General features: G+C 41.3%; 52 protein-coding genes. 41 read left to right on the top strand and 11 right to left on the bottom strand.

Features of this window, described 5'->3' with window-relative positions:
- Positions 1 to 19: 19 nt before the first annotated feature.
- From PI95_RS10860 to minE, 7 genes are all read left to right on the top strand, one after another.
- The gene (locus PI95_RS10860) at positions 20 to 208 is read left to right on the top strand and encodes a hypothetical protein (RefSeq protein ID WP_163518788.1); all 189 of its coding nucleotides are present in this window, start codon (positions 20 to 22) and stop codon (positions 206 to 208) included.
- A 473-nt stretch (positions 209 to 681) separates the two neighbouring features.
- Positions 682 to 1,344, top strand: a complete 663-nt coding sequence (locus tag PI95_RS10855) for a magnesium transporter (RefSeq protein ID WP_039748050.1) — start codon at positions 682 to 684, stop codon at positions 1,342 to 1,344.
- Positions 1,345 to 1,349: 5 nt separating this feature from the next.
- Positions 1,350 to 2,675 (top strand): four-carbon acid sugar kinase family protein, encoded by a 1,326-nt coding sequence (locus tag PI95_RS10850; protein WP_039748051.1) that lies wholly within the window; start codon positions 1,350 to 1,352, stop codon positions 2,673 to 2,675.
- Positions 2,676 to 2,970: 295 nt separating this feature from the next.
- Positions 2,971 to 3,954 (top strand): septum site-determining protein MinC, encoded by a 984-nt coding sequence (minC, locus tag PI95_RS10845; protein ID WP_039748933.1) that lies wholly within the window; start codon positions 2,971 to 2,973, stop codon positions 3,952 to 3,954.
- 156 nt (positions 3,955 to 4,110) lie between these two features.
- Positions 4,111 to 4,488, top strand: coding sequence for a four helix bundle protein (locus tag PI95_RS10840; RefSeq protein WP_039748055.1), 378 nt, complete (start codon positions 4,111 to 4,113; stop codon positions 4,486 to 4,488).
- A gap of 112 nt (positions 4,489 to 4,600) precedes the next feature.
- Positions 4,601 to 5,407: a septum site-determining protein MinD gene (gene minD, locus PI95_RS10835; protein ID WP_039748056.1), complete on the top strand. Its 807-nt coding sequence runs from the start codon at positions 4,601 to 4,603 to the stop codon at positions 5,405 to 5,407.
- A 27-nt stretch (positions 5,408 to 5,434) separates the two neighbouring features.
- Positions 5,435 to 5,734 (top strand): cell division topological specificity factor MinE, encoded by a 300-nt coding sequence (minE, locus tag PI95_RS10830; RefSeq protein WP_039748058.1) that lies wholly within the window; start codon positions 5,435 to 5,437, stop codon positions 5,732 to 5,734.
- 130 nt (positions 5,735 to 5,864) lie between these two features.
- On the opposite strand, the gene PI95_RS10825 is transcribed toward minE, so the two are convergent.
- The 3 genes from PI95_RS10825 to PI95_RS10815 all read right to left on the bottom strand — a co-directional run bounded on the left by PI95_RS10825 (position 5,865) and on the right by PI95_RS10815 (position 9,937).
- Entirely contained in the window at positions 5,865 to 6,476 is a 612-nt protein-coding gene (locus tag PI95_RS10825) for a transglutaminase-like domain-containing protein (RefSeq protein ID WP_039748060.1), read from the bottom strand.
- A 163-nt stretch (positions 6,477 to 6,639) separates the two neighbouring features.
- Complete coding sequence (locus tag PI95_RS10820) at positions 6,640 to 7,908, bottom strand: hypothetical protein (protein ID WP_039748062.1); 1,269 nt, start codon at positions 7,906 to 7,908, stop codon at positions 6,640 to 6,642.
- Between the two features lie 886 nt (positions 7,909 to 8,794).
- A complete protein-coding gene (locus tag PI95_RS10815; protein WP_039748063.1) occupies positions 8,795 to 9,937 on the bottom strand; it encodes an RNA-guided endonuclease TnpB family protein in 1,143 nt (380 codons plus the stop codon).
- 160 nt (positions 9,938 to 10,097) lie between these two features.
- Between PI95_RS10815 and PI95_RS36760 the strand changes: the two genes are divergently transcribed.
- The 3 genes from PI95_RS36760 to PI95_RS10805 are packed head-to-tail and all read left to right on the top strand — an operon-like array spanning position 10,098 to position 11,385.
- Positions 10,098 to 10,220, top strand: a complete 123-nt coding sequence (locus PI95_RS36760; RefSeq protein WP_268896737.1) for a hypothetical protein — start codon at positions 10,098 to 10,100, stop codon at positions 10,218 to 10,220.
- Between the two features lie 6 nt (positions 10,221 to 10,226).
- On the top strand, positions 10,227 to 11,231 hold the full coding sequence (fmt, locus tag PI95_RS10810) for a methionyl-tRNA formyltransferase (protein ID WP_039748064.1): 1,005 nt from the start codon (positions 10,227 to 10,229) through the stop codon (positions 11,229 to 11,231).
- Positions 11,232 to 11,247: 16 nt separating this feature from the next.
- Positions 11,248 to 11,385 (top strand): hypothetical protein, encoded by a 138-nt coding sequence (locus PI95_RS10805; RefSeq protein ID WP_163518787.1) that lies wholly within the window; start codon positions 11,248 to 11,250, stop codon positions 11,383 to 11,385.
- 87 nt (positions 11,386 to 11,472) lie between these two features.
- Here the strand turns inward: PI95_RS10805 and PI95_RS10800 are convergent, their stop codons facing one another.
- A complete protein-coding gene (locus PI95_RS10800; protein WP_039748065.1) occupies positions 11,473 to 11,832 on the bottom strand; it encodes a DUF6464 family protein in 360 nt (119 codons plus the stop codon).
- Positions 11,833 to 12,065: 233 nt separating this feature from the next.
- Between PI95_RS10800 and PI95_RS10795 the strand changes: the two genes are divergently transcribed.
- The 21 genes from PI95_RS10795 (at position 12,066) to PI95_RS10695 (ending at position 36,646) form a co-directional block, all read left to right on the top strand.
- The gene (locus PI95_RS10795; protein ID WP_039748066.1) at positions 12,066 to 14,510 is read left to right on the top strand and encodes a GH116 family glycosyl hydrolase; all 2,445 of its coding nucleotides are present in this window, start codon (positions 12,066 to 12,068) and stop codon (positions 14,508 to 14,510) included.
- 993 nt (positions 14,511 to 15,503) lie between these two features.
- Complete coding sequence (locus PI95_RS10790) at positions 15,504 to 18,605, top strand: cysteine peptidase family C39 domain-containing protein (protein ID WP_039748067.1); 3,102 nt, start codon at positions 15,504 to 15,506, stop codon at positions 18,603 to 18,605.
- Positions 18,606 to 19,276: 671 nt separating this feature from the next.
- Positions 19,277 to 19,549, top strand: a complete 273-nt coding sequence (locus tag PI95_RS10785) for a hypothetical protein (protein WP_039748068.1) — start codon at positions 19,277 to 19,279, stop codon at positions 19,547 to 19,549.
- Positions 19,550 to 19,632: 83 nt separating this feature from the next.
- Complete coding sequence (locus PI95_RS10780; RefSeq protein ID WP_039748069.1) at positions 19,633 to 19,941, top strand: hypothetical protein; 309 nt, start codon at positions 19,633 to 19,635, stop codon at positions 19,939 to 19,941.
- Between the two features lie 295 nt (positions 19,942 to 20,236).
- A complete protein-coding gene (locus PI95_RS10775) occupies positions 20,237 to 20,707 on the top strand; it encodes a HetP family heterocyst commitment protein (protein ID WP_039748070.1) in 471 nt (156 codons plus the stop codon).
- A 105-nt stretch (positions 20,708 to 20,812) separates the two neighbouring features.
- Positions 20,813 to 21,640: a peptidylprolyl isomerase gene (locus PI95_RS10770; RefSeq protein WP_163518785.1), complete on the top strand. Its 828-nt coding sequence runs from the start codon at positions 20,813 to 20,815 to the stop codon at positions 21,638 to 21,640.
- Positions 21,641 to 22,916: 1,276 nt separating this feature from the next.
- Complete coding sequence (locus tag PI95_RS10765) at positions 22,917 to 23,108, top strand: hypothetical protein (RefSeq protein ID WP_039748071.1); 192 nt, start codon at positions 22,917 to 22,919, stop codon at positions 23,106 to 23,108.
- 334 nt (positions 23,109 to 23,442) lie between these two features.
- Positions 23,443 to 23,736, top strand: coding sequence for a hypothetical protein (locus PI95_RS10760; RefSeq protein WP_052325246.1), 294 nt, complete (start codon positions 23,443 to 23,445; stop codon positions 23,734 to 23,736).
- 206 nt (positions 23,737 to 23,942) lie between these two features.
- On the top strand, positions 23,943 to 27,020 hold the full coding sequence (locus tag PI95_RS10755) for an ABC transporter transmembrane domain-containing protein (protein ID WP_163518784.1): 3,078 nt from the start codon (positions 23,943 to 23,945) through the stop codon (positions 27,018 to 27,020).
- A gap of 205 nt (positions 27,021 to 27,225) precedes the next feature.
- The gene (locus PI95_RS10750) at positions 27,226 to 28,779 is read left to right on the top strand and encodes a beta-barrel domain-containing protein (protein ID WP_039748073.1); all 1,554 of its coding nucleotides are present in this window, start codon (positions 27,226 to 27,228) and stop codon (positions 28,777 to 28,779) included.
- Between the two features lie 30 nt (positions 28,780 to 28,809).
- A complete protein-coding gene (locus PI95_RS10745) occupies positions 28,810 to 29,007 on the top strand; it encodes a hypothetical protein (protein WP_039748075.1) in 198 nt (65 codons plus the stop codon).
- Positions 29,008 to 29,132: 125 nt separating this feature from the next.
- Complete coding sequence (locus PI95_RS10740; protein ID WP_039748076.1) at positions 29,133 to 29,915, top strand: peptidylprolyl isomerase; 783 nt, start codon at positions 29,133 to 29,135, stop codon at positions 29,913 to 29,915.
- 464 nt (positions 29,916 to 30,379) lie between these two features.
- Positions 30,380 to 30,640, top strand: coding sequence for a hypothetical protein (locus PI95_RS10735; RefSeq protein WP_163518783.1), 261 nt, complete (start codon positions 30,380 to 30,382; stop codon positions 30,638 to 30,640).
- Between the two features lie 108 nt (positions 30,641 to 30,748).
- Positions 30,749 to 31,078 (top strand): hypothetical protein, encoded by a 330-nt coding sequence (locus PI95_RS10730; RefSeq protein ID WP_039748077.1) that lies wholly within the window; start codon positions 30,749 to 30,751, stop codon positions 31,076 to 31,078.
- Between the two features lie 71 nt (positions 31,079 to 31,149).
- Complete coding sequence (locus tag PI95_RS10725; protein ID WP_163518782.1) at positions 31,150 to 31,362, top strand: hypothetical protein; 213 nt, start codon at positions 31,150 to 31,152, stop codon at positions 31,360 to 31,362.
- Positions 31,363 to 31,396: 34 nt separating this feature from the next.
- On the top strand, positions 31,397 to 31,720 hold the full coding sequence (locus PI95_RS10720) for a hypothetical protein (protein WP_039748942.1): 324 nt from the start codon (positions 31,397 to 31,399) through the stop codon (positions 31,718 to 31,720).
- A 44-nt stretch (positions 31,721 to 31,764) separates the two neighbouring features.
- On the top strand, positions 31,765 to 33,525 hold the full coding sequence (locus PI95_RS10715) for a GNAT family N-acetyltransferase (RefSeq protein WP_039748078.1): 1,761 nt from the start codon (positions 31,765 to 31,767) through the stop codon (positions 33,523 to 33,525).
- 92 nt (positions 33,526 to 33,617) lie between these two features.
- Positions 33,618 to 33,956, top strand: a complete 339-nt coding sequence (locus PI95_RS10710; protein WP_039748079.1) for a hypothetical protein — start codon at positions 33,618 to 33,620, stop codon at positions 33,954 to 33,956.
- 182 nt (positions 33,957 to 34,138) lie between these two features.
- On the top strand, positions 34,139 to 34,471 hold the full coding sequence (locus PI95_RS10705; RefSeq protein WP_039748080.1) for a microviridin/marinostatin family tricyclic proteinase inhibitor: 333 nt from the start codon (positions 34,139 to 34,141) through the stop codon (positions 34,469 to 34,471).
- 100 nt (positions 34,472 to 34,571) lie between these two features.
- Complete coding sequence (locus PI95_RS10700; RefSeq protein WP_039748081.1) at positions 34,572 to 35,567, top strand: MvdC family ATP-grasp ribosomal peptide maturase; 996 nt, start codon at positions 34,572 to 34,574, stop codon at positions 35,565 to 35,567.
- Positions 35,568 to 35,575: 8 nt separating this feature from the next.
- Entirely contained in the window at positions 35,576 to 36,646 is a 1,071-nt protein-coding gene (locus PI95_RS10695) for an MvdD family ATP-grasp ribosomal peptide maturase (protein WP_163518793.1), read from the top strand.
- Here PI95_RS10695 and PI95_RS10690 read toward each other — a convergent pair.
- Entirely contained in the window at positions 36,560 to 37,393 is an 834-nt protein-coding gene (locus tag PI95_RS10690; protein WP_163518781.1) for a hypothetical protein, read from the bottom strand. The genes PI95_RS10695 and PI95_RS10690 overlap by 87 nt on opposite strands.
- A 438-nt stretch (positions 37,394 to 37,831) precedes the next feature.
- Positions 37,832 to 37,960, bottom strand: coding sequence for a hypothetical protein (locus tag PI95_RS36755; protein WP_268896736.1), 129 nt, complete (start codon positions 37,958 to 37,960; stop codon positions 37,832 to 37,834).
- Positions 37,961 to 40,035: 2,075 nt separating this feature from the next.
- Here PI95_RS36755 and PI95_RS10685 point away from each other — a divergent pair.
- The 6 genes from PI95_RS10685 to PI95_RS10660 all read left to right on the top strand — a co-directional run bounded on the left by PI95_RS10685 (position 40,036) and on the right by PI95_RS10660 (position 47,147).
- Positions 40,036 to 40,203, top strand: coding sequence for a hypothetical protein (locus PI95_RS10685; RefSeq protein ID WP_163518780.1), 168 nt, complete (start codon positions 40,036 to 40,038; stop codon positions 40,201 to 40,203).
- 209 nt (positions 40,204 to 40,412) lie between these two features.
- Positions 40,413 to 43,424 carry a peptidase domain-containing ABC transporter gene (locus tag PI95_RS10680; RefSeq protein ID WP_052325293.1) on the top strand — a complete coding sequence of 1,004 codons (3,012 nt, stop codon included), beginning with the start codon at positions 40,413 to 40,415 and terminating at the stop codon, positions 43,422 to 43,424.
- Positions 43,425 to 43,613: 189 nt separating this feature from the next.
- On the top strand, positions 43,614 to 45,170 hold the full coding sequence (locus PI95_RS10675; protein ID WP_039748085.1) for a beta-barrel domain-containing protein: 1,557 nt from the start codon (positions 43,614 to 43,616) through the stop codon (positions 45,168 to 45,170).
- 98 nt (positions 45,171 to 45,268) lie between these two features.
- A complete protein-coding gene (locus PI95_RS10670; protein WP_039748086.1) occupies positions 45,269 to 46,051 on the top strand; it encodes a peptidylprolyl isomerase in 783 nt (260 codons plus the stop codon).
- 402 nt (positions 46,052 to 46,453) lie between these two features.
- Positions 46,454 to 46,693 carry a hypothetical protein gene (locus PI95_RS10665; RefSeq protein ID WP_039748087.1) on the top strand — a complete coding sequence of 80 codons (240 nt, stop codon included), beginning with the start codon at positions 46,454 to 46,456 and terminating at the stop codon, positions 46,691 to 46,693.
- Positions 46,694 to 46,850: 157 nt separating this feature from the next.
- Complete coding sequence (locus PI95_RS10660) at positions 46,851 to 47,147, top strand: hypothetical protein (RefSeq protein ID WP_039748089.1); 297 nt, start codon at positions 46,851 to 46,853, stop codon at positions 47,145 to 47,147.
- A gap of 614 nt (positions 47,148 to 47,761) precedes the next feature.
- Here PI95_RS10660 and PI95_RS10655 read toward each other — a convergent pair.
- From PI95_RS10655 to PI95_RS10645, 3 genes are all read right to left on the bottom strand, one after another.
- A complete protein-coding gene (locus PI95_RS10655) occupies positions 47,762 to 48,706 on the bottom strand; it encodes a hypothetical protein (protein ID WP_163518779.1) in 945 nt (314 codons plus the stop codon).
- Between the two features lie 368 nt (positions 48,707 to 49,074).
- Positions 49,075 to 50,544, bottom strand: coding sequence for a M16 family metallopeptidase (locus PI95_RS10650; RefSeq protein ID WP_039748094.1), 1,470 nt, complete (start codon positions 50,542 to 50,544; stop codon positions 49,075 to 49,077).
- Between the two features lie 109 nt (positions 50,545 to 50,653).
- Positions 50,654 to 52,255 (bottom strand): M16 family metallopeptidase, encoded by a 1,602-nt coding sequence (locus PI95_RS10645; RefSeq protein WP_039748095.1) that lies wholly within the window; start codon positions 52,253 to 52,255, stop codon positions 50,654 to 50,656.
- Between the two features lie 25 nt (positions 52,256 to 52,280).
- Between PI95_RS10645 and PI95_RS10640 the strand changes: the two genes are divergently transcribed.
- The gene (locus PI95_RS10640; RefSeq protein ID WP_039748097.1) at positions 52,281 to 52,505 is read left to right on the top strand and encodes a hypothetical protein; all 225 of its coding nucleotides are present in this window, start codon (positions 52,281 to 52,283) and stop codon (positions 52,503 to 52,505) included.
- A 5-nt stretch (positions 52,506 to 52,510) separates the two neighbouring features.
- Positions 52,511 to 53,125, top strand: a complete 615-nt coding sequence (locus PI95_RS10635; RefSeq protein WP_039748098.1) for a TetR/AcrR family transcriptional regulator — start codon at positions 52,511 to 52,513, stop codon at positions 53,123 to 53,125.
- Positions 53,126 to 53,275: 150 nt separating this feature from the next.
- On the opposite strand, the gene PI95_RS10630 is transcribed toward PI95_RS10635, so the two are convergent.
- Positions 53,276 to 53,725: a DUF4332 domain-containing protein gene (locus tag PI95_RS10630; RefSeq protein WP_039748099.1), complete on the bottom strand. Its 450-nt coding sequence runs from the start codon at positions 53,723 to 53,725 to the stop codon at positions 53,276 to 53,278.
- A 138-nt stretch (positions 53,726 to 53,863) separates the two neighbouring features.
- Here PI95_RS10630 and PI95_RS10625 point away from each other — a divergent pair, with 138 nt between their 5' ends.
- Together PI95_RS10625 and PI95_RS10620 are read left to right on the top strand one after the other, a co-directional pair.
- On the top strand, positions 53,864 to 54,133 hold the full coding sequence (locus PI95_RS10625; RefSeq protein WP_039748100.1) for a hypothetical protein: 270 nt from the start codon (positions 53,864 to 53,866) through the stop codon (positions 54,131 to 54,133).
- Positions 54,134 to 54,235: 102 nt separating this feature from the next.
- The gene (locus PI95_RS10620) at positions 54,236 to 55,618 is read left to right on the top strand and encodes an aminopeptidase P family protein (RefSeq protein WP_039748102.1); all 1,383 of its coding nucleotides are present in this window, start codon (positions 54,236 to 54,238) and stop codon (positions 55,616 to 55,618) included.
- Positions 55,619 to 55,783: 165 nt separating this feature from the next.
- On the opposite strand, the gene PI95_RS10615 is transcribed toward PI95_RS10620, so the two are convergent.
- The gene (locus PI95_RS10615) at positions 55,784 to 56,899 is read right to left on the bottom strand and encodes a pentapeptide repeat-containing protein (RefSeq protein WP_039748103.1); all 1,116 of its coding nucleotides are present in this window, start codon (positions 56,897 to 56,899) and stop codon (positions 55,784 to 55,786) included.
- Positions 56,900 to 57,671: the final 772 nt, after the last annotated feature.

The raw sequence follows: 57,671 nt of genomic DNA, 5'->3' as shown, positions 1-57,671 counted from the left end.
CCTCCGTTCGCGTTCGCCCTTGGCGTTGCCGCAGGCTAGCGTTGCCGCAGGCATCAGAACGCATCCTCGAAAAGCGATCGCGCTTTTACAACTAGTATATATTGAGAGGGCGATCGCTCAAAAAATGCAAATATCAGGCTTTTCTGATTTAATATCTGCAATTTATAAGCATTTTCAACCGATGCAAAAGCCTCTATACCAGCTATGAAAGCAACAATCCTGGTTTAGAATACAAGCGATCGCTTTCACTTTTCCTATAAATCGCTAATTTTCTTATTTTTACTTAATGCGATCGCTTCTGGTAAAAATACCGTTCGGTATGGAAATCGCCTCTATACTTGTGTAGTCTTTATACGGACGCGATTATTCACGTCTGTACAGTAGGGAAGGGTGCATTATCTGATACAAACAAAATCTGGGTTGTGAGTTTAAAGCTTGCTTTTGAACTCCACCCTTTTATCTGTATTAATATAGCGGTTATTGGTTGAGTCCAATACACTCGTAGGGGCAAAGGCTAGCCGTGCCCCTACACGCGACGGACGATAGAACAATGCAATTGCATCCAACTAAGAACGGCTATGTTTGCGAATTTAACAGCAATGCGGGAAAGAGTGCATTGCTTAAGTACCAAACCCGACTAAAATAAATACGCAACTCGCACTTCCACAGGAGTATCCAGTTGTGCAGCCAGACTTATTAGGTTTAGAAATTACCAAAGGGGAACTCAGACGCTTAACTGGATTCGATCCAGATGATGTCTTTCGACCCTCGATTATCAAAGATAAAGAAAAACGATGGGGATTTTTCTTCAATGAAATGCTTGTGGCTTTAGCACTCACCCCGATAATTGTCGGGTTTATTTATGCATTTATCATTTTGCCGACAATTGGATCTTCGATTTTAATCGGAATCAGCTTACTAACTATCGTACCAATTACCGTGCTATTTGGGCGTTGGTTATGGCGGCGAAAAACTTGTCCCCAAGCACTGACAATACTTTTAGATGAAGTTGATAAATATCATGGAGTTATTCAAGCAATAGATATTAACGATCAACTGGCAACATCTGGGAATGAAAGTACTATCAATGATAGAGACAATGTTATCGCGGCTTTGCAACTTATTAGAGAAGATTTAGTTCGCGCTCTGAAAACAGAGCGAGTTTTGCGAGATAATAAAAAATTACTGGCAAATAACCAAGAGTTATTTGTGAATAATTTAGCCAATCTGCAAGCTTTACAAGTTAGTAGTCAAGCAAGCGAATACGCTCAACTTCTCAATGAATCATTGCAGATTGCCGTTGAGGTACAAGCAGAGATAAGAAAGTTACATTCTTCTAGTTGATATTAATGAGCAAAAAACCAAAAATAATTGTTTTGGATGATGACCCTACAGGTTCTCAAACAGTCCACAGTTGCTTGCTATTGATGCGCTGGGATGTGGATACTTTACGCACAGGTTTACAGGATGATTCCCCAATTTTCTTTGTACTAACTAATACAAGGTCGCTACCTCCAGAATCAGCCGCATCCGTAACTAAAGAAGTCTGCCATAACTTAAAATTAGCGTTAAAAGCAGAAGAAATTAACGATTTTCTGATTGTAAGTCGTTCTGATTCGACTTTACGCGGACATTACCCGATTGAAACTGACGTTATTGCGGCTGAACTCGGTCCGTTTGATGCTCATTTTCTCGTACCCGCGTTTTTTGAAGCCGGACGCATCACTCGCGATAGTATACATTACTTAATTATCGACAGCGTACCCACCCCAGTCCATGAAACTGAATTTGCCCGTGATTCGGTTTTTGGCTACCATTACAGTTACTTACCTAAGTATGTAGAAGAAAAAACTCAAGGACGTATTAAAGCTGATGCAGTAGAAAGATTTTTACTTGCCGATATTCGTGCTGGCAGTCTGGAAAAACTGATGAAACTCACTGGTAATCAGTGCGCTGTCGTTGACGGTGAAACTCAAGCTGATTTAAATCGCTTTGCTGAAGATGTGCTGAGTGCAGCTAGTCTTGGGAAACGCTTTTTATTTCGCAGTGCTGCGAGTATTTTAACTGCTTTGGCGGCATTACCGACCCAAGCGATCGCAGCCGAAAATATGGCTGATTATGTACGTGGAGGCAAACCAGGTGCAGTTATCGTCGGTTCTCATGTCAAAAAAACGACTCAGCAGTTAGAAAAATTATTACAAGCAGACGGAACAGTAGGAATCGAAGTCAATGTACAGCGATTGCTTGATGAGTCAAATCAATCTGCTACACTACTAACCGAGATTCTTGAAAGTACGCAGGCAGCACACAACGCGGGAAAAACACCAGTAGTTTATACCAGTCGTCAGGAACTTTCTTTTAAAGATGTAAAAACACGGTTAGACTTTGGAGAAAAAGTTTCTGGGTTATTAATGGATATTGTCCGGGGTTTACCATCTGATATAGGATTCTTAATCAGTAAGGGTGGTATTACCTCAAACGATGTCTTAAGTAATGGTTTAGCATTGACAACAGCGCGTTTACTCGGTCAAATTTTAGCTGGTTGTTCGATGGTGATTACTCCATCCGATCATCCCCAGTTCCCTAACTTGCCAGTGGTGCTATTTCCCGGTAATGTCGGTGATGCTGATGCTTTGGCAACTGTATATCAAAGATTAACTAAAAATACTGAGTGAGGATGTTGTTGCCTACAACTAATCTCAAATATAGCAATTATCCTTTCATGATGAATAAGAGCGCTCGTGTATTGTACACAACTCTTGACCGCTATATTAGACTTGTTGCATTTATTTCGGCAAAGGGCAAAGCGAAAAGCAAGAAAGCGATAAGAAAAACATGCCCTTTTTTGCTCACTGATAGTGTAAAAATCAATGAATGCACTCTTACATATCGCGGAGTTCAAAACAAAGTCTAAAAATCCCTACTTTCTTGTCCCTTGTCCCTACTCCCTTGTCTTTTGGCTGGTGTTGCATGACTTCTGATTATGCTATCTCCGATTTAAATTCTGCTGAAAATAACTCTGATGTAGAAGCAAATTCTACCCCAGGTGATACAGAGTCAAATTCTGTCCTTCCCGATAAAGAGGTAGATTCTGTCCTTGTATATTTAAAGTCGAATTCTGAACTTACCGAAGGTGAGGCAAATTCGGCTTCTGAGGAGGATGTAAAATCAAATGCCGAAGGTGATGTAGAATTCACTGATTTGCCGTTGTTAGATAGCACGGTAGATAATAAGATCCAAGTTCAGTGGAAAAGTGAAGCAGAAAGGCTGTTGTTAATTTTACCAACAGAATCGCAAGTGCCTCCCTCAGAAGTCAGCTGGTCTGAGATTTGGCAACAAATGAAACTGCGGTTAAAGGGTGGCGATCGCTTTCGTTTACCGAACACACCAGTGCATCTGGTAGCACGCGATCGCTTGTTAGATACCAGACAACTGCAAGAACTCGCCGAATCTTTAAATGAAGTTCAACTTCAGTTAAAATCAGTTTCTACCAGCCGTCGGCAAACAGCGATCGCTGCCGTATCATCTGGCTATTCTGTAGAACAAGTACAACCCGAATCTACCCTCAATTTAGCCTCACAAACAGCCCCACAACCCCTAGCAGATGCCCTTTATCTGCAAATGACCGTGCGTTCGGGACACTTAATTCGTCACCCAGGCAGTGTAATTATCTTGGGAGATTTAAATCCAGGTGGTATTGTAGTCGCAGATGGAGATATTCTAGTTTGGGGTCGTCTACGTGGAATTGCTCACGCCGGTGCTGGTGGCAATCGCGAGTGTCTAATTATGGCTGTACAAATGGAACCTACCCAACTGCGGATTGCCGATGCTGTCGCTAGGGCACCCGAAAAATCCCCGTTGCAATTTTACCCAGAAGTGGCACATATCACCCCCGAAGGAATTCGCATTTCTAAAGCAAGTGATTTTTCCCGCTCGCAATTAAATAAGATTTAAGGGGAAAGGGGAAGGGGGAAAGGGGAGGCAGTGCGGTCTTGGTGTCGGACCAAGTGGAGCATCTGCCGTGAAAGGGGAAAGGGGAAGGGGGAAAGGGGAGGCAGTGCGGTCTTGGTGTCGGACCAAGTGGAGCATCTGCCGTGAAACGGGAAAAAAGTGGAAAAGAAGAAAATAGAAACTTTTGAGGATTTAAAAGTATGGCAAAAAGGTATTGAGTTAGTCAAGCAAATATACTTAGTAACTAAAGATGGTGAACTGAGCAAGGATTTTGGCTTAAAAGACCAATTAAGGCGTGCATCAGTATCAATCCCCACCAATATTGCAGAAGGCTTTGAAAGATATTCCCGTAAAGAATACTTGAATTTTCTCAATTTTGCTAAAGGTTCTGCGGGGGAAGTTCGTAGCCTTTTGAGAGTAGCATTAGAAGTAGGCTACTTAGAGCAAGAAGTTTACGCTCAACTTTATAGCCAAGCTATGCAGTTAAGTCGTATGCTATCTAATCAAATTCAATCTCTAAATCAATCACTAAAATAATAAAACCTTTCCCCCTTTCCCCTTTCCCCCTTCCCCTTTCCCCCTTCCCCCTCTTCCCTTCCCCCTTCCCCCTTCCCCCTCTTCCTTTCCCCTTTCCCCCTCTTGTTCGATCATGACTCGCATTATTGTTACAACCTCCGGTAAAGGAGGCGTGGGTAAAACCACAGTTTCCGCAAATTTGGGTATGACTTTAGCCAAAATGGGGCGTCAAGTAGCCTTGGTTGATGCGGATTTTGGTTTGAGAAATTTAGATTTGTTGCTAGGTCTAGAAAATCGCATAGTTTATACGGCGGTGGAAGTCCTAGCAAGAGAGTGTCGTTTAGAACAAGCTTTAGTTAAAGATAAGCGGCAGCCAAATCTGGTGCTTTTGCCCGCAGCTCAAAACCGCAGTAAAGATGCCGTCACTCCCGACCAGATGAAGTTATTAGTGAATGCACTGGCGCAGAAGTATCAATATGTATTAATTGATAGTCCAGCGGGAATTGAAATGGGGTTTAAAAATGCGATCGCCCCAGCCAAGGAAGCTTTAATTGTCACCACCCCGGAAATTGCTTCCGTCCGCGATGCCGATCGCGTAGTCGGGTTACTAGAAGCACAAGGCATCAAGCGGATTCATTTAATAATTAACCGCATCAGACCCGCAATGGTTCGGGCAAATGATATGATGTCAACTCAAGATGTTCAGGAACTTCTGGCAATTCCCTTGATTGGCGTAATACCCGACGACGAGCGCGTTATTGTTTCAACCAATCGCGGCGAACCTTTGGTATTAAGCGAAACTCCCTCTTTAGCTGCCACAGCCTTTGAAAACATTGCTCGGAGATTGGAAGGGGAAACAGTCGAATTTCTTGAGCTTGACTCACCCCCAGATAATATCTTCACTCGTTTGAGAAGATTGCTTTGGACAAAGATTGTTTAATTTCCAGTCTTCGCACACCTAGCCGCAATGATTCTTGAATTTCTCGAAAGACTTTTTTCTCGCACTCCTGACACCAGTCGCACACAAGTTAAACGTCGCTTGCAACTGGTGATTGCTCACGATCGCGCTGATTTAGATCCTCAAACCTTGGAAAAAATGCGGCAAGAAATCTTACAGATAGTTTGTCGCTACGTAGAAGTTGAAATGGACGGTTTGGAGTTTTCTTTAGAAAGCAACGAACGAACGACAGCCTTAATTGCTAATTTACCCATCCGCCGAATTAAAGAAACTGTACCGAACTTAGAAAACAACGATAAATCTCAGTAATTTTACTCTTTATGCTTTGTCGAATTATTCATGATTAATCTGACTAAAAACATCGAAACCGTCGTAGAGACGTTCCACACCGAACGTCTCTACAATATGTTTGATTTGCCGTATTTGATATTAGATTTGACTATTCTGCTCTCAAAACCAGATTATACTTTTCTAACAATTCCAAAGAAACATCTGGAAGATTAAGAAGTATATCATTCCATTGACTATAAGCTTGTAAAGCCTCCACAACTATTGAAAGTGGTTCAGAGAAAATGTTCTCAAAGTCTGCTTCTTGTGGAAATTGAATTTTATAAGCTAATTGTTCTTTTGGGGGGACAAATTGAGCATCAACATTATTACGATTACCTCTTGCATCAACACGATACCAACCTATTTTGGGTAAGTAAAGTGCATTGAAACCATGTAAGCTATAAGGTTCACCATTATCGTTAATGCTCAATCTTTGATAGCAAAATCCTGCGGGAATGTTATTAGCTCTTAGTAGTGCTGCTAGCAAATGACTCTTAGCAAAGCAATAACCTGTTTTGTATTTGAGTACATCTGAAGCTCGACAGGTGAGAGGATTCATTTGATAGTCGTAGCTATGATAAATTTCATCCCTTACCCATTCAAAACAAGCTTTGGCGATCGCCTCTAATGTTTCATATCTTAATGCAATTTTTTTCGCCAGTTCTATAATTGTCGGATGTTGCCAATCAATCACTTCACTTACTTTGAGATATTCTTCCATTTTGCTTCTTTTTCAAATAACAACTAACAACCAACAACCAACAACTAACAACCAACAACTAACAACTAACAACCAACAACCAACAACCAATAACCAACAAACAAAAAACTCCCGCCATAGCCGATCGCTACAACGGGAGAATAATAAGAAGATTTTGTATAAACTATCGATAAGCGACTTGTGGACCTGCCCAAACTTGTGTGACTTGTTCACCATAAGTAGTAGGCTGATCTACCTCAGTTGCGGCGCCAGTTTTACCATCACTAGAAACTGTTACTAAGGGCCAGTTTTCATCTCCTAATTCACCGGTACGGAACATGACATTATCAGGTTGATTTTTGCTCCAACCTAACAACACGGAAATTTTATCGTGTTGTTCGTTACCATCGCTAGGGGCAACAGTATTAGTGTTATTCTTTTGGCGATCCCAAATCACCGCGCTATCGGAAGCATCGGATGTATTAAATACGGCTTCAAATCTACGTGCTAAAAAGCGATCGCCTTTTTCAGACCAGCTGACAGGAACTAAAACGCCAATAGTTCCTTCACCGTTAGGATCGGGTGATGATAGCTTAACATTCAATAGCGCATCTCTATTATAAGAAGTTGAAGACACTACCCGTAAATTCTTGGTTTGCCTATCTTCAATAAACAGAACACTGCTAACCCGGCTATTGTGCATTTGGGACTTTACTTCTAGTTGTACGCGGCTATAAACAGCATACCTACCATCCGGAGAAACTACAGGTCTACTGCGGAAATAGCGCACTCCACCACCCTTGGAACTCATAGCCTCTTGAGTAGACTGTATCCATTCCCAAGGAATAGGATAAGGACTTCCTATCGGATCTGTCTGTGCTGTTTGAGACTCATCAGGCTGGGGATCGACATTTATGTTTGTTGTATTTGGTTGCGATCGCCCTGTTGCCGGCGAGATTGTCGCTGCGTCTAATGATTCATCAGCAGGTTTATCTATTGCGATAACAGTATCTTCGCTTGTCAAAGACTTGAGTTTAGCAGCTTTCAATCTTTCCACTAAATTACTTTGACTGCCAGATACACTCGTGGGTGGTGCGAGTTCAACCGCTGCCAAGGGGTCGGGAGTAGATGCCTCTTCCTCGATTAATGGTGCGAGTTCAACAGCTGCCAAAGGGTCAATAGTAACTTCTTGACTTGACAGAGAATTATCTTCTGCTGTCAAAGGCTGCACTTTATCTGATAAAGGTGATAATTGCGGGTCAACAGCAGCTATTTCCACTGGTTCTGAGTCAGAGTTTTCTGACACAGGAGTGATTTTAGCTACCTGTGATTGTTTCGCTGAACTAGAGTGACCCGATGCAGCCACTAAAGGTGCGATTAAAAGCACAACGACAACATACTTGGTGAATGGTTTCACGCGGAACCATTCTGACAGCAAAAGGGTTTTAAGCATGTTTTAACTCTCTAGAGGGCGGTTGCTGTGTGAGGAGCACCTGCTGAGACAGTGACGGGGCAAACTACATTATATGTATAACAACAAACTAATTGGTTGAACCAGATATTTTATTCAAATTTTGCACAGTTTTACATAAACCACGAAATGCCCTATACCTTGAAAAAGTACTAAGCTTTTACGATAAATGCTAGCAGTGTACTGACACAAAGCACAGAGGAACTACTGAGATACAGAAATCCCCCGCGCTAAAATTCAACTACACCAAAATACAGGTACCCCCAATTGGCTGTTGAACGCATCAATTGTACTAACTACTTTTACTGGCAACCTGCGCTCATACGACGTGTTTGTTTATTGTGGCATTAGTAAAAGCTAACCTATTATAGGCAGCCTATTTTTATTTTGTGCCACACAGCAGACCCCGATAACTGTAAAAGTATGACCATTATCAAAAATTTGGTAAACGCACAACCAATAATACTCTAAAAGTACTACTGGCATCTACCAAAAGACATAAATCGCAATTACTTTTGCAAGCATTGCAAAAGCAAACTACTACTTAATTGATATTAACTACAACGAAAGCCGAAGTCTTTGGGAACTATTAGGAACGATATTGAGTAGTAAACTCAGAACAAAATGTTCTTAGACATCGCAAGGCAATTTAATTCGCCAAAAGCAGATGCGTTTCATACTGGCTTATCTGCCAGATGATTTATTATAACCCTGGTTAGCGATGCTGTCTTTTACAAGCACCAGATTATTTTACAGCTAAATGAGCAATTTTTTAGTTAGTGTGATTTTGACACTCCCACAAGCTAAAGCTACAGGGATTCTAGTCGTTGCCCATGCGAGGGATAAATCCACTCGCATGGGCGTTTTACTAGTTAAGGGGACTGTCATTGACCCCACCCTCTACATCGGTAGCAACCATTGCAGTTACTGCGGTCTGAAGATTTAGAGGGCATGAAAAACCGAGCCATTGACCAATGTTTTGAGAGGCATTCCAATCAGCATTACAACGATACCCATCAAATCCTTTAAACCAATCTCCATTACGCTTACCAATCACGCCATTGCGGTGGTCTGACTTGCTAGTGTATGCAGCGGGAACTAATTGAACGGGTATACCAGAACGAATCGCTTTATAGCGAGTGAATAATTCTAGCTGATAAAATGCCCAACTATCTAGGGATTTGGCAGCATCAGATTTTGTCTTCTTGTTTTGTCTCATCGTTTGACGACAACCAGACAAATCCTCGAACCGCAACCCCATTCCAAAATCAATAGCAAACTGCACAAGTTGTTTGGAAATGACGTGATTGATATGGGTCATAATGCGTCTTTCACGTTGCTCTAGTCGCTTCACTTCTTTGAGTTGTTTGGCGCTTTGGAGTTGGGCGCGAGTACGTTGAAACTGTCGTCTCAATCCTTTTACTCGTCCACCTTTCCAGAACTTGCCAAACCCGCGTGTCAGCGCAGCGACAGCAATATTATTTTGTCCTCTATCTACTCCAATCCAGTGTTCAACTGATATTGCATCGGGAACTTCCATCGATACAGAAACAAGTGCATACCAAATCCCTTTTTTCGACTTACAAAGCTTGAGAGAGCCTAATTTGGCTGTCCGTGCAATGATTTTGTCCAGGACTTGAGAATGCGACGCACTGTGGATAGATAAAGGCAAACGTCCTTTCCTGCCACGCAGTAAATTGAACGCAATTGTGTACAAATCACCCTGCTTGGATATCTCAAAGTTTTGATTATTTGTTTCTAACCACATTCGTTTAAAACGCTTAACTTTTGTTTTGGCATTTGTATTCCGAATAGTTTGATTAATCCAAGCAGAACCAATCTCTACATGCACAAAGGCAGAACTAGTTAACTTATAGCGCTCTTTTTTATCAAGACGCAACAACTCGTTAGCCACTTGAGTGTTGACGCTTGTTAGCCGTTCAAATTCAAGTACTTTATTTTGGTTAAGTCGATAAAAAGGTAGCTTTAGTGTTAATGTTAGTTCTGCCATAAAAGTATGATAACGCTATCTTACACAAGTGTGTAAAATAAAAACGGCAAGTTTAAACTTGCCGTGTCGTCTTTCATCCCTCTCTTTTTAAAGGAGGGATGAAAGACTCCCGTAAAAGTCTTGGTAAAAAAGCAAAATTTTAGGGAATGGGTAATGGGTAATGGGTAATGGGAATAAAAATAATTACCACGTTTTCAATGCCTCATTCCCCATTTCCTATTCCCCATTCCCAATTCCCTATTCCCTATTCCCCATTCCCTATTCCCCATTCCCTATTCCCTAATTTTTTATGAAAGTCGTATTTTTTGGTACTCCCCAATTTGCTGTACCTACCCTAGAAAAATTGCTGAATCATCCAGAATTTGAAGTTTTGGCAGTAGTTACCCAGCCAGATAAACGTCGGGAACGCGGTAACAAACTTACACCGTCACCGATAAAAACTGTCAGCACTGCTGCTAACCTACCAATATGGCAACCCCAGCGCATAAAAAAAGACACTGAAACCTTAACTCAATTGAAACAATTACAGGCAGATGTGTTTGTTGTAGTTGCCTATGGGCAGATTTTATCTCAAGAAATCTTGGATATGCCCAAATTCGGTTGTATTAATGTACATGGCTCGATTTTGCCGAAATATCGGGGTGCGGCTCCGATTCAGTGGTGTTTGTATAACGGTGAGAAGGAAACCGGGATCGTGACAATGTTAATGGATGCGGGGATGGATACCGGAGCGATGCTGCTTAAAGCTACTACACCTATTGGATTATTAGATAATGCTCAAGATTTGGCAATTAGGCTATCTCTAATCGGTGCTGATTTGCTGGTGGAAACGCTATCTCAGCTAGAACAAGGAGAGATTCAACCAATTGCTCAAGACGATTCACAAGCTACTTATGCACCTTTAATCAAAAAACCGGATTATGCGTTGGATTGGTCAAAAAGCGCTCTTGCATTACACAATCAAATTAGAGGCTTTTACCCCAACTGCACCGCTACCTTTCGCAACCAACCGCTAAAAATCACCGCCACCGCTCCCCTTGGTTCTGCTTTTTGGAGTGAGTTACCACCAGAATTACAAGAAATAGAGCATAAGCTGCCGGATTTGTCAACAATATCAAGTAATCCTGGAGTTGTGGTAAGCATTGTCAAGGGAGTGGGAGCGATCGCTCAAACCGGCGATGGTTTATTATTGCTACGAGAAGTTCAGCAAGCCGGCAAACGTCCCCAATCAGGATGGGATTTTGTTAATGGTACCCGTTTAGCTGTAGGAGAAGCGTTTGCCGGTGGGAGTTAGGAGTGGGAGTGGGGGAGTGGGGGGACAAGGGGGAGTGGGGGGACAAGGGGGAGTGGGGGGACAAGGGGAGCCAGCGCGTTGCGGAGGTCACGAACGTTGTAGCGACTGGCACAGGACAAGGGGGACAAGGGAATTGCTAACTCCTAACAACTAACCACTAACTCCGCTCCTCCTAACAACTAACTCCGCTCCTACTAACAACTAACTCCGCTCCTCCTAACCACCAACCACCAACCACTAACTAGCTAACTTTTAACTCTTCATAAAATCGGCAAGAGTCGCAGGGTCCTTCTGGGTTAACTGCACAGCGAATAATTTCTGAATTAGCATTATAGCAGCAGGTGGCATCTCCGACTACCCAACGTCCGTTTACCAAACTTTTCTCTGATGGTCGTTTGGCAGATTGGACGTAAAGAGCTATATTTTGTAAACGGTAACGTCCTGCCTTAAGCTGATATTTGTGGCGTCGCTCTAAAACTGCGTAGGTTTTACCTTGCAAATCGAGATAGTTTCCAGGTTGCGGTGTCCAATCAAATTGTACGTTCCCAAGGGATTGGCGCGGATGCGTCAGAATCACCTCGGTTGAAAGAGATGGCTCCATAAGCTTTTGTAATTTGGTTTACATTATTAGGATGGTAACGCACTCTTGTTGCCTAATCTTGCTTAGTTTATGTTAGGGTTAACGATTTGCCTGCGTAGTGAGGACTTCAGTCCTCACTACGAAAAGTGTAAGTTTCCTAACAATCAGCAATACATCTTTTATAAATGACTTGAGAAAAGTTACACCGATGCGCTAGTGTTCATAATCGTGACTGCATGTTGTGACATCAGGCGATGACAAATCAATCTTCCCCAGAAATTCCCATCAGCACTTGGAGCCGTCCTATTGGTAAGGGGTGGGACAAACCTTATACTGTTCGTTATGCGAGTAATATTGATGATGGTCCCTGGCATGGAATGCCTTTAGGCGGTTTTGGTGCAGGTTGTATCGGTCGTTCTTCGCGGGGAGATTTCAACCTTTGGCATATTGACGGGGGGGAACATACTTTTCAAACTATCCCCGCTTGTCAATTTAGTGTATTTGAGTCAGATGGAAGTTCTTCTCAAGCATACGCTTTGTGTACGCGATCGCCTGAGGATGATAGTTTGGCTGCGTGGAAGTGGTATCCAACAGGGGGTGAGGATGAGGGGGACGCGATGAATCGCGTCACTACGGGGAATTATCACGCTTTATATCCGCGCAGCTGGTTTGTGTATGAAAATGTGTTTCAAGCACAGTTAACTTGCGAGCAGTTTTCGCCTGTATGGGCAAATAATTATCAACAAACTAGCTATCCGGTGGCGATGTTTGTCTGGACTGCTCATAATCCAACTGATGCACCTATTACTCTCAGCATTATGCTCACTTGGCAAAATATGGTGGGTTGGTTTACTAATGCTGTCAAATCGCCTGAAGTGCGAGTGCGCGATGATGGCAGTCCGGTTTACGAGTATCAACCGCGTTTGGGCGAAAGTGAAGATAATTATAACACAATAGTTGAAGATGAAGAAAGTCAATATATCGGGTTTGAATTGGGTCAGGATTGGCTCGAAGAACCTGTAAAAGAAGGTGAAGGGCAATGGTGCATTGCTACCAAAAAACATTCCCAAATTGAATTATTTTATCATAGCCGCTGGAACCCTGTAGGCACGGGTGAGGATGTGTGGCAAAGCTTCGCGGAAGATGGTTCTTTGACGAATTATCTTGATTATACATCGGCAGCGGCGGGGGAACAAATAGGAGTTGCGCTTGCGGTTCGTTTTACTCTGCAACCTGGGGAAACTCTAGAAATTCCCTTTGTTCTTGCCTGGGATTTTCCGGTGACAGAATTTGCATCTGGAATCAACTATTACCGCAGATATACAGATTTTTTTGGTCGCGATGGCAAGAATGCTTGGGCGATCGCCTTCACTGCTCTTCAACAATACCAAAGTTGGCGATCGCAAATTCAAACTTGGCAACAACCAATTCTCGACCGCGAAGATTTGCCCTCTTGGTTCAAAATGGCTTTGTTTAATGAGCTTTACAACTTGACTAGCGGTGGTACTCTCTGGAGTGCAGCGTCAGAACTCGATCCTATCGGTCAATTTGCAGTTTTAGAATGCTTAGATTACCGCTGGTATGAAAGTCTCGATGTGCGGTTATATGGTTCATTTGCTTTGTTGATGCTGTTTCCGGAACTGGAAAAAGCGGTAATTCGTGCCTTTGCACGGGCTATTCCTCAAAGTGATGAAACTGAACGTATTATTGGCTACTATTTGACAATCAAGGCAGAAAGTCCGAGAGCTATCCGGAAAGCAGCAGGGGCAACACCTCACGATTTGGGCGCACCGAATGAACACGTTTGGGAGAAAACAAATTATACCAGCTATCAAGATTGCAATTTGTGGAAGGATTTAGGCTGTGATTTTGTTTTGCAGGTATACCGTGACTATTTGTTTACAGGTTCTAATGATATAGAATTCTTAGCTGATTGCTGGAATGCGATTGTGCAGACTCTTGATTATGTGAAAGATTTTGATAAAGATGGCGATGGTATTCCGGAAAATTCTGGGGCACCTGACCAAACTTTTGATGATTGGCGATTGTTAGGTGTAAGTGCTTATTGTGGTGGGTTGTGGTTGGCAGCTTTAGAAGCGGCGATCGCTATTAGTGATATTTTGATTACGAACCGCAGAGGCTCAGAGAGCGCAGAGGAGTTAAGAGAGAGAAAATCGATTTATGAGGGTTGGTTGGAAGAATCGCGCTTCATTTATGAGGAAAAACTCTGGAATGGTCAATATTATCGACTTGATAGTGAAAGCGGTTCTGATGTGGTGATGGCGGATCAATTATGCGGTCAATTTTATGCGCGTTTGTTAAGTTTACCTGATATTGTTTCAGGCGATCGCGCTTTTTCTGCCTTACAAACGATTTATAATACTTGCTTTCTCAAATTCCATAATGGCAAGTTTGGTGCTGCTAACGGTCTTCGTCTTGACGGTTCACCAGAAAATCCTCAAGCTACTCATCCTCTAGAAGTTTGGACAGGAATAAACTTTGGACTGGCGGCTTTTCTGGTACAAATGAAAATGAAAAATGAAGCATTTAGCTTGACGCAAGCTGTTGTGCAACAAATTTATGACAATGGTCTGCAATTCCGCACACCAGAAGCAATCACCGCATCTGGTACATTTCGCGCTAGTACTTATCTCCGCGCAATGGCAATTTGGGCTATTTACTTAGTTATTGGTGAATAATCTGTGCATGTTTAGTTTGTAGTTATTTCTCTAGTAGGTCAACCCAATTAAACGCGCATACCCTACAAGCTGATTTTGAGGAAAGTCAAAATCTACCAGACCCTATCACAGTCCGGAGAATTCCCCCTTCCCTCATAGGGAAGGGGGGAAGGGGGGTTAGGTCTCCTGAATGTAGTTCATTCAATTGAAAACTACTGTAATCTGAGATACGAAATGATATTTAGGAAAACTTGCAGATAATTAAATATCTGCGTTTTTTAGTTTAGCTTGCGGTAAGTCATTCTCAAAAATATTTCTACATCTCTGGTTACACTTTCCGGTTATTTAAAGAAGTAATAGAAAAGATGACTAGTGGTTAAGTTTGAGCGAAGGAAAGACTCAAGATTACTAGTTGAAAAAATGCAAATATTACTAGATTGAGCCAAAACTATAACCAATATCACATTAATTATGTTCACAATGCACAATTTTTTAGTTCAAAAAATGCTTTTATCAGGATTTTTTTGTGAAGCCACGATGCGTGAAAATTTTATCTGTAAAAATGAATGGAACACAAATAAATTTCCTTTCAATCACATTTATCTGCAATCTATGTTTAAACTAAAAGAGGACTTATAGCAGCTATTTGCTTGATGGTTATTTTTTTAAATTCCAGTTAAAGGATAAGTAAAATTTTGATAGAGTATGGAAGGGCTATTAACGGGAATAGGCGAAATTTTCTCACTATGCACTCTTTGGGCAATTAATACACTGGTGGAACAAGTAATTGGGTTTTGCCAAAAAAATGTTTGATTTGATACAGTTATTTCACGAAAAACCGCTGAAAAATGATAGAAAAGCAATTAGTAATTAAAAACACAATGAATTGCGTTTTTCAGAGGCTGTTGGAATAAAGCTAAATCCAATCGCTTAAGTAATTGTCAGTTTTTTTGGTGCTATAATAGCACGCTCCGCCAAAGTTAAAAAGTTTACTAAAACATTTAAGATTAAGCCATGAACTCCTTTTCGTCGTTAAGAGTTCAGGGAGAGCTGAAATATACAAGCAATCAGCATCCCACTCGCAATGCGGCTATCCTCGGATTGTTGAGGTTAGTTGCGGGTAATACAAACTTAGCATTTGACTTTAGCTCTTTTTGGAAAATTCTGGAGTTTCAACTAGGTGACGATTTGACTAACTACGGTATCTTTGGAGATGAAGACAGCCGTAATGTTGTTTACTTAGTTTGCAGTGGAAAAGTGCGATTGCTAGGCTTTGATGCAACTCAAAGACGAGAAGTGTCAACTCAGTTGCTTGCATCAGAGCAAATTTTTGGCGCGGACGATTTCTTTATTCATCAATCTTTACAATATCGAGCGATCGCCTCAACTGGGGGTTTGATTGCTTGCATTTCCCTAAATGACTTAAAACCGTGGTTCAGTGAAATACCCAATCTTAAAGATTATTTACAACAAATAACTGTCGAGCGACAAAAGCTGATTTTCTTAAAAACCCATACAGAATTTCGTTCGCAAACAAGCCTTAAACTACAAAAACTCTTACCCAACTTCAAACAAATCAAGATAAATGCTGGCGAATCTTTGTTAGAAGTTATTCCACCTGACCAAGGTCGCTTTTGGCTGAAGAGTGGAAAGATTCGCACTTTATCAGACACTCAGCCACCAGTTGTAGGAGAAAGCTGGGGATATCCGATGACGCTACCAACTTGGATTGCCGAAAGTGATTTACTATTATATCACCTGCCGCGAGAAAATTGGGAATTGGCTTCTTCGGCTCCTCAATTAGTCAATCAGCAGCAAGTTGTTCAAACTGGCACAGCAAATCACCAGGAAATCGAAGAACGCAGAGCTTTTAAATATGGGGTTCGCTCAACAAGCAGCTCCTCTTCTCCCCCATCTCCCCCATCTCCCCCATCTCCAGAAATAGCTCCCCCTGCCTCCCCTGCCTCCCCAGCTCCCCCTGCTTCGTTATGGCGTCGCTATCCTTTTATTCAACAGCACAGTTCTTCAGATTGTGCTGCCGCATGTTTGGCGATGGTTAGCCAATACTGGGGTAAACGCTTGAGTTTGAACAGTTTGCGTAACTTAGCACAGATAGACAAAACCGGTGCGTCTTTTTCAGGTTTAGCGGCAGCAGCAGAAACGTTGGGATATGATACGCTAACCGTGCGGGCTTCTTTGAGTAAGTTGGAATGGCAAATCAACCCTTGGATCGCCCACTGGCAACAAATTCACTACGTAGTTGTTTGGCGAGTTAAAGGCGATCGCGTCATCATTTCCGATCCGGCGATCGGCAAGCGATCGCTTTCGCGCCAAGAATTTACCGCTGGCTGGACAGAATATGCTGTGCTTTTACATCCCACAGAACGCTTCCAAGCGATTGAAAGCGAAAAAATTTCCGCTACGCGCTATTTGCAGTTATTTCGCGATTACCGCTACCTTTTAGCGAAAATTATTCTTACTTCATTGTTGCTAGCGATTTTTGGGCTGGTAACTCCTTTATTTGCTCAGTTGTTTCTCGACATGAAACAAGTGAAAAGCAGCATCACATTAAATGTGCTTGTTGGCAGCTTTCTTTTTTTTGGCATTTGGCGTGTGGCGATCGCCGCATTCCGGCAACACCTTCTAGACTATTTCGCCAACCAAATCGACTTGACATTAATTAGCAATTTTATTCGCCACGCGCTAAAGTTGCCATTACAATTTTTCGCTTCTCGCCAAGTCGAAGACATAATCAGCCGCGTTCAGGAAAACCGTAAAATCCAACAGTTTCTCACCCGTCATGCTGTGAGTGCAATTATAAATGCACTTTTTGGTTTTGTCTATATCGGATTCATGGCTTTTTACAACTTGCCGCTGACGTTGCTGGTAGTGCTGTTTGTTTTAGCGATCGCAATATTGAATTTGGCGGCAAATCCGTTGCTCAATCGAGTGTCGCGAGAAATCGCCAACTCAGCAGCAGCGCAAAATTCATCTTTAGTTGAGGCGATCGCAGGTATTACCACCATCAAAAGCGCAGCAGTTGAAAGCGAAATCAGTTCGCGTTGGCAAGAACGCTTTATGGATATGTTGAAAGTGCGGTTTCAGGGGCAGAAACTAGCTAACAACTTGCAACTAATTAGCAATTTGCTGAATCACCTCGGTACTACAGCGGTATTGTGGTGTGGAGCGACTTCGGTAATGAACGAGCAAATGACGATTGGTCAGTTTGTCGCTTTTAACATGCTTGCCAGTAATGTCCTCAATCCAGTTTTGGCAGGAGTGAAAGTATGGGATGAGTTCCAAGAAGTGCTGATTTCCATAGAAAAGCTGAATGATGTCTTAGAAGCGGAACCTGAAGAAAATCTTCAAAAACCGCTATCGGTGCTGCCACCGATTCAGGGTGAGGTAATTTTTGAGAATGTGTCTTTTAGTTACAACCAAAGTGAACGGCACATTTTGCAAAATATTTCTTTTAAGGTGAAACCCGGACAGACGATTGGCATTGTTGGTGCTAGCGGTGCGGGTAAAAGCACTTTAGTAAATTTGCTGGCTGGTTTATATCCTGCAAGCGCGGGACGGATTTTGATTGATGGACATGATATTGCTGATGTTTCTCTGCAATCGTTGCGAAGTCAGTTAGGTGTGGTGCCGCAAGAGTGTTTTCTGTTTTCGGGGACGATTTGGGAAAACATTACTTTGTTTGACTCGCAGTTGACTGTCGAGAGTGCGATCGCTGCTGCCAAGTTAGCCGAAGCACACACCTTTATCGAAGCGCTGCACGACGGTTACAACACCCAAGTGGGACAAGGTTTGATGCTGTGTGATGAACAGAAGAAAAAAATAGCGATCGCTCGCGCACTTGTCAGGAACCCTCAAATCTTGATTTTAGATGAAGTCACAAGTTCTCTAGATGCATCACAACGTCGGTTTCAACAAAATTTAGCCCGGTTGAATCGTACCACTTTCGCGATCGCCCATCATCTTGGTGTCGTTCGCAATGCTGACTGCATACTTGTCTTAGACCGAGGTATCCTTGTTGAGCAGGGCACTCATCAAGAACTAATGGCAATTTACGGTATTTATTACAACTTATATCAACAGCAATTTAATCTGTAAAATCACTGGTATCAATTATTTATCTCTTAACCTCAAAACATTTTGATTGAGAATAATTTTGTTAAATTCACTACTTAACTTTATATAACTTACTAAACAACGTAACGATTTACTCGCTTAAATTGCTGCGTCTTTTTTTTGCCAAAAATTTACTTATGGGTATTTTATCTTATTTAGAAAAAATCTTTTACAGGTTAGGATATTATATCATATCTATTCACATTTAACAACTTGTTATCTATATTTAGTTACTGACTTTTATGCAAAACTTACAAGCTATTTATGCTGATTTTGCAATCATGTCATAACCGCCAAAGTCTTTGCTATCAACGAGTTAAGACAAAACTTGCTGCAACAATAATATTAAATTTTATCAAATTAATTATTTATAATAATCAATAATATTGGTTTGACAAATGTCATAACTACAGTTTTATTTCCATCTTATTAAGAATTTTATTTAATAGTACAGTTGACAAGAAAGGCAACCAAGAAAAAGTCTCAATTAAGTATTAATTGAGGGGTGTAACCCCCTATCAAATAATTAATAAAGGACAAAATAGAAAGTTGCACAACACTTAAGTAAATCTCAGAAGATGAACTGTAAATTTGACTTATAAAAATGCCAAAATGGCAGATGACATTAACAGCAAAAAATAGTATAAATACAAATGTCACTCTTAACGATTGAAGATAAAGATTTTATCTTCGCCAGTCTAAGAACCAGCGGTTTTTTCTTAAGCCCTCCTAAAAAAAATGTAAATTTAAATACATACAAATATCAGGGAAAAGTAATTAAATTAGGAGTTGGCACAATTTCCATTTTTGACAAAGCTGTATCTACCAAAAGCCACACGCAGACTTTTCTGTGCCAGTCATCTGTCATGACGAAAGGTAAAAATTTACCTTTGACTTACAACCAAGCAACAGCTTTCAAACTGTAAGTCTGACTCTTGGGCTGAGTTCTTTGCCTTTAGACCAAACAAAATCAGACAGCATTGACAGCAGGAGTAGTAAACAAACTTGATTGCAAACAGTCGAGTTTCCCATCAATGGTCAGCTTATGGAAAAAATGATTTTAGTAAATGCAGTCGAAACCTCAAGTCAACCAAGCACAACAGATAGTCAGCAAGTGCTTTCCCAGCAGGTGGTATTAGCTTTAGATAAAACAACCGCAATTACCACTAGCCATTTGCAAAACACTATAAAGGCTCTTGAGCGTTTGTTAAAAGACCAGAAAACTGTAGAAGAGCGCATCTGTGAGAGGTCAATTTGGCAAGTGGTACAAACATTTGTGCGATCGCCCTTGGCGGCTCCGTACGAGCATCGCTCTTAATAATGCTCGACGATGCAAGCCTAGTTTTATTGCTGAGGAATGCTTCAGCAATCAGCAGATTTTGTCAACAAAAAAATCAAGGTGCAAATCAAACTTGATGTTGAGGGTAAGAGTTAGAGCGATCGTTTTATAACAAAAAAGACCACTGCACGCAATCATCTACCAATTTATCCCCTCAGGAGCTAATCAACTAGCTGCACGCAAAGCACTGTTGATAAAAGCGCTCTTTCCATTTTGCCACCAAAAATCAAAGCCAAAGTTAAGCTGATTTACTTCATCCAAGACACCTAAAACCATGAATCAAGACATTACTAACATTAGTCACAAATTAAATAAGGCAATTAATCCTGAGCAATTAGACCAGGTAGTTGAAGCCATTCTTGCCGGAAAGTATTCCTGGGCTTGTGTTTTGATGCTACGTTTCGCCGGATACAATCCTTTACATTACATTCCCTACCGCACCTATAATCGATTGCTCAAAGAAAACACCCAGCAGATAAGGTCAAATCAACAGCACAACGAAAATTTACAAATCGTCAAATCATCTTCCGAAAAAAGGTCTGAAAGTAATCTTTCACCCAGTTGCTTAAGCAAAATTAAAGACCTAGCTTATTTAGAAGTGGTTGGCAAACATAAAACAGAAATTCGTGGTCGCGGTCTAGATCAACAGTTGGGAACACAGATTGATGAGCATCAATCCATTAAATCTGAATTAAGACCAGAAATAGCTCCAGAATTTTCCGAAAAATTCTGTAATTTGAATTAACAGTGTGTCATCAACTTATAGCTTTGGTAATTGAGAATAGAGCATGGTTAATAACTTCTATGCTCTATTACCTTTCGCCAAAGCTATGATAATTATCAAAAACTAATGAATGACCTTTCAAAAAGAGTTATTAAAGCGGCAGATTCAGACTTTTACTCGACTTTGTTCCCTAGCAAGGGGGAAGAAAGCAGTTCCCCCTTGCCTCTTGTTGAACCAAAGGAGATTGTCAACTTCCTCAAAAGCGAAATGAATTTAAAACAAGTCTGTCAAAAGATTTTGTTTCTTCATGTGATATGTCAGGCTGCACAAGAAAGAGGGATTATTGTCACGACAGAAGAAATTGAGGCAGAAGCAAATCGTCAACGTCGTGAAAAGCGTTTGGAAAAAGCTACAGATACTTTGTCATGGTTAACAGGTGAATTGATTAGTTTGGATGATTGGGAAGTCGGAATCCGCAATCATCTACTGTCACAAAAATTGGCTCAGACGCTGTTTGCTAAAGAAGTAGAAAGTTTTTTTATCCAAAATCGCCTTAGTTTTGAGCAAGTTATCCTTTATCAAATCATTGTTGATGATGAAAAACTGGCTCAAGAACTTTACTATCAAATTGAAGAAGGTGAAATCAGTTTTTATGATGCGGCTCACCTTTATGATATTGATGAGAACCGCCGACAAAAGTGTGGTTACGAAGGAAAAGTCTACCGTTGTTCTATAGAGGCAGATATAGCTGCTATTATATTTACAACAATACCTAAGCAGTTAATTGGACCGCTAAAAACCGAACAAGGTTATCATCTTTTAATGGTTGAAGAGTTGATTACTGCCGAATTATCACCTGAAAGATATCAAGGAATTCTGAATAATATGTTTCAGCAGTGGCTAACTGCGGAGTTAGACTATATGCTTAATTTATCACAATTACAAATAAGATAAGCTCCAGTCCACCTACGTGGAGAAAAGCCGACGCGAGAGGCTTTTGGCGTTCAGAACTTCGTTTGTTCGTTTGTTTAGCCGATAGCGTAGCTAATCCTGGTTCCCCGGCGTCGGCGAGGTATTTAAAATCTGATGAGTAAGACTATAATATTTTCTTACTTATGATAGATGTTTAAATTGTATGCATGTGCTTTTATATGAATTTAGATTTTTCATACTTTAGATAGATGCACAAATAATAATTATAATATAAGGGTTTTGACAAGATTGGCTGTAAGAAATAAAGTTTGACTTGAACAGATTTTCAGTTATACTAATGAACCTAGAAAATGCTGAGAAACCAAATAATTAATAAAATTTAAATAAACTTTAATTTATATATAAAATTTAAATAAAATTTAATTTGTATAGTGATATAAAATACAATTTTAAATTTCAGTGAAAACATTATAAAATTGCGATAAAGATTTGGGTTTTTTGTCAGAATAGCTTGACTAAATATACCATTATCTATTAAGAAGAAGATGTGTGTAAGTGCAGAGTATAAGAATCTCTCGCTTTCTAGCTGAAATTGACTTTTAAATTATTTCAGATTTATAAGAATCTGCTGATTACTAACAGAGGTCATGGTAGGCTAACAAAAAGTGACTGTTGTACTAATACAAGCGTCTAAGTCGCTTTTATCTTCAATGGCTAGAGCAGCTGAAAACGTATGATTGTTAATCATCCTTAACAACATCAAATATTTGGAGGAGTAGGTACGCACTTATTGTTGTGCAGAGTTCAAGAAGATAATTAAAATAAAAGAAAACCCTTTAGCAGACTCCAATAAGCTTTTTTCTAATTATTTGCTGAGGAGGAATGTTCAAATTGTAACAAATGTATATACCATCATATTTTCGCTTTCGCGTGGAATTGATGGCTTTGATAAAGAATTGTGTGAATCTACGCCCAAATCGCCTTACACGATTATTGTGTTTGCTGAATATTAAGTTAATGTTGTAAACAATTACTGAGCTTTTTTATCATTTTTATCGCAAAAGTGCATAATTTTCTTTTGATACACCCATTACGATACAGAAAGAGAACAAAAGCTCTTGAGACTTAACTGACCTTCAAAAAATGAGGTGTGGCTGAATGAACACAATTCCCACTGATGTCAATGCGTAAGTTATCAAAGCTTGAGAAATTCGCTTGTTGCACTAGTGACTAATTCACCGTTTGAGGTGCGTTTGTCATTTACTGTTGTTTATTAGGGGCTCACCAACTATGGATTATGTATGTTTTCTTACTCTTTGCTTACTACTGCTGGCTAACAATTCGCTTTGCAGTTTTACTTCACCAAACTTTCATCGGCTGGATTGAGGAAAAAATTCGACAACAGGATAGAGTAGAGTTGCCACTCATGCCTATGTATGCAGCTATAGTGATTTGGCATCGGCAAAAAGGCATCAAATTCCTCACCTGATGTAGCAAAGTTTTCAGCTATGGTTTGGCTTAAGGAACTTTATCAAAACACAACATCATGTGACTGCAAGTCTTTGATGCCGGTATATCTCCAGAGAAACTAATTAAAGACAGGAGATTGACGCATTAAATGATACAAACCGGGAATAACCCCCCTAGACTCGCAAAGCACAGGGGGGAAACCCGGTGTTAGTTGCACATCACTTAACGACTTAATTGTCCTTTTAGGACTAATTAACTTTGCAGCTGTAGAACTTTAGCTTGCCGGCTTAGAGAAACAGCTGCTGCGGACGAACTTGCCCACAAAGTACAGTTGATGACAACTGGATAAAATTATGTCACAACATTTCTTTAAAGACAAGGCTGTTGAGAGATACGACTTGCAAAAAAGCAAGTTGTTAAAGTCTTTTGGATGTCAAGATCGGATAAAGAATTTCAAAGCGAATTCTCAGCCAGAATATAGTCGTCGCAGAAAAACTATGTTGCTGGCTAAGAAAAGTGAATTTACAACCCGAATGTCTAAAATATTAGGTTATTTACCAGAAATAGCGTTCGGTTGGATTACTGTTAGATGTTCGATTTGGATACCTGCACGACGCGATATCGCGCGATCGCGCGTCCATACCTAATCATCAATATCACAGAACGAGCGTTCAAGTCCACTTAACAAAAATTATCCTGTTAAGAACTAATTCACTCCTCTAAGGATGGGGGAATTAAGATTTGCAATTGCCAATAAGATCAACTTAGTTTCCATTTATCTTTCAATCTGGCGTTTTCATTAGTCAAGTGTCAAAAATCCTTGACTATTATGTGATATTTGCAGGGGGAAACAGTGTTTTCACGGCAACAGTTAAGTCAACAACTCACCCAAATTTTGGGTGAAACGCTTTGCGACAGCGAACTTGACAGGTGTTTGGCATTAATTGAAATTGTCGAACCACCTGACTCAAAGCAATTTTGGCAAGCAGCATCAGCAAAACCAGGGATTTATATTATCTTGGCGGGTAAATGCAGACTTTTAGATAGTGCTGATAACTTAATTACTACTCTTTGTGTTGGGGAATCATTCGGTGAGATAACTCTGTTTCCCGAAAAAGAGTTGACAAATTACGCAGCTAGAGCTTCTGTTAATTTAAAGCTTGGCTATATCCCCTTTGAAGCGCTGCAATTCATATTTCGCACATATCCAAGTATAAGCGATCGCCTGAATGCCCGCGCCGAAATTTGGGATTTACTGCTATTGTGTCGCCAAAACTCACAATTTCCGCGCCATACATCTCAAGTGGAGGGAATGCTCAAAGCCTTATCTCTGTTTGAACGGCACAATCTGAAGATTGGCGAAGTGAGTACAGAATTTCAAGATTCGCAATTGTGGCTGTTACATAGAGGGCAACTACAGCATTCTCAGGGTTACACCTTGACACCGGGCAACATTTATGCACAGCAAAAAACAGGTAGTTGGCAGGTTCAGAACAGCGCGATCGCTTACATTCTCAAGAATTCTGATTGGCAAACAGCACTCTTAAACTGCCCAGAATTACAGTCATTTGTCGCTGACCAAAAGCTTAGACCAGCCGCAACCGTTGAGCGAAAGCCACGAAAGAACAGGTCAAGTGTTGAGCTTTATGACTCCAGAGCTAAAGTCATTCCCTTTCCCAAACGAGAACAAGAGCCAAAAGAAAAAGAAAAACAAAAAAAATCACGTCCTTTCTTTCCTAGCCCAAAAGTGCGAGCGGGGCATTGGTGGGGAAGATTCACCAAGAGTTATCCCTTTTACGCTCAACAAAGCGCATCAGATTGCGGTTCTGCTTGTCTGGTGATGATTGGTAACTATTGGGGTAAGCACTTTAGTGTCAATCGCTTGCGGGATATGACCAACGTCAACCGCAGTGGGGCATCTCTACGTGCTTTAGCAGCGGCAGCAGAAAACCTTGGTTTTGCCACCCGTCCGGTGAAAGCTACCCTCGATAAATTAGCAGAACAACCTCTGCCAGCGATCGCTCACTGGGAAGGCAAGCATTTTATTGTCGTCTATGAAATAACCAAAAAGCGGGTAATTATCTGCGACCCTGCCCTTGGTCAACGCAGCTTGACCAAAAAGGAATTTCAAACAGGTTGGACTGGATATGCATTATTACTGCAACCCACATCACTACTAAAAGATGCCAAAGCTGAGAGTGCAGGCTTCTGGAAGTTTTTTGAATTAATCAAACCTCACTATAAGGTATTGATAGAAGTCTTCTTGGCAAGCGTGCTGATGCAGCTATTTGGACTGGTAACGCCGGTATTTACCCAGTTGTTGCTAGACAGAGTGCTTGTACAACGCAGCGTTGCCACCTTAAACGCCGTTGGTACGGGGATGATCGTTTTTGGGTTGTTTAGTATTGCCATGAACGGAGTGCGGCAATATCTGCTGGATCACACAGCAAACCGCGTTAGTCTCTCGTTACTGGTGGGTTTTATCAAACATACCTTCCGCTTGCCCCTCTCCTATTTTGAGTCGCGTTATGTGGGGGATATTGTCTCTCGCATCCAAGAAAACCAGAAAATTCAGCGTTTCCTGACCGGTCAAACACTGTCAATCATGCTGGATATGCTGACATTAGTCGTCTATCTGGCGATGATGTTCGCTTATAGCTGGCGGATGGCATTATTTGTGCTGTGTACTGTGCCGCCATTTTTTATCCTGGCACTAGCTAGCACCAATATTTTGCGCCGCATTTCCAGAGAGATTTTTAACGCTGGTGCCGAAGAAAACAGCTATCTGATAGAATCCCTGACAGGAATTCGTACAGTCCGCTCGTTGTCAATTGAACAGACAGTACGCTGGCGTTGGGAAGAATTACTGAATAAGTTGGTAAAAAAAGGCTTTAATGCTCAGATAATCGGCAATCGACTGCAAATTCTCAGTGGTGCAATTCAAACCTTTGTGAATACAGGATTGATGTGGTTTGGAGCATGGCAGGTAATTCAAGGGGATCTCACCGTTGGGCAATTAGTTGCCTTTAATATGTTGGTGGGTAACGTTTTGAGTCCTTTTCAACGGCTGTCGCTGCTGTGGAACGAATTGCAGGAAATCGTGATTTCCACCGAACGGATTAATGATGTTTTAGAAGCGAAACCGGAAGAAGACTTACACAATAAACCCCGGAAGACTTTAGGTAGACTTGACGGTAACATTCGCTTTGATAATGTCACCTTCCGCTATCACCCAGAAAGTGAGACGAACGTGCTGGAAAATCTCAGCTTTGAAATCCAGCCCAATCAAATGGTGGCACTAGTTGGACGATCTGGGTCTGGAAAAACAACCCTGAGCAAATTGATTTTAGGTTTATACCCTCCGACAGATGGCAAAGTATTGATTGACAGTCATGATATCAGTTGTGTATCCTTGCGATCGCTCCGTACTCAAGTCGGTGTTGTCGATCAAGATACCTTTCTGTTTGGTGGTACCATTCGCGAAAACATCTCCATCGCCCACCCGGAAGCGTCTATAGAAGAAATTATTCAAGCAGCAAAATATGCAGGAGCTGATGAATTTATTCAGCAACTGCCAATGGGTTACGAATCCCAAATCGGTGAAGGTGGGGGAATGCTCTCTGGTGGACAACGCCAACGTCTGGCGATCGCCCGTGCCTTGATGGGAAATCCCCGTTTGTTACTTTTTGATGAAGCCACAAGTCACCTAGATTCTGAATCAGAACGGATTATTCAAAACAACTTAAAAACAATTCTTAAAGGGCGGACTAGTGTAATCATTGCCCATCGACTCTCTACTGTCCGCAATGCTGACTTAATTCTGGTTTTGGATCGCGGCTTATTAGTGGAAAGCGGCACTCACGACGAATTAATCGCCAAAAAAGGTCATTATTACTACCTAAATCAACAACAACTAGCTCAAGCAGTTTAGGGACAGGGGATTGGGGACTGGGGATTAAGGACAAGGAGGACAAGGAGGACAAGGAGGACAAGGGGGACAAGAGAGACAAGGAGAATTCAAAATTTAATACTCTCCCCCTGCTCCCCCTGCTCAAGAAAGCTCCCCCTGCTCCCCCCCCTCCCCCTTGTCCCCCCTCTCCCCCTCTTCCCACCTAACGTTCAACAGAGATATCACTATGCCATTTACATCTCTTAATTCCTCATCCACACTTACCAAGGATGAAAAGGATGAGTATAGAAATTACGCAGAGACTAATAAATCTACTGAGGTTCCACCTGGTAGAGAAAGAGAAGGTGATGCCCAAGATTTATATTACGGCACCGAAGAACTCCTGGATGCCTTACCTCGGCTCTGGACACGCGGTGTGCTGTATGTGCTGGTAGGCTTTGCCGTCATTGCCTTACCTTGGGCAAGCATCTCGAAAGTAGATGAGACTGGAAGCGCCAAAGGACGTATAGAACCCAAAGGTGCAACGCAAAAATTAGACTCTCAAGCAGGTGGCAGTGTCAAAGCTGTCAGGGTAAAAGAAGGTGACACCGTAACAGCAGGGCAGGTTCTGTTAGAACTTGAGTCTGATATCTTGCAAACGGAAATGCAACAGGCTCAGGAAAAGCTATCTGGACTGCAAAATCAACGGATGCAACTGGATGTACTCAAAAAACAACTACAGTTGACCCTTGGGGTTCAGGAGCAACAAAACCAATCCCAAGCTCTAGAAAAGATGTCCCAAGTCAACCAGGCAGAACAAAACCTGGATGCCAAACAGAGTACTTATAACCTGCAAAAGTTAGAAAAACAGGCATTAGTCAATCAGGCACAGCAGCAGATTAGCACCACTGAAAATGACCGGAAGTCGGCTCAAGCTCGTTTGGATATAGATTCAAGACAAGTCCAACGCTTTAGCCAACTAGTCAAGGATGGTGCCGTTTCTGCAAACCAAGTTGACCAACTCAAAAAAGAAGAACAAGAAAGCAAACGACTCTACGAAAGAGCGCAATCTGACATTAAACAAGCAACACTCCGACTGCAAGAAGAACAGAATCGCTACCAGGCAACAATCAGTCAGTTAAAGTCTGATATCAAGCAAGCAACACTGCGACTGCAAGAGGAGCAAAACAGCTATCAAAGCTTGTTGCAAAACGGTCAATTGGCGCTTCTGAGAAATCAGCAACAACTCAAAGACTTAGATACACAAATTGGGGCACTGCAATCTCAAATCGCTCAAGCAGGAAGTCAAATCACATCCTTAAAGCTTCAGATGCAGCAAAGAGTAGTGCGATCGCCTATTGATGGAGTGATTTTTGAGTTGCCAACCACCAAAGCCGGAGCGGTGGTACAACCAGGTCAGCGGATTGCCCAAATTGCACCCAAAAATAGTGGCTTCGTACTCAAAGCGAATATGCCTATCCAAGATAGCGGCTTCTTGAAGGTGGGAATGCCAGTCAAAGTCAAGTTTGATGCTTATCCCTTCCAAGAATATGGCATCAGCCAAGGTAAAGTTACTTGGATTTCTCCCGACTCCAAAGCAAGCGTTACACCCCAAGGAACAATAGAAAACTTTGAGTTAGAAATCGTTTTAGACAAGCAGTATGTCCAAAATGGTGAGAAACGCATTCAATTAAGCGCCGGTCAGACAGCAAACGCCGAAGTAATTATTCGCCAGCGACGCGTGATTGACTTTGTTTTAGATCCGTTTAAGAAACTGCAAAAAGGCGGTTTAGAGATGTAGTCAACACTTTTATAGGAGCAAGCTTATTATATGCATCCAATTGACCTAATGAGAAAATATGGCTGGTCTTATCACCACCTAGCCGCAGAGTTTGGAGTTTCAGAAGCTGAAACCAGACGATGGGGATTTAGAAAAACTGCCAGCAACTATCGAAATCCCCCGTTAATGGCTTACAAACTAGCGGAAAAAATTGATCGGGAATTATCAACTATGTCTGTATCTGCATAGAACCATTGTTACTACCTAAGTGACCTAGACCTCATTTCCAAGTCGGGTTTTAATAAGGAATTAAGAATCAAAACTCCATCTTATCTAGTTTGTAGATAAGGAATGACTTATGGAGGAATTGCATCATGTCCAATATTCTGACGATTACTGATTTAGACATTATTCATAGCATCAAACTTTCCTGCCAAATTCCTGATGTAGTAAAAGCGATCGCATCTCAAAAAATTATTGTCCAAGCAACTGAAGAAGCTGGCATTAAGCTGACGGAAGCAGAACTACAGCAAGAAGGAGATAACTTACGCCTAGCCAAGAAGCTTGTCAAAGCTAAAGATACATGGACATGGTTAGAAAAACACCATCTGTCTGTCAATGAGTTTGAAGAATTAATCTATAACAACGTCCTTTCCAGGAAGTTGGCGAATCATCTGTTTTCATCTCACGTCGAAAAGTTCTTTTATGAACACCAACTAGATTATGTGGCTGCTGTCACCTATGAGGTCCTCTTTGAGGATAGAGACTTGGCTTTAGAGCTTTTTTATGCCCTCGAAGAAGGTGAAATCACTTTTCCAGAAATCGCTCGCCAATATATCCAAGAACCGGAACTTCGCCGTGCTTATGGATATCAAGGACTCCGATACCGCAAAGATTTCCGTCCAGAAATTGCAGCCGCTGTATTTCTTGCTTCTGCTCCAAAAATTCTCAAACCGATTACCACTTCAAAAGGAGTGCATTTCATTTGGGTGGAAGAAATCATTCAACCCCAATTAGATGAGCAGTTACGCGAAAAAATCATTTCCGAATTGTTTTCTGAGTGGTTAAAGCAACAAATTCAGGTTTTGGAAATTGTCACTAAGTTAGACTCGGATGGCAATTCGCAACCAGAGTCAGAAGTGCTTAAGCCGGCTTAAGCTTGTTATTAACCAACACCAAATACCTGATAAATTGAAACATTTTCATCACGGATAATCCGCCCATTTTCGGGTGGAAAAGGGAAATATATGTCAAAAAATACTTCTTTTTAAGACAGGTAAATTCATAGTAAACAAGAAAAATTATTTATCTTTCGGAATCTTTTTTCCGAAAAAATAATTTTTTATAACTTATAAAAACAGTCATAAAAACATTGTTGCTAGGCAGTAAAAAAGTTAATTATTGTCTACTTTTATCATGTGTTATTGTGGTTATTAATAATAAAATAAAAATTCAATTTGTTCAAAAAAACCTAAAAAAGGGGTTGACTTTTTAAATGAATAAGGTATCTTATAAATATGAGCAACGAGAAACAATTTGCTTGCAGAAAAAGCAAACAATAAATAACAAGTTGTTTGCACGAATTTCCAGAAAATAGTTATTAATTACCAGGAGAAACCCAATGATTATCTCAGATTTGAACTACTTGGAAGCTACTGAAGGTTCTGCTGTTGTTGGTGGTATCAATTTCGGTAAGGAAAAATCTTACGTCTACGCTACTGAATACGTCAAAATCAAAAAAGATATTGACGCAAAAGCTGACGTAAAGGGTAATATAGCTACTGCTGAAGCTGAAGCTTACGGTAATAATACTCTTACCCAAACCTTCGCTTTTACCACTGGATATTCTTCTAGCAGCACCTCTGTTGCTGTTACAGACTGATTATTAACCGTTGAACACTAGAGCAACGAAATAGCTCTACTTTAAAACAGCCAGAAACTATATATAGATAGCTTCTGGCTGTCTTTTTCAGGGGGTTTAAGGAGTCATATGAGCAGACTCAAAATTTACGATCTCAGCTTTTGTGAAACAGCCAATATTAGTCAAGTTCGAGGCGGATTATCAGAAGATACAGCTGATACAGCAAATATAGCACCGAAACTTGATATATTGGACTGGTTAATGATTCATATCCCTGGATTTTACAAACAATCTTCAAAAAAAACAGGGGAATATTTGCTTGAAGAATTCAGCGATCAAAACGGGCAACATTACGGATATCGAGCCACTAGTCAAGATGGTAAAGAACTATTGGGTGGAGCATCTGGGCAAATAAATAATGTTAATTATGCCGTCTCCTTCGCCAGCCGTTCTACTTAGTTAGTATTTTATGCAATCACATCTTAGTGATTGCTATTTTTTGAGAATTAACAATAGATGGTGTTAAGATTATGACTCAACATAAAGTTGTGGTTAAACGCATAGTCTCACCTGATGGTAAAGTGATTGCCGAGGCTAAAAGCGTAGTCCAAACATCTGGTGATGATGAGGGTGAGATTAGTCAAAGCGTTTCTGTACACGTTTCATCTGGTAATAGTTCCAGCAGTTACGCAAATAGTAGCAGCACATCAACATCTAGTTGCTCTAGTAGTTCTTTTCTGTGAATTTAGTTGGCTGAAAATTTCTCGTGAGGTAAGTGTGAGGAATTTCTTGATCATCTCTGACTTAAGTTATTTACAATCGATTAACGAAAGCAGCATTGTGTATGGTGGCAATGTTTACGCTGGTACAGTTACCACAACAACAACCAGTCCTGGATATGCCACAGCTGGTGCAGGTGCAGTTGCCATCGGTGAGACTACTTATACTAATACTCAAAGCAAGACAAATGTTAAAAACTTGGGTAGCCTTGACTATAGTCGAGCCGATGCAACAGCCACAGCATATGCAAAAACTGGAAACCAAACTGCTTCATCTCGGAGTAGTAGTACTTCAATTTCACTTGATTTAACCAACCGTTAATAGTCTCACCCGATAGGAAGATTATTGAAATAGGCAAAAATGATATGCAGATTGACATAATTGATAATTTTGAAACATTTAAGGAAAGAAGAGAAAATTGGGATTCTGTATACGCTGCCGATCCTCAGGCTCAGTTCTTCTTATCTTGGGTTTGGCTGTCTGGATGGTTGCAGATGGTGCATGAGCCGTGGTTGATATTAGCTGCCAAACCAGATACCCACGATTTATCATATGTTGCCTTTTTCCCTCTGAAAATTGTATTAGAACAGCAGGATGGAGGAGGCTTTGATACTAAACTCTACATGGCAGGAAATAGCATGGCAGATTACACCGGACTTATTTGCCTGCCAGGTTATGAAGAAGAGGTAATTCCTGCTTTTGCCGCTTACATCCAGCAGCAGTTAACATGGTCTACTTTCGATGTACAAAATATTCTAGAAACAGATACACGGATGTCCCTCTTCTTGAGGTATTTCTCTAGAGATAAATTTGATTTCAGTCAACACCGCATTCAAAATCAGGGAGAAGATACCGATCATTATATTGCCCCTTATGTTTCATTAGCAGACGACTGGGATCAATATCTGCAAAATGACGTAGGTTCAAATACTCGCCAAAAAATAAGACGCTTTTTAAAGAAAATCGAAACCTCTGACGAGTTTCATATTACCCACGTTGACACAAACAATCTGGAGTCTCATATTGAGATACTACTCAAGTTCTGGGAGTCAAAATGGAGAGATAAAAAAGGGGATAACTGTGACGTAATTATGGATTACGTTCGCGCTATTTTACGTCATTGTTTTGAAAATAACTGTCTGTATTTATCGGTTCTATGGAAAGGGGACACACCTTTAGGAGCGATCGCTAACTTTGTTGATGTTCGTCAAAAATCCATGCTATTTTCCATTACAGGTCGCGATGAAACTTTTAAAAATCCGTCACCTGGACTTATCCTTCATGCTGACGCTATCCGATATGCTATTCAAAATGGATTTAAAGTTTACGACTTTTTAAGGGGAAATGAGGAATATAAGTATTCTTTTGGGGCTAAAGAGCGTCGGATTCAGCATATCGTAGCCAAATACAAAGATTGCCAGAATAGACAACTCGATGTCAGGATTATTCCTTTCGCACTGCAACTTACTCTTGAGAATCATCGAGCAAACCGACTCACCGAAGCCGAGCGGGGATACCGTCAGATTTTAGAAACTCAGTCAAATCACCCGGAAGCACTTTATGGACTGGGGATGTTGATGAGGCAAAAAGGTGAGTACGAAAGAAGCGAAAATCTTCTCAAAAACTTGCTTCAGGTTCAGCCCAATTCTATCAAGGCTTTATTTAGCTTGGGGAATTTATATCAAGCTCAAGGTCAATTATCAAAAGCGATAGAAGCCTATAATCAAGTCTTAGCTCTACAGCCACAGGCGATCGCCGTATACAATAACCTTGGCTATGCGCTGCATCAACAAGGTCATGTTGAAGATGCGATCGCTTGCTATCAAAAAGCACTCTCGCTACAGCCTGATTGCGTTGAAGCTGAGGTTAACTTAGCCAATGCACTTTATGCTCAAGGAAAGCTCTCCCCAGATAAACAAGCTCATTACGCAGCCATGAACAACGATTTAGGCTCGAAGTGTAAACAGGCAGGGGATTTCAAAACGGCGATCGCCTACTATCAGCAGTCCATTTCTATGCAGCCTGACTTGGCATCAGCTCACTATAATTTGGAGCTGGTGCTGCAAGAACAAAGTGAAAATGATACTGCAAGCAGCCGCAATCAAAAAACCCTCATTCGTGCCTAGTTTACCAGGAAATTTTAGCAAAATTATTTGACTTTTTCAGTGGAATATACAAACCTAACCCCATCAGGTTATTTAGTTAAAAAAGAAGACTCATGATGCTAATCAATGATTTATCCTATTTAGATAATGCTCCAGAACAAAAGTTGATTTTAGGTGCTGCTAGTGCGTATATAGAAGCTAATGCATCAGCTGGAGGGTCTAATTCTCTCGCTGTTACTGATACAGACCTTGCACTCAAGGCTTTGGGTAACGGTGGTTCTAAGGTAAAGGGTACAGGAACAGCTCTGGCGATCGGCGACGATCCTATAGCTGATGTCTACTACGATCTTCAAGGCTTTGATAAAGTGAAGGTAAAAACTCGTTCTCTACAAGGAGAAAACTTGGATTTGGAGATTGTTAAGATAATAGCGATTGATCGACCAAACAAATGACAGCTTGCAGTCAGGCTTTTAGCTTTCACGTCAGCACTATTCATACTTCATTATAACATATTACCGCCTAAATTATGCTGTCTGGAAAATTATCTGAAAATGCAATTTTTCCTGTAACCACTGTTATTTAATTAGTTATTAACCACATACAGTTTTTACATTCACCAGAAGGAGGAATCCATATGTCTGACAACAAACCGCTAGATTTAAATTCCTCAAAAGTACCATTCTTCGCTCGTTACTTAGAAGGGCAATTCTGTGAAGATTTGTCTGAAGAAGAAATGGACACAGTTCAAGGAGGTACTACATTTGTGACGCTAAAATACCCTTCTGACAACGAAGAAGGCGGTCATGATGGAGGAATAGGTGGAGGAATAATCACTAACAAATTGCGGGATAAACATGATTGGGGTGGAGGAGTTGTTACCAAAAAGTCCCCATCAGATGCTGATGAATATGCTGTGACACAAAAGTATCCATCGGATGGAGACGACCACGCTTTTCCTATAGATTAAATACTGAAGCATTAAAATGCTTACTACCAATTAATCGCACGGCACACAAGCACAGCAGCTAGGTAGTGAGGGAAAACGCCAAAAATAATCAAATGTTTTTATGCACTTATCGCGTGACGTTGTTTTATTAATTACCCATAGTGGTGATTTCTTCACAGTAGATAGAGTGGCAGAAGCTGTATCAAAACGCGGCGCACAACCGTTTCGCCTCGACACTGATAAATTTCCCTTGGTAGTGCAACTAGAGGCGCAACTGAGCAACTCTGGAAGTAGTTACAGACTGAAATATCACGAAGCCTCCCCAAATCTACATTCTATTAGTACCGATCAAGTGCAAGCAGTTTGGATGCGTCGTCTTTTTCCGCCTTATCTGAGTCAAGAATTGGCTCCTCAGTTCCAAGCAGCCTGCGCTAGAGAGTCATTAGCAACTTTAGATGGTTTTTGGGATAGTTTGCGTGAAGCGCGTTGGGTAGATAATTTGCAGCAAATCAACGCTGCGGAAAACAAGCTACACCAACTGCGGGTAGCGTCTGAGGTTGGTCTTATTATCCCTCGGACTGTTGTCACTAACAATGCTGAATCTGCGCGGGAGTTTTTCTCCCAGGTGAAGGGGAAAATGGTAGCTAAACTGTTAGTTCCTCTTTCCACAAGTATGAAAGGCTCCCCTTTTTTCCTTTACACCAGCGCTGTTAAAGAGGAAGATTTGCTTGATGCTCAAACACTGCGCTATTCCCCGATGGTTTTTCAAGAGAAAATACCCAAACAATGGGAATTGCGGGTAGTGTTTGTCAATGGTAATTTCTTTGTGGGAGCGTTGGACGCATCTGTATATAATGCATCCACCCTTGACTGGCGTTGTGCGAAAACCGAAGCTTGTGTATGGCAACCTTATGAACTACCTTTGAAAGTCAAACTTTGTCTCAAAGAGTTTATGGCAAGGTTTGGGCTGCTTTTCGGAGCATTTGATTTTATCGTCACACCAGCAGAAGAATACGTTTTTTTAGAGGTTAACCCGGTAGGGGAATGGGGAATGTTAGAGCGAGATTTGGGCTACCCGATTTCGTCAGCGATCGCTTCGGCTTTACTTTCATTCTAAATTTAATAATGACAGTTTTAATAATTACCCATAGCCAAGATAATGAAAGCATTCCTCTAGTAATGCAAGCGATCGCAGCCCAAGGAGGAAAGGCATTTCGTTTTGATACAGATAGATTTCCTACGCAAGTGCAGCTAAATGTTTATTACGGCAAACAAAAAGAGCAACAGATTCTAGTCGATGAAGATAAGAAGTTAGATTTAAGTGAAGTATCAGCAGTTTGGTATCGACGAATTGCGATCGCCCAAAGAATTCCTAATACAATGGACTCGCAACTAAGACTTGCCTCTGTTCAAGAATCTCGTGTCACCGTTCAGGGTGCGATCGCCAGTATTCAGGGATTCCATTTAGACAGATTGCCAAATATCCGTTTAGCTGATAATAAACAACTACAACTACAAGTAGCACGACAGCTAGGTTTAGATATACCGCGCACGTTGATTACAAATAACCCCCAGGCAGTCAAGGAATTTTCCCAGGAGTGCGAGCAGGGTATGATTGCAAAAATGCTCTCTTCCTTTGCTATTTACGATCGCGAAGGACAAGAACATGTAGTATTCACCAATCCGGTTACAGATGCAGATTTAGACAATCTGGATGGATTAAATTTGTGTCCGATGACATTTCAAGAAAAAGTACCCAAAGCGCTGGAGTTGCGGACAACAATTGTGGGTAAACGTGTGTTCACCGCTGCTGTTGATTCCCAAAGTTTGCAGCTATCTCGTTACGACTGGCGACGACAAGGAATTGCCTTACTCAATGCTTGGCAACCTTACGATTTACCCCAGGATATAGAGAACAAGCTGCTTGAGCTAATGGCTTACTTTAACTTAAATTATGGAGCAATTGATATCATTTTAACACCAGACGGTCGGCATATATTCCTTGAGATTAACCCCGTAGGTGAGTTTTTCTGGCTGGAACATTGTCCGGGTTTTCCGATTTCTCAAGCAATTGCTGAGGTGCTGCTAACTAACGGACATACATATTCATCATCCTTTGTTTGTGACAAACGAGAGTACGGCAGTTGGTTTGCGTCTGCTCAAGACAACGCCAATTACGCCACCACACAAGATTAAAGCTAGACTAGTTGAAGGTTCTGGTGCTTTTACTGTAGCCCGATTCTGCTTAACTTCGATTAAAGCAAAATTTGTTTGATTACCAAAATAACGCTGTAGAGAACCATCAAAATAAACTGTGGCAAATTCTTGTTTACCGCCAAAATTGAAATTTATGTCTTGATTTTTTAAGGTAACATTGTCGCTTTTTTGAACGGCAATAAAATCGTCATCGCCTTCGGTAGTTAAATTACCGACAACGCTAAAAAAGTCTAAAATACTGTTATTATTAGTGTCCAATAAAGCGAAAGATATATCTCCAGCTGCTCTGGCATTTTCCGCTGGTGGATTGTCTATTTTTGTTTGCAGGTTTAAATCAGCATTGAAGTTGAAAGAAAAATTTGTATTTGCACCTACATCAAAGAAACCGATAACTGTAGCTTCACTTTCAGCTAGTCCTAAATAATCTCTACCTTTACCCAAGGCTATGCTTAAAGATGAATTTGATGCTGATGGTGGAGCACCTACAAAAGTTGCATTTGCGTCAGCCAAAGCCGTCACCATGCCATCCTTGGCAATAGTAAGGGTGTTAGTGTCAGTGTTAGTTCCCACGTCCCTTGGGCTTTGACTAAAGTTTGTAAAGTTTGCTTTACCTTGAGAAAAAGCAAAAGTAGCAGCTTTACTGGGTGAGGATGCTAATACACAGCTAGCTATTACCGGAGTAACTAGTAGCAACAAGCGCTTGGTAAATTCCTGATATTGCTTCATACAATTGTAAAGTAACTAGGCACACACAAAAATTGACAGCGGACATTACTGAGCTTGAGAAGTTCTGAAGTTCATCTTGACGTTTTGGCGTGCCATGTTTGATTCAATCACAAATGATTTTCAACCATCTTCGCACCCAAAATAAGGCGATAAACGCATCAGTAGAATTGCGATCGCTCTTTGAGCAGTAAATTAAGGCATACGTAAACATACTAAGGCGCAAAAAAAATGTCTTCTATGAATTTTGTGTAATTTATGTCAAATTTATACAAAATTCTGATAAAGTTAGAAAGCTCTAATTCACCTACGTGGAAAAAAGGCGATAAGCGCAGCTTTAACTTCGTTATCGCAAAGGTTACAGAAAATCGGCGCTCGATTAGGGGCACGCTCGATTAGGGGCAATTGTTTAATGGGCACGCTCGAATTAAAGAAGCGGCTTTACGCGGGTGCGGGTTCTAATACGATTCTTTCCATGCCCGATTCCCCATGCCCCATTCCCCCAACGGGAAAGCCAGAGCCGGCACTCTTAGAAACCCTCCCTTTCTCGCTGGACTCACCATTCCCCATGCCCGCGAAATCTCATAAGTCAGACTATATTATTTTCATACTTCTGATAGATGCTTAAATTGTATACATGTTATTGTGGAATAAATTTCTATTTTTACTACTTTAGATAGATGCACAAATACTATATAGTATTTTTGGCGATTAAATATTGGCTGTAAAAAATAAATGACATCAAAAGATTTTCAGCGCTAGATTTTAGCTGATAAAATGTTTATAAAATAAAATAGTTAATAAAAATTAAATTAACTTGAAGTTTTTATATAGTTTTGTCAAATACAATACGATATTAAAAATTAGTAAATAAATTATAAAATTGCGATGAAGATTTGCTTTTTTTATCAGAATACCTTGACTAAATATACTTAAATCTATTAACAAAGAGTAAGTGTGCGATCCATAGTATAAAAATATGTAGCTTTCTAGCTGTTCATTGACTTTTAGATTATTTCAGATTTATAAGAATCTGCTGATTATAAAAGAGCTAATGGTAGGCTAGCAAAAAGTGAGTATTGTACTAAGACGCTTGTCTTAGTCGCTTTTATCTTCAATGGCTAGAACAGTTTTAAACTTTTTTTCTTAACCATCCTTAACAAATTTAAATATTCGGAGGAGTAGCCACCCAGGTATGGTGCAGAATTCAACAAGATAATGAAGATAAGACTTTTTGACAGATGACAATCAAACTAATTAAGAATATTTGCTGAGGAAGTATGTTATAATAGCTACAAATTACTTGTGCCTGTTGATTTTCGCGATCGCGCTTAACTGATGCACTTGATAAAGTGGTTATGCGAATCAACTTCACTATAGCGTTACACCATGCGAGTATTTGCTGAACATTAAGTTATGGTTGTCATAAATTTCTCAGCTTTTTCTCGTTTTTATCCTAAAAGTGCATAATTTGATTTTTATACACCCATAAAGGATACAGAAACACAAAAAAGCTCTCTAAGCTTAACGACGTTGAGAAAGTGAGGTATGCAATCGTGAAAAGTTAGGGTTTCATCCCATTTGTCAATTAGTAATAATACTGAAAATTCTTGAGAAGACTTTGTAGAAAACTTATAATTTCAGGGAAGATTTAACATAATCTTTACATCTATCTCTCCAGAATACCGCTAAAGTTGGGTTACTAGGTTAATTTGATACCTGAATTTCAGTCAATATCCAGCATAATTGCTTATTGACTTAAGCAGCGCTATATTAACGTGTCACGAATGGAGGTATGGAATTAATACAATAAAACTTACGCATTGATGTAAGTTCTAAAAGCTTGACAAATTCTGGGTTTAACTAGTAACTAATTCAGTCTTTGAGGTGCTGTGTCAGGTATCGTTGTTTATCATAGACTCAACAGCTTTTGTGTGTGCATGTTTTGTCAAGGTTACTTACTACTGCACAGCTAACAACTCGCTAGCTATGCTTAATTTGCCTAAATTTCATCGGTTGGATTGAGGAAGGAATCAGAGAACGGTGTAGAGTAGAGTTACGACTGATGCCTATCTATGCATTTCTAGTGATTTTGCATCGGCAAAAAGGCATCTAGATTCCTCACCTTCGGATAGCGAAGTTTTCAGCTAGGATTTTGGTTGACGAACAAAATAAAAACACGACATCATGTGACTACAAGTCTTTAATGCCCCTATATTTCTGGAGAAACGTTCTTACCCGTGGATATTAACGCATCAAATGATACAACCAGGTAGTAACCCCCCTAGACTCGCAAAGCAAAGGGGGGAAACCCGGTGTTAGTTGCACATCACTTAACGACTTAATTAGTCTATTAAGACTAATTAACGCTTTTGAGCTGGAGAACTTTTGCTTGCAGGCTTAAAGAAACAGCTCATCAGGACAAACTTGCCCACTTTGTATTGATGACAACTGGATAAAATTATGTCACAAGATTTTTTGAAAGACAAGGCTCTTGAGAGATACGACTTGCAAAAAAGCAAGTTGTTAACGCATGGGTGGATGTCAAGCTATGAATGAAGAATTTCGGCGCGAATTCTCAGCCAGAATATAGTACTGGGAGAAAAACTATGTTGCTGGCTTAAAGAAGTGAATTTACAACCCGAATGTCTAAAAGATTAGGTTATTTACCAGAAAGAGCGCTCCCATTGGATTGGTGTCGGATGTTCGATTTGGATAAGAGCGGCACGTTTAAAAGCGCGATCGCACGTCCATATCTAGTCATCAAGATCGCAGAACGAGCCATACCTCACGACGCGAGATCGCGCTTTTGAGCGTCCACTTAACAAAAATTATTTGGCGCGTGAAGAAATTCACTCCTCTAAGCATGTGGAATTAAGATCTGCAACTACCAATCAAACTCATGAACCTTAGTTTCGATTAATATGACGTCAAGTGCCAAAAACTCTTGACTATTATGTGATATTTGCAGGGGGAAACTGTGTTTTCACGGCAACAGTTAAGTCAACAACTCACCCAAGTTATGGGTGAGACGCTTTGCGATAGCGAACTTGACAGGTGTTTGGCAGCGGTGGAAATTGTCGAACCACCACCGGCAAAGCAATTTTGGCAAGCAGCATCGGCAAAACCGGGAATTTATATTATCCTGGCGGGTAAATGCAGACTATTAGATAGTGCTGATAACTTAATTACTACTCTCACCAGCGGAGAATCATTCGGTGAGGTGACTCTGTTTCCCAAACAAGAGTTGACAAATTACGCAGCTAGGGCTTCTGTTAATTTAAAGCTTGGCTATATCCCCTTAGAAGCGCTGCAAGAATTAATTCGCCAACATCCAAGTATCGGCGATCGCCTGAATGCCCGCGCAGAAATTTGCGATTTCCTGCTGAGTTGTCAAAATAAACACCAGGGAATGCTCAAAGCTTTATCTCTATTTGAACGACATCAAGTAGAAATTGGCTCTGTTGATGCCTCATTATTTGAAGATAGCAAGCTGTGGTTGTTATACAAAGGTCAACTCAAGCACAAAGATAATTGCATCACACCAGGAAATTTCTTGGTTCCAGAAGCCGAAAGACAAACGCAATGGATGGCTACCCAAAGCAGTATCCTTTACATTCTGAAGAATTCAGATGTATCTACCGCACTACAACATTGTCCGCAATTAGCACCAATTATCGGCTCAGAACAGCCGGTGACTCAGACATCTACGAGGAAATCCAAACCAGAACGAATTACTTCCCCCAAAAACATTATCCCCTTTCCGCAGCGCGATGCTCAAACTGCTTCAGGCGATCGCACTGCAAAACCAAACTCGAAAAAACCACGCCCTTACTTTCCTTCACCTAAAGTCGTAGCAGGGCATTTATGGGGACGCTTGAGCAAAAATTATACCTTCTTTGCTCAACACAGCGCCTCCGACTGTGGCGCAGCTTGTTTGGTAATGATTGGTCGCCACTGGGGTAAGCGTTTTAGCGTCAATAAAGTGCGCTCACTCACCAATGCCAATCGTAGCGGTGCATCTATGCGTGCCTTGGTAACAGCAGCCGAAACTCTCGGTTTTACCAGCCGTCCGGTGAAAGCGAGTCTCGACAAATTAGCAGAACAACCACTACCAGCGATCGCTCACTGGGAAGGCAAGCATTACATAGTCGTTCATGAAATTAGCAAAAAGCGGGTGATTGTCTGCGATCCGGCGATCGGTCAACGCAGCCTTACAGTAGCCCAATTCAACGCCGGCTGGACTGGATATGCATTGCTGTTGCAACCCACCAGCGAATTAGAAAACGCCGAAGAAGCTACTAGTTCTTTATGGCAATTCTCTAATTTAATCAAACCTCACTGGAAGATTCTGCTAGAGGTATTTATCGCCTCTTTATTACTCCAAGTATTTGGATTAATCACGCCAATATTTACTCAGCTACTGCTAGATAGAGTGATTGTCCAGGGCAGCACCATCACTTTAACCGCTATCAGTTTAGGCTTGCTAATTTTTGGCTTCTTCAGCATCGTTATGAACGCCGTGCGGCAATATCTGCTGTCGCACACTGCCAACCGTGTGAGTGTAGCGCTGCTGGTGGGTTTTATGAAACAGACCTTCCGCTTGCCTTTGTCGTACTTTGAGTCTCGTTACGTCGGCGATATTGTTTCCCGTATCCAAGAAAACCAGAAAATACAGAGTTTCCTCACAGGGGAAACGCTATCCATCCTTCTGGATTTATTGACAATAGTTATCTATTTGGCAGCGATGTTTTGGTACAACCAAGGCATGGCGTTGCTGGTACTGTTGATTGTGCCGCCATTTTTCATCTTGGCATTGGCAAGTACCAATATTTTGCGGCGGATGTCGAGAGAGATTTTTAATGCTGGTGCCCAAGAGAATAGCTATCTAATTCAATCACTCACAGGTATTCGTTCTGTGCGCTCAATGGCAATTGAGCAGACAGTGCGCTGGCGTTGGGAAGAACTGCTAAATACTTTGGTGAAAAAAGGCTTCAAGGCACAGGTAATTAACATTCGCTTGCAAGTTATCAGCGGCAGCATTGATACTTTGACATCTACAGGATTGCTGTGGTATGGGGCATCGTTGGTGATTAATCATCAACTTACCATCGGACAATTAATTGCTTTCAATATGTTGATGGGCAATGTTATCAGTCCCTTCAAGCGATTGGCAGGAGTTTGGAATCAATTGCAAGAAATTTTCATTTCTGTGGAACGGCTGAACGATGTCTTAGAAGCGGAACCAGAAGAAGACTTGCTTACCTCTGACCGTAAGTCTTTAGGCAAACTTCGCGCGAACATCCGCTTTGATAACGTCACTTTCCGCTATCACCCAGAAAGCGATATCAACATCTTAGAAAATATCAGCTTTGAAATTAAACCAGAGCAAATGATTGCCGTGGTGGGGCGTAGCGGAAGCGGGAAAACAACACTTTCCAAATTAATTTTGGGTTTATATCCGCCGACAGATGGCAAAGTTTTCATTGATGGTCATGATATCAAGGGTATCTCTTTGCGATCGCTCAGAACCCAGATCGGTGTCGTCGATCAAGAGAACTTTCTGTTTGGCGGTACAATCCGCGAAAATATCGGTATAGCTCATCCAGACGCTTCCTTAGAAGCAATTACCGAAGCGGCGCATCTGGCAGGGGCAGATGAATTTATTCAACAATTACCAATGGGTTATGAAACCCAAATCGGTGAAGGTGGCGGAATGCTTTCCGGTGGACAACGCCAACGTTTAGCGATCGCTCGTGCAATGCTTGGTAATCCGCGCTTATTAATTTTCGATGAAGCCACCAGTAATCTCGACACCGAATCAGAACGCATTATTCAGAACAATTTAAAAACAATTCTCCAAGGGCGGACAAGCTTAATCATAGCCCATCGGCTTTCCACCGTGCGGAATGCTGACTTAATTCTGGTGTTAGATGGAGGTGTCTTAGTGGAAAGCGGTACTCACGAAGACTTAATCGCTAAAAAAGGTCATTACTACTATCTGAATCAACAACAACTCGCGCAAGCAGGTTAAGTCAGTAGAGACGTTCTGTATGGAACGTCTGTACAAGAGAAGGCACGCTAGAGACGTTCTGTGTGGAACGTCTGTACAAGAGGCGCGGAGTTCTTATTGTCTCCCTTGTCTCCTTGTCTCCAAGGAGTCCCCTTGTCCCCCTCTCCCCCCATCTCCCCCTCCCCCCCTCCCCATCGTGGAAAGGAAACTATGCCACACCCATCCCGCAATTCACCATCCCCCCTTGCACATATAGAAGCAGATGACACGGAGAAAGCTTACATTGACAACAGTGAATTTACTGAGATAAATCCTCAGACAGAAGAAACCAGCGAAGCGAAGGAATGGTTCTACGGAACTGAAGAACTGTTAGATGCCTTACCCAAAGTTTGGACACGCTCTTTGGTGTATATGCTAACTGGCTTTGTCGTGATTATCATACCTTGGTCAATTCTCTCCAAAGTCGATGAAACCGGGAGCGCTAGAGGACGGATAGAACCCAAAGGAGCAACGCAAAAATTAGATAGTCGTTCTGGGGGTAGCGTCACTGCTGTCAAAGTCAAAGAAGGAGACAACGTAAGAACAGGGCAAATTCTTCTAGAACTGGAATCTGATGTTCTGCAAACCGATTTGCAACAAGCAGAAGCCAAGTTTTATGGACTACAAAACCAGCAGGCACAACAAGAACTACTCAAAAACCAATTACAGTTAGCAATTAGCGTTCAAGAGCAACAAAACAAATCTCAAGAATTAGAAAAGATTGCCCAAATTAATCAAGCACGGCAGAATCTTGAAGCTAAACAGAGTAGTTACAATTTACAAAAGTTAGAAAAACAGTCATTAGTCAGTCAAGCACAGCAACAGATTAGCACCAGTCAGAATGACCAAAAGTCGGCTCTCGGTCGTTTAAGTATAGATTCCAGACAAGTCGAACGCTTTAGCCAACTCGTAAAGGATGGTGCGGTTTCCGTAAACCAAATTGACCAACTGCGAAAAGAAGAACAAGAAAGCAAACGACTTTACCAGAAAGCGCAATCCGATGTCAAACAAGCTCAATTACGTTTAGCTGAAGAACTCAGTCGCTATCAGACAACAATCAACCAGTTGGAGTCTGATATCAAGCAAGCAAAACTTAGACTGCAAGAAGAGCAAAGCAGCTATCAAAGTGTGGTGAATGCTGGGAAACTAGCTGTGCTGAGAACTCAGGAACAGCTGAAATCGCTGCAAACGCAAATCGGTGATGCGCGATGGCAAATCGTTCAAACCCGAAGCCAGATTATATCCCTAAAGCTTCAGTTAAAGCAAAGAATAGTGCGATCGCCTGTTGATGGCATGATTTTTGAATTACCAGTTTCCAAGCCAGGAGAAGTATTACAACCAGGTCAAAGGATTGCCCAAATTGCCCCGAAAAATGCTGGCTTCGTACTCAAAGCGAATATACCCAGCACCGAAAGTGGCTTCTTGAAAGTAGGAATGCCAGTAAAAATAAAATTCGATGCCTATCCATTCCAAGAATATGGAATAGTTCAAGGGCGCGTCAATTGGATTTCACCTGATACGAAAGTGCAGCAAACACCCCAAGGTAATATCGAAAGCTTTGAATTAGAAATTACCTTGGATAAACCTTATATTCAGAATGGCAATCAACACATTCAATTAAGCCCCGGTCAAACAGCAACAGCCGAGGTCATTGTCCGTCAGCGGCGCGTTATTGACTTCATCTTAGAGCCATTTCAAAAATTCAAAAAAGGCGGTATAGAGCTTTAGTCATTGGGCGTATCTGCTTTTTTGTTCGTAGTGAGCGGTTTACCGCTCATCGGTTTAAGCACTTTAGTGCTTACTACAATTCTTCCAGGTACTATATCATGTCCACACCTCTTTTTATTTCGCCTGAAGACATAATTCACTGCATTAAACTATCTTGCCAAGTTCCTGATTTAGTAGAGGCTATAGCTAGGCAAAAAATTATTGTCGATGCTGCCAAAGAAGCAGGTATTAAAGTCGCAGAATCAGAACTACAGCAAGAAGGAGATAGGCTACGATTTGCAAAAAAACTTGTCAAAGCAGCAGACACCTTAGCATGGTTAAAAAAACATCATCTTTCTGTCGAAGACTTTGAAGAGTTAGTTCATAAAGACATACTCGCAAAGAAATTAGCTTTTCATCTATTTGCAGATAAAGTCGAAGCGTTCTTTTATCAAAACAAACTCAATTATTTTGGCGCAGTTACTTATGAAATCATCTTTGATGATAGAGACGTGGCGTTGGAATTGTTTTATGCACTGCAAGAAGGCGAAGTTAGTTTTCAAGAAATCGCCCGCGAGTACATCCTAAATCCAGAAATCCGCCGCGTTGGTGGATATCAAGGAATCAAAAGACGCGGAGAATTTCGCCCAGAAATCGCTGCGGCTGTATTTGCTGCCACTCCCCCAGAGATTCTCAAGCCAATCACCACGCCAAAAGGTGTGTATTTAATTTTGGTAGAAGAAATAATTCAACCCGAATTAGATGAGCGATCGCGTAGCAATATTTTGCAAGAATTGTTTTCTGATTGGTTAAAGCAACAGATTGAGAAACAAGAAATTTTGATTGATTTGGAAGGGGATAAAAATTCTCAGCCAGTACAGCCACTTACACAACCAGCTTAATTGCGTCCTCGGTTTTACCAAAAATTTAATACCAGCTTGTATTTGATGTCTCATAAACTATCTTTTTGTGGTTAAAAATATGTCTAAAATTGATGATTTTCCATGAATTTTGGGGATAAAAGTTATTTTAAATAATATTATTTGTACTCACTAAATGAAGAGAGATAGAACTTTTTGTGTGGCTAAAAAGTTTTATTTAACCTGATTTAGGAGTATTTTGCTGTTTAAAAATAGAGTAATTTAAGATGATAAAAAAGAAAAAAAGCTTTTATGAAATTGCTAGAAAAGACTCTAGAATCTCTTGTGTTTTTAATTAGATATTGTTAAATTAATAGTGTCACCGAAAGAAAACAACTTGGTGGCATGTAAACCAGAAAAAACAACAATTTCAAGGAAACAACCATGATTATTTCAGATATCTCTCACATCGAAGTTGCAACCGAAGACAACAACATTCAAGGCGGATATGCATTTGCTGATGCATATGCTGGTGCATCTGCATATGGTCCAAACTATGCTTCTACCTACACCAGCACTTCTACAAGTGCTTACAAAGATAGCTACTACTACTACGACTACTTCTACGGCTACGGCTACAACAGCGCCTCCTCTGGCTCTACCTCTAGTTCAGCGGCAGCTTAGGCACTAATATGGCAACCGCCATATTAAGAGGTTATTTCTAAAGTTCCTTCGCTTCGTTATGAATAGTTGAGAACTTTGTAAATAATCACTTGAAAAATAAAATCGCTGAAAGCTTTTAACAGCTTTCAGCGATATAGCTATCTCAAGAAGGTGACTTATGAGCAGAATAACAATTCTTGACCTCAGCTTTTGTGAAAGTGAAATTTCTGGTAGTAGTCAAATCCAAGGCGGAATAGGAATTACCGTTAACTCCCCTACAGGAGCGTGGTCAGTTAGTGCTAGTTCCGCTCATTCTCAGGGCTACTATACAGACCACTTCTTTGACAAAGAAACTGGTAGTTATGGCTATGTAATCGGGGCTTACGTTAGCGGAGCAGTCGCTGGTGCAGTAGCTGGCGCTGTTAGTGATGGCACTCAGTATGTCTCAACTTATTCCGGCACCACCGCTTACTAGCTTAATTTGAATAGGAATGAGCGCAAAAATAATTGTGCATACACATTATACAGTCGCGGTAATTCATGAATTACCGCTACTTACGACGTCGGATTGCGTAAGTCCTGTTCAATTCAAAAAGCTATTGAGTACTGCCTTAACATGGCTACTCAATAGCTTTTCTGCATTTATTTAGAGGCTAAAATTAACCTGAGTTCGACAAATTTAAAGAACCCCGCTTCCATTCCTCTCACGCGGCTGTGCTTCACGCAGGTGATCCCCAAGACCGCACTGGCTCCCCCACCCCTCCCTAACCCTCCCCTAAGAGGGGAGGGAAGAGGAGCAGCTTTTATTACTGGGAGAGGCTTAAAAACCTTCATTTTTAGCCCTTGCAAAAACCCATCGCCTTATGGGGACAGGCAAGTTAGGTAGATCCGCTTTTTCCCCACGACAAATGAGTGATGTTCGCGCTTCGCGTCTCCCCGAACCCTTGAAGCCTGTCCCCAGAGGAGCGAGCGTAGGGCTCGCCCCTTCCCTTGTAGGGAACGGGTTGGGGTTAGGTCCATCGAATTCACGTTAAAATTAGGAATGAGTCTTGAAGTCTATTCCACAAAGATGGCTTAGACAAGCATAAATCACTTGCGCCTAACGCGCCGAAAAGCAATACTTTTACGCTTCAAAGCAGCACCAATTAAGCCCGCTACTAAAAAAGAAGCTACATTAGGTGCTTCAGGTACTGCAACAACTCTAGCCTGATTTGCTTCAAATTCTATCAAACGCAGATTTATTTTGTCAGTAAAAGTACGTTGATAATAACCTTCAAAATAAGCTTTAGCAAGTTCTTCGTTTCCTCCAAAAATCTTTTCTTGGCTTTGACGACTGAAACTGATATTGTCAGTGTTTTGTAATTCTAGACTATCGCCATTGCCTGCGGTGTTGAGATTACCGACAACGCTAAAATAGTCTACAATACTGTGATTATCGATGTCGAATAAAGCAAAAGATGTTGTGCCAGTGGCTATAGCATTTTCTAACTGTGGGTTATCTATTGCTGTTAGCAGATTGAGGTCACTTGTAAAGTTGAAAGAAAAAGATTCATTGGCTTCTATAGCAAAGTCAGCAATAACTTGGGCGAAACTTTTTGCTATACCAAAGTATTTTTCCCCTTTACCCGAAGCTTGGCTAAAAGCAAAATTGCTTGCAGATGGTTTTGGTGTATTGTAAAAAGTAGCTTCTGCATTTGCCTTTGCATCTACTGTGCCTTTGTTGGCATTAGTAAAAGTGTCAGTATTACTTCTAACTATAGGCTCGGCAGAAAGGCTTTGATTGAAATCTGTAAATTTTACTTGACTCTTAGATAAAGCCAAACTAGCAGCTTGACTTGGTGTGCTTGCTAACACAGAACTTGCTACCATCGGCGTAGCTAATAACAATAGGCGCTTAACAAATTTTCTGTATTTTTTCATGTAAGTGCTATGTGTATATTTTTGGCGTTGACGTAATCTATTAGTGGTTAGGCGATCGCCAATTTTGGCAACCAGCATTATTGAGCTGGGAAAATTCTCAAGCCCATTAATCACCTTTCAAGGCACCCTTCAAGGTAAATTTGTTGTTGATAAATGATTTAACCGTCTTTGCACCCAAAAAACGGTAATGCAATTAGAAAATTCTGCTTACGTAAATATACTAAAATAACAGTCAATAAAATTGTGTAATTTTTAATTAAAATGATTTAGTTTTTCCATCAAGTTAACAATAGTTTCCTGTAAAGACACTGAAGTATGACTAGTACAAACAAATACTACATTACATAGATTCCTTATTCAGTAATCTATGTAATTTTCCGGAAGATTTTGAAAATTATTCCCTAGAAGAATCCGAAAACAACTAAACTAAAAAAGTAGGGGCGATTAATCGCCCCTACCTTGCACAAACGAAGATATATTAATTAATTCTGCGCTTGTGGTTGCGGTGAACCGGGAATTGTTACATCGATCGCTGTCACCTGTGCTGCTAACTGCGTCAGTGGAGGGTTAATAGCAGTTTGATTCCCCACTACCAGTGTCACCATATTTTCTGGCTTGAGATATTTCTGCGCTACTCGTTGCACATCATCTACTGTGGTTGCAGCTACGGCTTTTTGATAGCGGAACAGAAAATCAGCGGGATAGCCGTAATATTCGTATCGCATCAAGCGTGATAATGTTTGTGTGGGGTCTTGAAAATTGAAAACAAACGAGTTGAGTGTAGACTCTTTAGCAAAAGCCAATTCTTTGGGAGTGACTTTTTCAGCTTGGGTGCGCTTGATTTGAGTTTGCATAGCTTTGACAAACTGTACCGTAGCATCGGATCGCGTTTGTCCCCCAGCAATAAATAAACCAGGATAATCATAGCGGGGATTCCAAGAACCGTATACAGAATAAGCTAAACCTTGACGCGATCGCACTTCATTAAACAAGCGTCCACCAAATCCATTTAACACTTCATTCAACACACCCAACGCCGGATAATCGGGACTGTTGAACTGTCCGCCCAAATGCCCGATGAGAATGTTACTCTGAGTCAGTTGTGGCTGATTGACAAAAAACACACCACCTGTTTTCGCTTGCTTCACAGCAGGTAACTGAAGTTTAGGCAAATTTGGATTAGCCTTCCAATCACCAAACTTAGCTTGAACAAGTTCGCGCATTTTCTTAGAGTCAAAATCCCCAACAATCCCCAAAATCATATTATTCGGGTAAAAATATTGCTGATAAAACTGACTCAAATCCTCACGCGAAATCTTATCTATCGTTGCATACTCCGTCGTTCTGGCATAAGGGCTATCCTTGCCATAAATCAACTTACCAAATTCCCGACTGGCAATATCATCAGGATCGTCATTGCGTCGAGAAATACTACCTTTCTCCTGCGTCTTCGCCAACTCCAGCTTATCAGCAGCAAACACCGGCTCTCGCAGCACTTCCGCAAACAGCCCAAACACCGTTTCTAAATCTTCAGTAAGCGACTCAAAACCAGCACCAGCCGAAGTCTCACCAATACTAGTTTCCACCGAAGCCGCTCGTTGTTCCAACATTTGATTTAGCTGATCCGGAGTATGCTTGCGAGTTCCTCCAGTTCGCATCACCTCCCCAGTAAACTCAGCCAAACCGATTTTATCAGCCGACTCAAAGCGATCGCCAGTACGCACCAAAGCACTACCACTCACCAACGGCAGTTCGCGATCCTCCATCAAATATACAACCATCCCATTTTGCAGCACAAAGCGATCGTACTTCGGCAACTTCACCTCAGGTATAGGTGCAAACCGCAACTCAGTATACGGCTTCGCTCCCGGTGCCGCCACAGCAAAATCAAACATTCCCAAAAGCAACAGGGTAAAACAAAGCATCAACGAATACAAAAGCCTCTTCCCCATTACCCTCTTCCTCTTACCCCTTACCTTACGCATATCTCTCTCCATTCCTTCTTGGTGTCCTTGGCGCCTTCTCCCGAAGGGAGAGGCTAGCGCCAAGGCGGTTCGTTACTCATCCCTTCTTCGACAACAACTTACCAACAGTGCGATTCTCCGGCGTAAAACTTACCCTTGCCACCCGCTGAATATCCGCAGGAGTCACAGCCGCAATTTGATCCAACTGCTTAAACAAATTGCGCCAAGAACCAGTTTTCACCTCATATTCCAACAATTGCTGCGCCATACCCATATTAGAATCAAGCGATCGCAACAAACCCGCTCGCGCTTGTGTCTTTACTCGATCCAACTCCATCGGGGAAACAGGCTGAGTTTTCAATTCATCAATTTCCTTTCTTAAAGCGATCGCCACCTCATCAACATTGTGACCCGGAGCCGTGAGAACATAGAACAACATCAAATTAGGATACTTATCTCCCGGATATCCGCTGAAACCTTGAGCACCTAGCGCCAAACGTTGTTGTTCTACCAAAGACTTATACAACCGCGACGTGCGCCCACTACTCAACAAACTGTCAATAATGTCATAAACTGCATTATCTGGATGAGTAATTGCCGGACGGTGATAACCTTCTAAATACCAAGGTTGCGAACGTAGTTCTAAAGTAACTTCTCGCGTTTGCTTTTGAGGAGGTTCCACCGGGACTTGCGTTTGTGCTTTCGGTTTTGCCTTAAAGCGTCCAAAGTAAGTTTGCGCTAGTTGTTTCACCTGATTTGGCTTGACATCTCCGACAATGGCGATCGTTAAATTGCTTGGTACATAGTACGCATCGAAAAACTTCCGCACATCTTCCCGTGTTAGGTTGCGGATATCTTCGTCATAACCAATCACCGGACGCCTGTAAGGATGTACTTTATAAGCAGCATCGCTAAACTTCTCCATCATCAAGCCGATAGGCGAGTTTTCCACCCGTAAACGGCGTTCTTCTAAAATTACATCTTTTTCTTTATAAAACTCGCGAAATACAGGATCGAGAAATCTGTCAGATTCCAAAGACATCCACAATTCCAACTTGTTAGAAGGAAAGCTGTAAAAATAACGAGTCGCTTCTGTGGAAGTATTCGCATTTAAACCAACACCTCCCGACTGTTCGACAATTCGCCCTAACTCGTTTTGCTTGACTAATTTGGCTGCTTGTGCTTCCACATTTTTAAATTCAGCGGATAACTTAGCAATCTCATCTTGTTTACCAGCAGCTTTCGCTGTTTTAATTTGGCTAGCTAATTGATCCAAACGGTCGAGTAGAGGTTTTTCGGCTTTGTAGTCTGTTGTACCAACAAGCGTTGTCCCCTTAAATGCCAAATGCTCTAGAAAGTGAGCCACGCCTGTTTTTCCATTTGGCTCATCCACGCCACCGACATCAGCGTAAGTAAGAAAAGAAACTACAGGCGCTTGATGGCGTTCTAAAACTATGAACTTCATGCCATTATCAAGACGAAACTCCGTCAACTCCTTAATTACCCGATCTAAATACGGTTGAATTGAAGTTGGAGGTGGTGGAGTTGACGGTTTGGCGAAAGCAATTTCTGGCGAAAACCCCCAACAGAGGAATATTGGCAAAAACAGCGTGACAAAAGTCAATATTTTCAAGCCACCAGAAAAAAAGCGCAAAAAGCTAAAATCTACAATTCGTGGGAAGTAACTAAGCTGCTTCATAAGGAAAAATGAAAGGGACTAGGGAATGGGGAATGGGGAATGGGGAATGGGGAATGGGGAATGGGGAATGGGGAGTGGGGAATGGGGAATGGCTAATTACCAATTACCAATTACCAATTACCAATTCCCAATGCCCAATTCCCAATGCCCAATCAAACAGGGCGTTAATCTTGTATTAAGCTTTCTGTGGTTTTTATACTTCACGTTAGACAATAATGCTACAAATCCTGTTCCGGAAACATTACCGTAATTATTATGCGAGTTTTTAATTCTTCCCCGCCAGCTGAAGCACAAACCCGTACCCGTATTTTAAGCGCGGCACTGCGGTTGTTTGCTTCACAGGGATTTGACGGCACCACTACCCGCGACTTAGCGCAGGCAGCGGGTGTAGCTGAAGGTACTTTGTTTCGTCATTTTCCTAATAAAAAGGCGATTTTGATTGAGGTAGCAACTAACGGCTGGGTGGAGATTCTCACAGATTTGCTCACAGAATTGAGTGAAATGGGCAGTTATAAGGCTGTCGCGCAGGTGATGCGCCGGCGGATGTGGAATATGCACAAAAATGTCGATTTGATGCGAGTTTGTTTTATGGAAGCGCAATTTCACCCAGATTTGCGCGATCGCATTCAATTAGAAGTCATTGATAAAATGAGCTCAGTTGCCGAAGCTTTCTTTCAAACCGCGATGGATAGAGGCATCTATCGCCAAACGAATGCTAAACTAGTTGCCAAAGTTTTTTTAGGAATGTTTGCCGTTGCAGGTTTTTCCAATAATACTTTAATGCAACCTGACGCTTCCCCGGAAGAAATGAAAGAAATGGCAGAAGGACTCGCTGATATATTCCTTAATGGTGTGTTGGCAAAAGAGTGAGGAGTTAAAAGTGAGGAGTTAGGAATTAAAAGTGAGGAGTTAAAAGTGAGGAGTTAAAAGTGAGGAGTTAGGAGTTAAATTAAATTCGTAACTCATGAAGGAATAACTCATGAACTCATAACTTATAACTCATAACTTATAACTCATAACTCATAACTTATAACTCATAACTGTTTTTGCTTGTTGACACCACTGTTGCACTAACTCAATCGCCGGACATAAATCTCGTCGCTGCATAGTTGCTACCTGCAAGCGCATAATTTGTTGATGCAATCTGTGGGTGGGAGTTTCAGCCAACTGCGCTACTGAACCAATACCCGCATGAAGCAATAATCCGCAATATTGCGTCCCCACACTCGGAATCCGAGCCAAATCCGCCAAAGCTACCCATTTATTTACATACTGAAGATGAACTTGTAATTTATTTGCCAGCGCCACTTTAGATTGGAGAGTATTTCCTTGTTTAAATAGCTCTTTTGTGGTAAAGATACCGCAGTTTTGGAGTTGGGATAGTTCTTCTTGACTTAATCCCGGCAATTGCTCAATCGACCAATCGCCGATTGGCGTATTGCTCAACTTTACTTGATTTTTAGCAGACATTTTTTTAACCTGAGAAATAAGTTTCTTTAACTATTGTGACAAATTCACAAGTTGATATCTTTGTCAATAGTTTGATAACAACAACTGGCGATCGCAGTACTGTAGGATTAGTAATTCTAACTCCAAGAGTTTGAGCCAATGTTAAATAAAAACGGAAACTTATGGATAAAGGCGATCGCCAGCATTTTCACTGCTGTCAACTTAACGCTAATCTCCGGGGGTTTAGTCAGCTGCGGTCAGGACGAACCAAAGCCACAGACTGAAACCCAGCAACAAAATCAACAAAATACTCAGTACAATAATCAGACTAACCAACAGCCTGTCCGTTCTAACAACGACCAAAAAGACGACAAAGACGACGACAAAGACGACGACAAAGACGACGACAAAGACGACGACAAAAACTAGGGAATGGGTAATGGGTAATCGGTAATGGGTAATAGAAAAAGCTTTTTATTCCTTTTCCCTTTCCCCTTTCCCCTTTTCCCCTCTGAAAATGCCCAATGCCCAATGCTAATACAAAACACTTCTAACTCCCTCGTCGATACTCTACGGCAGCGAAGACAAAAACTAGCCAGCCTGATTGATTTTCCGGTAATTCTTTGGTCAGGAAACGACAGTCCGCGTAACTACCCTGCAAATGTCTTTCCTTTTCGCGCTAGCAGTCATTTCCTCTATTTTGCGGGACTTCCCTTACCAAATGCGGTTATTCGCTTGGAAGCCGGCTTCTTAGAACTATTCATGGACGATCCTAAACCTAGTAGCGCTTTATGGCATGGAGAAATGCCTAGAAGAGAAGAAATCGCCGAGAAAATAGGCGCGGATGTTGCTAAACCAATGGTGGAATTAGAATTATCAGTAGAAGGTGCGGCAACAATTGCCGTGCAAGATGCTGGTACTTGGACGCAACAATCGCAACTGTTGGATAGATTAGTATTACCGCAAATTCAACCAGCCGGAATTGACTTAGAGTTAGCCAAAGCAATTGTTACAGTGCGTCTCACCCACGACGAAGCCGCATTAGCCGAGTTAAGAAAAGCCGCAGCTGTCACCGTCGAAGCGCACAAAGCGGGGATGGCTGCTACAACTAGCGCCAAAATAGAAGCAGAAGTGCGGGCAGCGATGGAAGCAGTTATCATCGCCCATAACATGACTACTTCTTACAACAGTATTGTCACCGTTCATGGGGAAGTTCTGCATAATGAGCAGTATCACCATTCTTTGCAACCAGGTGATTTACTACTTGCTGATGTCGGTGCGGAAACTGAAATCGGTTGGGCGGCTGATGTCACTCGCACTTGGGCTATATCTGGAAAGTTTTCATCTACCCAGAGAGATATTTATGATGTAGTATTGGCGGCTCATGATGCGTGCATTGCCAAAATCCGTGCTGGTGTAGAGTATGAGGATATTCATTTACTAGCTTGCACCGTCATTGCTGAAGGTTTGGTAGATTTAGGCATTTTCAAAGGAAATGCTGAAGAGTTAGTAGAAATGGATGCTCACGCGCTGTTTTTCCCCCACGGAATCGGTCATTTGCTGGGTTTGGATGTGCATGATATGGAAGACTTGGGGGATTTGGCAGGGTATGAAGAGAAAAGAGAAAGAAGCGATCGCTTTGGTTTAGGCTACCTACGTTTAAATCGTCCCCTGCGTCCGGGAATGTTAGTTACAATCGAACCTGGTTTTTATCAAGTTCCAGCCATTTTAAATGATGCTAACTTGCGCTCAAAGTATCATAATCTCGTCAACTGGGAGCGTTTATCTCAATTTACCGATGTACGCGGAATCCGCATTGAAGATGATGTTTTAGTTACAACAGAAGGCAGCGAAGTATTAACAGCCGCATTGCCAAATCAAGCCAGTGCTGTAGAGGATTTGGTTGGTGGATAGTTGTTAGTGGTTAGTTGTTAGTTGTTAGTGGTTAGTTGTTAGTGGACAGTGCTTATTGCTGAAAAAATAACCCTCTAACTCCTAACTCCCAACTCCCAACTCCTAACTCCTAATTCCCAACTCCTAACTCCTAACTCCTAACTTTTATTTTCCCGAACTTGACTTTTAATCCAACTTCATCTCTTCAGAAAAGCCTTGATTACATCCAAAGCGAGTTTTCTCGACTTTCACATTATTCAAGTTGGCATTGCTCAAATTAGCATTTCTCAAGTCAGCATTATTCAGGTTTGCACCTTCTAAATTAGCCCCACATAAATTCGCATCTTTGAGGTTAGCATCGCTAAAGTTAGCATTCTTCAAATTAGCACTGCTGAGGTCTGCCCCTCTCAGGTCGGCATTGCTGAGGTTAGCATCCTTAAGTTTGGCATCGCTTAGTTTAGCATACATTAAGTTAGCACTGCTGAGATTGGCATTCTTCAGCTTGGCACTATTCATGTAGGCATTGCTGAAGTTCGCACCTACTAGTTGAGCATCGTTGAAGTTGCCATTCCATAAATAGACACCACTCAGGTTGGCATCACTGAGGTTGGCACCACTGAAGTTGGCATCACTAAGGTTAGCATTGCTGAGGTTTGCATCTATTAACTGAGCATTGTTCAGGTTGGCACTGCTGAGGTTTACATTGCTGAGATTTGCATTGCTGAGGTTTGCATTGCTGAGATTAGCACTGCTAAGATTCGCATTGCTGAGATTTGCATTGCTGAGATTTGCATTGTTGAGGTTAGCACCGCAGAAGTTGCCATTTAAAAAGCTGACATTTACTAACTGGGCATTACTAAGATTAGTACCACTGAAATATACATCATCAAGGTTGATATTATTGAGGTTGGCATTGCTGAGGTTGGCAAGGAGAAAGTGAGCTTTGCTTAATTGCTCTGAAGATACTTGATAAACTATTTTTTGCAGCAAATCTTGATGAACTGATAGCTGGTTAATTTCCGCATCGCTCAAGTCAGCATCGTTGAGGGTAGCTGCTGATAAATTGTTAGTTTGAGATGTCACTTGAGACTTTTGCAAAAGCCGCTTATGTTCGCTTATGGCTACAAAAAAAGCAATTAAGCAAAAGCTCAAACCAACCACAACTGCTGGTGGTTTACCGTTCGTCAGCAGCATCACTATAAGACCTATAGCAGCCAGAATAATAATCTGCTTGAACAATGAAATCAGTTCTGCTTTCGCTTCTTGAGAAAAAGTACTATTTTTCCGATTGGTTAGAGTCATGCTTAAATACTTTCCTTGTTGTTTTTACAATTAGTTTAATCAGCCCAGAATTTACCAGTGATTCAACCCGCGAACCCTAAGGCAAAATAGGAAATTAGACGATATGATGCACTCTTGCTGACATAACGTGGCATAACTAAGGCATTTTGTTACAGACAGGTATGAAATACTAGAGAAGTTTTTATCGATAATGTAGTGCCCGATTAATTAGGTAATTTTGATAAGAATATATAAGGCGATCGCCAAGCTGAATTGATAGATAAATTCCTAATTCGGAAAATTATGTATCAGTTTTCACAAAAAAATCTTTTATTTGCGTGTATTAATCTGTGACACTTTTTGATAACTGCCTAATTCCGTCTTTGATAAAGCGGTATGAAGGCAACGTAAGAGTCATTCTTTCTAAAAGATGTCTGAACTATGTGAAGCTTTGGCGCTTGTCATCTGGTTAGGGATAAAGAAAGAGATGGGAAAGAGCGATCGCTTTACTACTGTCCATCTCTCTTGTCAGGAAATCAAGACAATGTATGAATCATAACTCAATATATATTGTGATATATAAATGTTACATTGTTTTTGGCATAGGGAATTGGGCATGGGGCATTGGGGAGGCAGTGCGGTCTTCTCCCAAAGGGAGAGGCTAGCGCCAAGGGGAGCCAGTCGCTTGCGGGGGTTCCCCTGCAATAACCCACGACAAATGTGGACAGCCTTCATCAAAAATATTCGTGGGGACCTGTGGATCTACAAAACAAGGCTGTCCACATTTGTCTAG

This window comes from Hassallia byssoidea VB512170 (assembly GCF_000817785.2).
GTDB classification, from domain to species: Bacteria; Cyanobacteriota; Cyanobacteriia; order Cyanobacteriales; family Nostocaceae; genus Hassallia; species Hassallia carrinoi.
The sequence above is the reverse complement of the archived record's forward strand: the minus strand, read 5'-3'. Positions and strand labels throughout refer to the sequence as shown.

Excerpts from the sequence above, each read along its gene's own strand:
- PI95_RS10850 (WP_039748051.1), top strand. The coding sequence starts at position 1,350 with ATGAGCAAAAAACCAAAAATAATTGTTTTGGATGATGACCCTACAGGT.
- minC (WP_039748933.1), top strand. The coding sequence starts at position 2,971 with ATGACTTCTGATTATGCTATCTCCGATTTAAATTCTGCTGAAAATAAC.
- minD (WP_039748056.1), top strand. The coding sequence starts at position 4,601 with ATGACTCGCATTATTGTTACAACCTCCGGTAAAGGAGGCGTGGGTAAA.
- minE (WP_039748058.1), top strand. The coding sequence starts at position 5,435 with ATGATTCTTGAATTTCTCGAAAGACTTTTTTCTCGCACTCCTGACACC.
- PI95_RS10825 (WP_039748060.1), bottom strand. The coding sequence starts at position 6,476 with ATGGAAGAATATCTCAAAGTAAGTGAAGTGATTGATTGGCAACATCCG.
- PI95_RS10820 (WP_039748062.1), bottom strand. The coding sequence starts at position 7,908 with ATGCTTAAAACCCTTTTGCTGTCAGAATGGTTCCGCGTGAAACCATTC.
- PI95_RS10815 (WP_039748063.1), bottom strand. The coding sequence starts at position 9,937 with ATGGCAGAACTAACATTAACACTAAAGCTACCTTTTTATCGACTTAAC.
- PI95_RS36760 (WP_268896737.1), top strand. The coding sequence starts at position 10,098 with ATGGGTAATGGGAATAAAAATAATTACCACGTTTTCAATGCCTCATTC.
- fmt (WP_039748064.1), top strand. The coding sequence starts at position 10,227 with ATGAAAGTCGTATTTTTTGGTACTCCCCAATTTGCTGTACCTACCCTA.
- PI95_RS10800 (WP_039748065.1), bottom strand. The coding sequence starts at position 11,832 with ATGGAGCCATCTCTTTCAACCGAGGTGATTCTGACGCATCCGCGCCAA.
- PI95_RS10795 (WP_039748066.1), top strand. The coding sequence starts at position 12,066 with ATGACAAATCAATCTTCCCCAGAAATTCCCATCAGCACTTGGAGCCGT.
- PI95_RS10790 (WP_039748067.1), top strand. The coding sequence starts at position 15,504 with ATGAACTCCTTTTCGTCGTTAAGAGTTCAGGGAGAGCTGAAATATACA.
- PI95_RS10785 (WP_039748068.1), top strand. The coding sequence starts at position 19,277 with ATGTCACTCTTAACGATTGAAGATAAAGATTTTATCTTCGCCAGTCTA.
- PI95_RS10775 (WP_039748070.1), top strand. The coding sequence starts at position 20,237 with ATGAATCAAGACATTACTAACATTAGTCACAAATTAAATAAGGCAATT.
- PI95_RS10770 (WP_163518785.1), top strand. The coding sequence starts at position 20,813 with ATGAATGACCTTTCAAAAAGAGTTATTAAAGCGGCAGATTCAGACTTT.
- PI95_RS10765 (WP_039748071.1), top strand. The coding sequence starts at position 22,917 with ATGTATGTTTTCTTACTCTTTGCTTACTACTGCTGGCTAACAATTCGC.
- PI95_RS10760 (WP_052325246.1), top strand. The coding sequence starts at position 23,443 with ATGTCACAACATTTCTTTAAAGACAAGGCTGTTGAGAGATACGACTTG.
- PI95_RS10750 (WP_039748073.1), top strand. The coding sequence starts at position 27,226 with ATGCCATTTACATCTCTTAATTCCTCATCCACACTTACCAAGGATGAA.
- PI95_RS10745 (WP_039748075.1), top strand. The coding sequence starts at position 28,810 with ATGCATCCAATTGACCTAATGAGAAAATATGGCTGGTCTTATCACCAC.
- PI95_RS10740 (WP_039748076.1), top strand. The coding sequence starts at position 29,133 with ATGTCCAATATTCTGACGATTACTGATTTAGACATTATTCATAGCATC.
- PI95_RS10735 (WP_163518783.1), top strand. The coding sequence starts at position 30,380 with ATGATTATCTCAGATTTGAACTACTTGGAAGCTACTGAAGGTTCTGCT.
- PI95_RS10730 (WP_039748077.1), top strand. The coding sequence starts at position 30,749 with ATGAGCAGACTCAAAATTTACGATCTCAGCTTTTGTGAAACAGCCAAT.
- PI95_RS10725 (WP_163518782.1), top strand. The coding sequence starts at position 31,150 with ATGACTCAACATAAAGTTGTGGTTAAACGCATAGTCTCACCTGATGGT.
- PI95_RS10715 (WP_039748078.1), top strand. The coding sequence starts at position 31,765 with ATGCAGATTGACATAATTGATAATTTTGAAACATTTAAGGAAAGAAGA.
- PI95_RS10710 (WP_039748079.1), top strand. The coding sequence starts at position 33,618 with ATGATGCTAATCAATGATTTATCCTATTTAGATAATGCTCCAGAACAA.
- PI95_RS10705 (WP_039748080.1), top strand. The coding sequence starts at position 34,139 with ATGTCTGACAACAAACCGCTAGATTTAAATTCCTCAAAAGTACCATTC.
- PI95_RS10700 (WP_039748081.1), top strand. The coding sequence starts at position 34,572 with ATGCACTTATCGCGTGACGTTGTTTTATTAATTACCCATAGTGGTGAT.
- PI95_RS10695 (WP_163518793.1), top strand. The coding sequence starts at position 35,576 with ATGACAGTTTTAATAATTACCCATAGCCAAGATAATGAAAGCATTCCT.
- PI95_RS10690 (WP_163518781.1), bottom strand. The coding sequence starts at position 37,393 with ATGAAGCAATATCAGGAATTTACCAAGCGCTTGTTGCTACTAGTTACT.
- PI95_RS36755 (WP_268896736.1), bottom strand. The coding sequence starts at position 37,960 with ATGGGGAATGGTGAGTCCAGCGAGAAAGGGAGGGTTTCTAAGAGTGCC.
- PI95_RS10685 (WP_163518780.1), top strand. The coding sequence starts at position 40,036 with ATGTCTAAAAGATTAGGTTATTTACCAGAAAGAGCGCTCCCATTGGAT.
- PI95_RS10680 (WP_052325293.1), top strand. The coding sequence starts at position 40,413 with ATGGGTGAGACGCTTTGCGATAGCGAACTTGACAGGTGTTTGGCAGCG.
- PI95_RS10675 (WP_039748085.1), top strand. The coding sequence starts at position 43,614 with ATGCCACACCCATCCCGCAATTCACCATCCCCCCTTGCACATATAGAA.
- PI95_RS10670 (WP_039748086.1), top strand. The coding sequence starts at position 45,269 with ATGTCCACACCTCTTTTTATTTCGCCTGAAGACATAATTCACTGCATT.
- PI95_RS10665 (WP_039748087.1), top strand. The coding sequence starts at position 46,454 with ATGATTATTTCAGATATCTCTCACATCGAAGTTGCAACCGAAGACAAC.
- PI95_RS10660 (WP_039748089.1), top strand. The coding sequence starts at position 46,851 with ATGAGCAGAATAACAATTCTTGACCTCAGCTTTTGTGAAAGTGAAATT.
- PI95_RS10650 (WP_039748094.1), bottom strand. The coding sequence starts at position 50,544 with ATGGGGAAGAGGCTTTTGTATTCGTTGATGCTTTGTTTTACCCTGTTG.
- PI95_RS10645 (WP_039748095.1), bottom strand. The coding sequence starts at position 52,255 with ATGAAGCAGCTTAGTTACTTCCCACGAATTGTAGATTTTAGCTTTTTG.
- PI95_RS10640 (WP_039748097.1), top strand. The coding sequence starts at position 52,281 with ATGGGGAATGGGGAATGGGGAATGGGGAATGGGGAATGGGGAATGGGG.
- PI95_RS10635 (WP_039748098.1), top strand. The coding sequence starts at position 52,511 with ATGCGAGTTTTTAATTCTTCCCCGCCAGCTGAAGCACAAACCCGTACC.
- PI95_RS10630 (WP_039748099.1), bottom strand. The coding sequence starts at position 53,725 with ATGTCTGCTAAAAATCAAGTAAAGTTGAGCAATACGCCAATCGGCGAT.
- PI95_RS10625 (WP_039748100.1), top strand. The coding sequence starts at position 53,864 with ATGTTAAATAAAAACGGAAACTTATGGATAAAGGCGATCGCCAGCATT.
- PI95_RS10620 (WP_039748102.1), top strand. The coding sequence starts at position 54,236 with ATGCTAATACAAAACACTTCTAACTCCCTCGTCGATACTCTACGGCAG.
- PI95_RS10615 (WP_039748103.1), bottom strand. The coding sequence starts at position 56,899 with ATGACTCTAACCAATCGGAAAAATAGTACTTTTTCTCAAGAAGCGAAA.